The organism is Mesorhizobium neociceri (assembly GCF_013520985.1).
Taxonomy (GTDB): domain Bacteria; phylum Pseudomonadota; class Alphaproteobacteria; order Rhizobiales; family Rhizobiaceae; genus Mesorhizobium; species Mesorhizobium neociceri.
This window is the reverse complement of the sequence record NZ_JACDTY010000004.1, coordinates 340,748-397,744: the sequence shown is the minus strand read 5'-3', so window position 1 is coordinate 397,744 and position 56,997 is coordinate 340,748. Positions and strand designations below refer to the sequence as shown.

56 protein-coding genes (2 of these 56 only partly in view) are annotated in these 56,997 nt (G+C 61.2%); 20 read left to right on the top strand and 36 right to left on the bottom strand.

The features are described from left to right. From iolE to H0241_RS12070, 6 genes are all read left to right on the top strand, one after another. Nucleotides 1-195: the 3' portion of a myo-inosose-2 dehydratase gene (gene iolE, locus H0241_RS12095; protein WP_181057633.1), read on the top strand. Its footprint begins 711 nt before the window's first position; the window shows 195 of its 906 coding nt (coding positions 712-906); its start codon lies beyond the left edge, outside the window; its stop codon occupies nucleotides 193-195. Then, nucleotides 192-1,007, top strand: a complete 816-nt coding sequence (locus H0241_RS12090; RefSeq protein WP_181057632.1) for an SDR family oxidoreductase — start codon at nucleotides 192-194, stop codon at nucleotides 1,005-1,007. The genes iolE and H0241_RS12090 overlap by 4 nt, the downstream gene beginning before the upstream one ends. 96 nt (nucleotides 1,008-1,103) lie before the next feature. After that, nucleotides 1,104-2,174, top strand: a complete 1,071-nt coding sequence (locus H0241_RS12085) for a sugar phosphate isomerase/epimerase family protein (RefSeq protein WP_181057631.1) — start codon at nucleotides 1,104-1,106, stop codon at nucleotides 2,172-2,174. Between the two features lie 32 nt (nucleotides 2,175-2,206). Further along, nucleotides 2,207-3,340, top strand: coding sequence for a Gfo/Idh/MocA family protein (locus H0241_RS12080; RefSeq protein WP_181057692.1), 1,134 nt, complete (start codon nucleotides 2,207-2,209; stop codon nucleotides 3,338-3,340). Nucleotides 3,341-3,436: 96 nt separating this feature from the next. Beyond that, on the top strand, nucleotides 3,437-4,447 hold the full coding sequence (locus H0241_RS12075) for a Gfo/Idh/MocA family oxidoreductase (protein ID WP_181057630.1): 1,011 nt from the start codon (nucleotides 3,437-3,439) through the stop codon (nucleotides 4,445-4,447). A gap of 9 nt (nucleotides 4,448-4,456) precedes the next feature. Then, complete coding sequence (locus H0241_RS12070) at nucleotides 4,457-5,416, top strand: sugar phosphate isomerase/epimerase family protein (protein WP_181057629.1); 960 nt, start codon at nucleotides 4,457-4,459, stop codon at nucleotides 5,414-5,416. Here H0241_RS12070 and H0241_RS12065 read toward each other — a convergent pair. From H0241_RS12065 to H0241_RS11975, 19 genes are all read right to left on the bottom strand, one after another. Then, a complete protein-coding gene (locus H0241_RS12065; RefSeq protein WP_210284861.1) occupies nucleotides 5,404-7,053 on the bottom strand; it encodes a tannase/feruloyl esterase family alpha/beta hydrolase in 1,650 nt (549 codons plus the stop codon). The genes H0241_RS12070 and H0241_RS12065 overlap by 13 nt on opposite strands. A 118-nt stretch (nucleotides 7,054-7,171) precedes the next feature. After that, nucleotides 7,172-8,374 carry a sugar ABC transporter permease gene (locus tag H0241_RS12060; protein WP_181057628.1) on the bottom strand — a complete coding sequence of 401 codons (1,203 nt, stop codon included), beginning with the start codon at nucleotides 8,372-8,374 and terminating at the stop codon, nucleotides 7,172-7,174. 39 nt (nucleotides 8,375-8,413) lie between these two features. Continuing rightward, on the bottom strand, nucleotides 8,414-9,223 hold the full coding sequence (locus H0241_RS12055; protein WP_181057627.1) for an ATP-binding cassette domain-containing protein: 810 nt from the start codon (nucleotides 9,221-9,223) through the stop codon (nucleotides 8,414-8,416). A 61-nt stretch (nucleotides 9,224-9,284) separates the two neighbouring features. Continuing rightward, nucleotides 9,285-10,361, bottom strand: a complete 1,077-nt coding sequence (locus H0241_RS12050) for an ABC transporter substrate-binding protein (protein ID WP_181057626.1) — start codon at nucleotides 10,359-10,361, stop codon at nucleotides 9,285-9,287. Nucleotides 10,362-10,633: 272 nt separating this feature from the next. After that, complete coding sequence (locus H0241_RS12045) at nucleotides 10,634-11,509, bottom strand: MurR/RpiR family transcriptional regulator (RefSeq protein ID WP_181057625.1); 876 nt, start codon at nucleotides 11,507-11,509, stop codon at nucleotides 10,634-10,636. A 230-nt stretch (nucleotides 11,510-11,739) separates the two neighbouring features. Further along, a complete protein-coding gene (locus H0241_RS12040; RefSeq protein ID WP_235984236.1) occupies nucleotides 11,740-12,495 on the bottom strand; it encodes a GntR family transcriptional regulator in 756 nt (251 codons plus the stop codon). 149 nt (nucleotides 12,496-12,644) lie between these two features. After that, nucleotides 12,645-13,064: a RidA family protein gene (locus tag H0241_RS12035; RefSeq protein WP_181057624.1), complete on the bottom strand. Its 420-nt coding sequence runs from the start codon at nucleotides 13,062-13,064 to the stop codon at nucleotides 12,645-12,647. Nucleotides 13,065-13,081: 17 nt separating this feature from the next. Further along, on the bottom strand, nucleotides 13,082-13,843 hold the full coding sequence (locus H0241_RS12030; protein WP_181057623.1) for an SDR family NAD(P)-dependent oxidoreductase: 762 nt from the start codon (nucleotides 13,841-13,843) through the stop codon (nucleotides 13,082-13,084). A gap of 137 nt (nucleotides 13,844-13,980) precedes the next feature. Then, nucleotides 13,981-14,739 (bottom strand): amino acid ABC transporter ATP-binding protein, encoded by a 759-nt coding sequence (locus H0241_RS12025; protein ID WP_181057622.1) that lies wholly within the window; start codon nucleotides 14,737-14,739, stop codon nucleotides 13,981-13,983. Beyond that, on the bottom strand, nucleotides 14,736-15,392 hold the full coding sequence (locus H0241_RS12020; protein WP_181057621.1) for an amino acid ABC transporter permease: 657 nt from the start codon (nucleotides 15,390-15,392) through the stop codon (nucleotides 14,736-14,738). Before H0241_RS12020 ends, H0241_RS12025 begins: the two co-directional genes overlap by 4 nt. A 2-nt stretch (nucleotides 15,393-15,394) precedes the next feature. Further along, the gene (locus tag H0241_RS12015; protein ID WP_181057620.1) at nucleotides 15,395-16,057 is read right to left on the bottom strand and encodes an amino acid ABC transporter permease; all 663 of its coding nucleotides are present in this window, start codon (nucleotides 16,055-16,057) and stop codon (nucleotides 15,395-15,397) included. A 56-nt stretch (nucleotides 16,058-16,113) separates the two neighbouring features. Further along, complete coding sequence (locus H0241_RS12010; protein ID WP_181057619.1) at nucleotides 16,114-16,938, bottom strand: ABC transporter substrate-binding protein; 825 nt, start codon at nucleotides 16,936-16,938, stop codon at nucleotides 16,114-16,116. A gap of 57 nt (nucleotides 16,939-16,995) precedes the next feature. Further along, on the bottom strand, nucleotides 16,996-18,087 hold the full coding sequence (locus H0241_RS12005; protein WP_181057618.1) for an LLM class flavin-dependent oxidoreductase: 1,092 nt from the start codon (nucleotides 18,085-18,087) through the stop codon (nucleotides 16,996-16,998). A gap of 51 nt (nucleotides 18,088-18,138) precedes the next feature. Further along, nucleotides 18,139-18,648, bottom strand: a complete 510-nt coding sequence (locus tag H0241_RS12000; RefSeq protein ID WP_181057617.1) for a flavin reductase family protein — start codon at nucleotides 18,646-18,648, stop codon at nucleotides 18,139-18,141. A gap of 40 nt (nucleotides 18,649-18,688) precedes the next feature. Then, entirely contained in the window at nucleotides 18,689-19,378 is a 690-nt protein-coding gene (locus H0241_RS11995; protein ID WP_268926410.1) for an MFS transporter, read from the bottom strand. A 29-nt stretch (nucleotides 19,379-19,407) separates the two neighbouring features. Beyond that, a complete protein-coding gene (locus H0241_RS11990) occupies nucleotides 19,408-20,154 on the bottom strand; it encodes an SDR family NAD(P)-dependent oxidoreductase (protein WP_181057615.1) in 747 nt (248 codons plus the stop codon). Nucleotides 20,155-20,291: 137 nt separating this feature from the next. Further along, a complete protein-coding gene (locus H0241_RS11985) occupies nucleotides 20,292-20,693 on the bottom strand; it encodes a DUF427 domain-containing protein (protein WP_181057614.1) in 402 nt (133 codons plus the stop codon). 35 nt (nucleotides 20,694-20,728) lie between these two features. Next, nucleotides 20,729-21,592, bottom strand: a complete 864-nt coding sequence (locus H0241_RS11980) for an alpha/beta fold hydrolase (protein WP_181057613.1) — start codon at nucleotides 21,590-21,592, stop codon at nucleotides 20,729-20,731. 53 nt (nucleotides 21,593-21,645) lie between these two features. Then, nucleotides 21,646-22,392, bottom strand: coding sequence for an SDR family NAD(P)-dependent oxidoreductase (locus tag H0241_RS11975; protein ID WP_181057612.1), 747 nt, complete (start codon nucleotides 22,390-22,392; stop codon nucleotides 21,646-21,648). Nucleotides 22,393-22,542: 150 nt separating this feature from the next. Between H0241_RS11975 and H0241_RS11970 the strand changes: the two genes are divergently transcribed. Then, a complete protein-coding gene (locus tag H0241_RS11970; protein WP_181057611.1) occupies nucleotides 22,543-23,457 on the top strand; it encodes a LysR family transcriptional regulator in 915 nt (304 codons plus the stop codon). Nucleotides 23,458-23,851: 394 nt separating this feature from the next. Further along, nucleotides 23,852-24,625 carry an HAD-IIA family hydrolase gene (locus H0241_RS11965; protein ID WP_181057610.1) on the top strand — a complete coding sequence of 258 codons (774 nt, stop codon included), beginning with the start codon at nucleotides 23,852-23,854 and terminating at the stop codon, nucleotides 24,623-24,625. A 320-nt stretch (nucleotides 24,626-24,945) separates the two neighbouring features. On the opposite strand, the gene H0241_RS11960 is transcribed toward H0241_RS11965, so the two are convergent. From H0241_RS11960 to H0241_RS11925, 8 genes are all read right to left on the bottom strand, one after another. Then, on the bottom strand, nucleotides 24,946-25,203 hold the full coding sequence (locus tag H0241_RS11960) for a hypothetical protein (protein ID WP_181057609.1): 258 nt from the start codon (nucleotides 25,201-25,203) through the stop codon (nucleotides 24,946-24,948). 75 nt (nucleotides 25,204-25,278) lie between these two features. Continuing rightward, nucleotides 25,279-26,211, bottom strand: coding sequence for an ABC transporter permease (locus H0241_RS11955; protein WP_181057608.1), 933 nt, complete (start codon nucleotides 26,209-26,211; stop codon nucleotides 25,279-25,281). After that, nucleotides 26,208-27,275, bottom strand: a complete 1,068-nt coding sequence (locus tag H0241_RS11950; protein ID WP_181057607.1) for an ABC transporter permease — start codon at nucleotides 27,273-27,275, stop codon at nucleotides 26,208-26,210. The genes H0241_RS11955 and H0241_RS11950 overlap by 4 nt, the downstream gene beginning before the upstream one ends. Then, a complete protein-coding gene (locus tag H0241_RS11945) occupies nucleotides 27,272-28,786 on the bottom strand; it encodes an ABC transporter ATP-binding protein (RefSeq protein ID WP_181057606.1) in 1,515 nt (504 codons plus the stop codon). Before H0241_RS11945 ends, H0241_RS11950 begins: the two co-directional genes overlap by 4 nt. A gap of 82 nt (nucleotides 28,787-28,868) precedes the next feature. Then, nucleotides 28,869-29,900, bottom strand: a complete 1,032-nt coding sequence (locus tag H0241_RS11940) for a BMP family lipoprotein (RefSeq protein ID WP_181057605.1) — start codon at nucleotides 29,898-29,900, stop codon at nucleotides 28,869-28,871. 93 nt (nucleotides 29,901-29,993) lie between these two features. Beyond that, on the bottom strand, nucleotides 29,994-31,034 hold the full coding sequence (gene add / locus H0241_RS11935) for an adenosine deaminase (protein WP_181057604.1): 1,041 nt from the start codon (nucleotides 31,032-31,034) through the stop codon (nucleotides 29,994-29,996). Nucleotides 31,035-31,055: 21 nt separating this feature from the next. Beyond that, on the bottom strand, nucleotides 31,056-32,114 hold the full coding sequence (locus H0241_RS11930) for a PDR/VanB family oxidoreductase (RefSeq protein ID WP_181057603.1): 1,059 nt from the start codon (nucleotides 32,112-32,114) through the stop codon (nucleotides 31,056-31,058). A gap of 32 nt (nucleotides 32,115-32,146) precedes the next feature. After that, complete coding sequence (locus H0241_RS11925) at nucleotides 32,147-33,202, bottom strand: aromatic ring-hydroxylating oxygenase subunit alpha (RefSeq protein WP_181057602.1); 1,056 nt, start codon at nucleotides 33,200-33,202, stop codon at nucleotides 32,147-32,149. A 207-nt stretch (nucleotides 33,203-33,409) separates the two neighbouring features. Here H0241_RS11925 and H0241_RS11920 point away from each other — a divergent pair, with 207 nt between their 5' ends. Both H0241_RS11920 and add (H0241_RS11915) read left to right on the top strand, forming a co-directional pair. Further along, the gene (locus tag H0241_RS11920; RefSeq protein ID WP_181057601.1) at nucleotides 33,410-34,282 is read left to right on the top strand and encodes a helix-turn-helix transcriptional regulator; all 873 of its coding nucleotides are present in this window, start codon (nucleotides 33,410-33,412) and stop codon (nucleotides 34,280-34,282) included. Between the two features lie 153 nt (nucleotides 34,283-34,435). Then, the gene (add, locus tag H0241_RS11915; RefSeq protein WP_181057600.1) at nucleotides 34,436-35,470 is read left to right on the top strand and encodes an adenosine deaminase; all 1,035 of its coding nucleotides are present in this window, start codon (nucleotides 34,436-34,438) and stop codon (nucleotides 35,468-35,470) included. On the opposite strand, the gene fghA is transcribed toward add (H0241_RS11915), so the two are convergent. The 8 genes from fghA to H0241_RS11875 form a co-directional block, all read right to left on the bottom strand. Continuing rightward, on the bottom strand, nucleotides 35,427-36,260 hold the full coding sequence (fghA, locus tag H0241_RS11910) for an S-formylglutathione hydrolase (RefSeq protein WP_181057599.1): 834 nt from the start codon (nucleotides 36,258-36,260) through the stop codon (nucleotides 35,427-35,429). The genes add (H0241_RS11915) and fghA overlap by 44 nt on opposite strands. Before the next feature lie 215 nt (nucleotides 36,261-36,475). Next, a complete protein-coding gene (gene gfa / locus H0241_RS11905; protein ID WP_181057598.1) occupies nucleotides 36,476-37,045 on the bottom strand; it encodes an S-(hydroxymethyl)glutathione synthase in 570 nt (189 codons plus the stop codon). A 19-nt stretch (nucleotides 37,046-37,064) separates the two neighbouring features. After that, on the bottom strand, nucleotides 37,065-37,325 hold the full coding sequence (locus tag H0241_RS11900) for a hypothetical protein (RefSeq protein ID WP_181057597.1): 261 nt from the start codon (nucleotides 37,323-37,325) through the stop codon (nucleotides 37,065-37,067). Then, nucleotides 37,322-38,449 carry an S-(hydroxymethyl)glutathione dehydrogenase/class III alcohol dehydrogenase gene (locus H0241_RS11895; protein WP_181057596.1) on the bottom strand — a complete coding sequence of 376 codons (1,128 nt, stop codon included), beginning with the start codon at nucleotides 38,447-38,449 and terminating at the stop codon, nucleotides 37,322-37,324. Before H0241_RS11895 ends, H0241_RS11900 begins: the two co-directional genes overlap by 4 nt. Before the next feature lie 62 nt (nucleotides 38,450-38,511). After that, entirely contained in the window at nucleotides 38,512-39,162 is a 651-nt protein-coding gene (locus H0241_RS11890; RefSeq protein ID WP_181057595.1) for a glutathione S-transferase family protein, read from the bottom strand. A 9-nt stretch (nucleotides 39,163-39,171) separates the two neighbouring features. Continuing rightward, nucleotides 39,172-40,938 (bottom strand): Rieske 2Fe-2S domain-containing protein, encoded by a 1,767-nt coding sequence (locus H0241_RS11885; RefSeq protein ID WP_181057594.1) that lies wholly within the window; start codon nucleotides 40,936-40,938, stop codon nucleotides 39,172-39,174. Between the two features lie 23 nt (nucleotides 40,939-40,961). Next, nucleotides 40,962-41,852, bottom strand: a complete 891-nt coding sequence (locus H0241_RS11880) for an aromatic ring-hydroxylating oxygenase subunit alpha (RefSeq protein WP_181057593.1) — start codon at nucleotides 41,850-41,852, stop codon at nucleotides 40,962-40,964. Between the two features lie 31 nt (nucleotides 41,853-41,883). After that, nucleotides 41,884-42,741: an aromatic ring-hydroxylating oxygenase subunit alpha gene (locus tag H0241_RS11875; protein ID WP_181057592.1), complete on the bottom strand. Its 858-nt coding sequence runs from the start codon at nucleotides 42,739-42,741 to the stop codon at nucleotides 41,884-41,886. Nucleotides 42,742-42,991: 250 nt separating this feature from the next. On the opposite strand from H0241_RS11875, the gene H0241_RS11870 reads away from it, so the two are divergent. From H0241_RS11870 to H0241_RS11840, 7 genes are all read left to right on the top strand, one after another. Then, a complete protein-coding gene (locus H0241_RS11870; protein WP_181057591.1) occupies nucleotides 42,992-43,831 on the top strand; it encodes a GntR family transcriptional regulator in 840 nt (279 codons plus the stop codon). After that, nucleotides 43,828-44,922: a BMP family ABC transporter substrate-binding protein gene (locus tag H0241_RS11865; RefSeq protein WP_027039479.1), complete on the top strand. Its 1,095-nt coding sequence runs from the start codon at nucleotides 43,828-43,830 to the stop codon at nucleotides 44,920-44,922. Before H0241_RS11870 ends, H0241_RS11865 begins: the two co-directional genes overlap by 4 nt. A 97-nt stretch (nucleotides 44,923-45,019) precedes the next feature. Beyond that, complete coding sequence (locus H0241_RS11860) at nucleotides 45,020-46,567, top strand: ABC transporter ATP-binding protein (RefSeq protein ID WP_181057590.1); 1,548 nt, start codon at nucleotides 45,020-45,022, stop codon at nucleotides 46,565-46,567. Further along, nucleotides 46,551-47,642, top strand: coding sequence for an ABC transporter permease (locus tag H0241_RS11855; RefSeq protein ID WP_181057589.1), 1,092 nt, complete (start codon nucleotides 46,551-46,553; stop codon nucleotides 47,640-47,642). Before H0241_RS11860 ends, H0241_RS11855 begins: the two co-directional genes overlap by 17 nt. After that, nucleotides 47,642-48,562 (top strand): ABC transporter permease, encoded by a 921-nt coding sequence (locus H0241_RS11850; RefSeq protein WP_084016228.1) that lies wholly within the window; start codon nucleotides 47,642-47,644, stop codon nucleotides 48,560-48,562. Before H0241_RS11855 ends, H0241_RS11850 begins: the two co-directional genes overlap by 1 nt. Nucleotides 48,563-49,167: 605 nt before the next feature. Beyond that, a complete protein-coding gene (locus H0241_RS11845; RefSeq protein ID WP_407941739.1) occupies nucleotides 49,168-51,300 on the top strand; it encodes an adenylate/guanylate cyclase domain-containing protein in 2,133 nt (710 codons plus the stop codon). Further along, nucleotides 51,300-51,782: a hypothetical protein gene (locus H0241_RS11840; protein WP_181057587.1), complete on the top strand. Its 483-nt coding sequence runs from the start codon at nucleotides 51,300-51,302 to the stop codon at nucleotides 51,780-51,782. The genes H0241_RS11845 and H0241_RS11840 overlap by 1 nt, the downstream gene beginning before the upstream one ends. Here H0241_RS11840 and H0241_RS11835 read toward each other — a convergent pair. Next, complete coding sequence (locus H0241_RS11835) at nucleotides 51,756-53,573, bottom strand: patatin-like phospholipase family protein (protein ID WP_181057586.1); 1,818 nt, start codon at nucleotides 53,571-53,573, stop codon at nucleotides 51,756-51,758. The two genes, H0241_RS11840 and H0241_RS11835, sit on opposite strands and share 27 nt — an antisense overlap. Before the next feature lie 343 nt (nucleotides 53,574-53,916). Here H0241_RS11835 and H0241_RS11830 point away from each other — a divergent pair, with 343 nt between their 5' ends. From H0241_RS11830 to H0241_RS11820, 3 genes are all read left to right on the top strand, one after another. Beyond that, a complete protein-coding gene (locus H0241_RS11830; protein WP_181057585.1) occupies nucleotides 53,917-55,104 on the top strand; it encodes a magnesium transporter in 1,188 nt (395 codons plus the stop codon). A gap of 492 nt (nucleotides 55,105-55,596) precedes the next feature. Then, a complete protein-coding gene (locus tag H0241_RS11825) occupies nucleotides 55,597-56,841 on the top strand; it encodes a tetratricopeptide repeat protein (protein ID WP_181057584.1) in 1,245 nt (414 codons plus the stop codon). Between the two features lie 88 nt (nucleotides 56,842-56,929). Beyond that, nucleotides 56,930-56,997, top strand: partial view of a FecR domain-containing protein gene (locus tag H0241_RS11820; RefSeq protein WP_181057583.1) — the 5' end (the start) only. It continues 658 nt past the right edge of the window; 68 of the gene's 726 nt are visible here — the first part of the coding sequence; its start codon is at nucleotides 56,930-56,932; the stop codon falls past the right edge of the window.

Genomic DNA, 56,997 nt, shown 5'->3' with positions numbered 1-56,997 from the left:
GTGCCCGGTGACGGCTCGCTCGACTTCGAGGCGATCGTCAAGCGCTTGGCGAGCCACGGCTACGAAGGCTGGTTCGTCGTTGAAGCCGAGCAGGATCCCGTCAAAAGCCCGCCGCTCGAAATGGCGAAGATAGGGCACAGGGAATTGCTGCGCGTCATGGCCGCGGCTGGCTACACAGTGGAGGACAAGGCATGAACCGAATGGATGGTAAGATCTGCGTCGTCACCGGATCGACGCAAGGGTTGGGCGCGGCTATCGCGCGCCAGCTGGCGCAAGCCGGAGCCGCAGGCCTCGTCACCCTTGGCCGTAATGAAACCAAGGGCCGCGCGGTCGCAGCCGACATTTCGCACGCCACGGGCGTGCCGGTGCATTACATCAACGCAGACCTTGGAAATGTCGAGGATTGCCGCCGCGTGATCGCGGAAGCGGAGCGCGTTTTCGGAAGGATCGACGTGCTCGTCAATGCCGGTGCGCGGACGGATCGGGGTACGATCCTCGACACATCGCCGGAATTGTTCGACGCCCTGTTCGCCGTGAATGTGCGCGGACCTTATTTCCTCATGCAGGAGGCGATCCGGCACATGATTCGCAATGGCATCGAGGGTGCTATCTGCAACATCGGCTCGATTTCGCAACAAGCCGGCCAGCCTTTCATCAACGTCTACTGCGCCACCAAGGCGGCACTGGCAACGCTGACCCGCAACACGGCGTTTTCCGTCATGAAGAACCGCATCCGCGTCAACCAGCTGGATATCGGTTGGATGGCGTCCGATCACGAGCGGGAATTGCAGGCGAGTGAGAAGGGTGATCCCGACTGGGAAGCGAAGGCGGTCGCGAACCTGCCGTTCGGGCGCCTGATTGACCCCCGCGAGGCAGCGCGGGCGGTAAACTTCCTCGTCTCGGACGATGCGGGGCTGATGACGGGTGCGGTCGTGGATTACGACCAGACTGTGCTCGGCGCCGCACCCGGCCCGATGGCTGTGCCCGAAAAAGCGATGGCGCTCTGAAGCCATTGGAACCGCAGAAGCCGCGTTTCACTCTTCGAGGCGGCAACAGTTTCGACAACGGACGATCGGCGGCGCTGCCGCCAGAAGGAGAGCAAGATGCGGACCATAAAGGGGCCAGCTGTGTTTCTGGCTCAGTTCGCGGGCGACGAAGCACCGTTCAACAGCATCGAGGGATTGGCCGGCTGGGCGTCGGCCAAGGGCTTCAAGGGCGTGCAGATACCGACCTGGGACAAGCGCGTCATCGACTTGAAGCGTGCGGCTGAGAGCCAAACCTACTGCGACGACTATGCCGGCAAGCTCGCCGAACACGGCCTGGTTGTCACCGAACTGGCGTCCCATCTGCAGGGCCAGCTCGTGGCCCTGCATCCCGCCTACGATCATCCGGCGGATTCCTTCGCCGCACCCGAGGTGCGGGGCAATCCGGTCGCACGGCAAGCGTGGGCAGTCGACCAGCTTCATCTCGCCGCCAAGGCGTCGAGGCGTTTCGGCATAGACCGCCACGTCACGTTCTCAGGCTCGCTGCTGTGGCCGTTCCTCTATCCATATCCGCAATGGACGGACGGGCTGATCGAGGACGGTTTCGATGAGCAGGCGCGGCGCTGGCGGCCTATCCTTGATGCCTTCGACGAGAGTGGCGTGGACCTGTGCTACGAAATCCATCCTGCCGAGGACCTGCATGATGGACTGACCTTCGAGATGTTCCTGGAGCGCGTCGGCAACCATCCGCGCTGCAACATCATGTACGACCCCAGCCATCTCGTGCTGCAGGCGATCGATTATCTCGCCTATATCGACCACTATCACCAGCGCATAAAAATGTTCCACGTCAAGGATGCCGAGTTCCGGCCGGACGGCAAGACCGGCGCCTATGGCGGCTTCCAGCCCTGGATCCGGCGCGCCGGCCGCTTCCGTTCGCCGGGCGACGGACAGATCGACTTCAAGGCGATCTTCTCGAAACTCTCCGGCTATGATTTCGACGGCTGGGCGGTGCTCGAGTGGGAATGCTGCCTCAAGAATTCAGAGGACGGCGCGGCGGAGGGCGCGCGCTTCATCGGCGATCACATCATCCGCGTTTCCGAACGCGCCTTCGACGACTTCGTCAAGGCCAGTGCGGACCGCACGATCAACGATGCCATTCTGGGTATCGACAGGAGGGCACGCTCGTGACTGCGGAGTTTCAGCGACCGCTTCGGCTCGGCATGGTTGGCGGCGGCGAAGGCGCCTATATCGGCAACATCCACCGCATCTCGGCCCGGTTCGATGGCGCCTTCCAGCTTGTCGCCGGCGCCTTCGACGCGGACGCAGCGCGCGGCCACCGCTTCGCGGCAACGCAAGGCATCGATCCCACCCGATCCTATGACGACTTCAAGGCCATGATCGCCGCGGAGAACGGCCGCGAGGACCGTATCGACGTGGTGGCGATCTGCACGCCAAACCACACCCATTTTCCGATCGCCAAGGCTTTTCTCGAGGCCGGCTACGAGGTGATCTGCGAAAAGCCCTTGACCAACACACTCGAAGACGCGATCGCGCTTGAGCAGCTGGTGCGCGAGACCGGACGCTTCATGGGCGTGACCTACACCTATTCGGGTTATCCGATGGTGCATGAGGCACGCGAGATGGTGGCGGCGGGCAAGCTAGGCGCGATCCGCGTCGTCCAGGTCGAATATCCTCTTGAATGGATGGCAACGGCCATTGAGACCGCCGGCAATGTCCAGGCCGCCTGGCGCACCGACCCGAAGCGATCTGGGCGTGGCGGCTCGGTCGGCGACATCGGCACGCACGCCTATCATCTAGCTGGCTTCGTGACCGGGCTGAAGCTGGAGGCACTGACAGCGGACCTCGCTTCCTTCGTCGAGGGACGCGTGCTTGACGACAACGCCCATGTGCTCCTGCGCTACGAAGGTGGCGCGCGAGGGCTGCTTTGGTCGTCCCAGGTCGCACTCGGTTGCTCGAATGGGATTAGGCTGCGTGTCTTCGGCGAAAAAGGCGGTCTAACCTGGTTCCAGGAACAGCCGAACGAACTGACGTTCTCACCGCTATTCGGCCGAACCGAGACCATCAAGCGTGGTGCCGACGATTTGAGCGAGGCAGCGAAGGCGCGAACCCGCACACCGCCCGGCCATCCAGAGGGTTATCTTGAGGCCTTCGCCAATCTCTATCGCGGCTTTGCCGAAGCCATCCGCGCCCGTCGCGAGGGGCGCGAGGCAACGGCAATAGGGTTGAACGCGCCGACCGCCTATGACGGGCTGAAGGGCGTGGCATTCGTCGATGCAGTGGTCGATAGCGCCGAAGCCGAAGGGCAGCCCTGGCTGAAACCCTACGCCGTCTGACCGGCCATCGCAGCGGCTGCCAGGCGTGATCATTGTCCTTGCGGCATTTGGAGACAAGTCTCCTCGCCAGTCGGCTCTCAGAAAATGAGGCAATAGATGTCGATCAGAATAGCAATCATCGGCGCTGGCATCATGGGCGCCGACCATGCCCGGATTGTCGCCGAAGACCTGCCGGGAGCAAACCTCCAGGTCGTATGCGACGCCTCACCGGAGCGAGCCCGAAAGGTGGCACAGGCCTTTGGCGCGACCGATGCCGCCACGGACCCCTTGGAAACCATCCGCCGCAGCGACGTTGACGCCTTGGTGATTGCCAGCCCCGACGAGACCCACGCACCGCTGTCGCTCGCCGCGATCGAGGCCGGAAAGCCGGTGCTCTGCGAAAAGCCGTTGTCGCAAAGCGCGAAGGAGTGCCTGGGCGTGATCGAAGCGGAAGTGGAGCGCGGTCGACGGTTCGTCCAGCTTGGTTTCATGCGCCGCTTCGATCCGTCCTATCGCGACATGAAAGCGGCGCTCGACGACGGCTCGCTTGGCCGAGCGATCATGATGCATAATTTCCATCGGAACGTGGAAGCGCCGGCCAACTTCACCGGCCAGATGGCGATCACCAATTCCGCCCCGCATGAATTCGACGTCTCGCGCTTCGTACTGGGCGCCGATCATACGGCTATCTCGGTTTTCCAGCCGGGGGGTGTCGACGCATCAAAGACTGGCGCGCCGGTCTTCATGGTTCTCGAAACAGACAGGGGCCAGCTCGTCAATGTCGAGATCAACAACAACGCCGCCTATGGCTATGACGTGCGCGGCGAACTCGTCTGCGAAAAGGGATCGATCTTCCTAAATGTGCCTGCCACAACGCGCCAGAACGGTGCTCTCATGGCCTTCGAGCGCTATGCGTCGGATTGGCGCCCCCGTTTTGCCGAAGCCTACCGGCTCCAGGACAAGGCTTTCCTTCACTTCGTGCGCACGGCGGAATTCCCTGCGGTCGCCGCAGACGTTTGGGATGGCTACTGCACGGCGCTGGTCGCCGAAGCCGGTGTCAAGGCCCTCAAGGAGGGTCGGCGTGTCACCATAACGAGGGCGGAAAAGCCGTCCCTGTATGACCGGTAGGGGATAGAGATGAAACTGGGCTTTGTTTCCGACAGCCTTGGCGGCATGACGTTCGATGCACTTCTCGACCATGCCGCACGCCTTGGCGTCTCTGGAGTCGAGGTGAACACGGGCGGCTGGTCGACTGCGCCCCATTTCGACCTGAAGACGATGAAGGCGAGCGCGGACGCGCGCCGCAGCTTCGCCAATGCCTTCGAAAGCCGCGGCCTCGAAATCATTTCGCTCAACGCCAACGGCAATCCGCTGCACCCAACCCAGCCCGAGCAAGCCGAATGCCTGAAGGACACAATCCGCATCGCCGGCGAGATGGGGATCAAGACCATCTGCACGATGTCCGGCCTGCCGGCAGGACGCAAGGATGACCTCATGCCGAACTGGGTGGTCTCCTCCTGGCCGCCGGAGACGCAAGAAATTTTGCGCTACCAGTGGGATGAGAAGCTTTTGCCTTTCTGGACGGAGATTGCGAAACTTGCCAGGGAATGCGGCGTCGAACGCATTGCGCTGGAGCTTCACGGAAACCAGTGCGTCTACAATGTTCCATCGCTTCTCAAGCTGCGAACGGCCATCGGTCCGGTCATCGGCGCAAATCTCGACCCGTCGCATCTGTTCTGGATGGGCGCGGATCCACTCGTTGCGGTCGAAGCGCTCGGCGAGGCCGTCTATCACGTCCACGCCAAGGACACGATGCTCAACGCGCCGGTGCAGGCCAAGACCTCGCTTCTCGAAAACGGCTCTCTGGTGGATATCGCTGCCCGCAGTTGGTCCTACATCACCCTTGGCTTCGGCCATGGCGAGGAATGGTGGCGGCAATTCTGCTACCGGCTGACAATGGCGGGCTATGACGGCTGGCTTTCAATCGAACATGAAGACGTTTTGCTCAACAGCCTCGAAGGGTTGGAAAAATCCATCGCCCTGCTCAAAGGGGTGGCGCCCGTAGCTCCGAGCGATTTCAAGCCTCAGGCGATTTGATCGCAGCATGCGGAGGCGACGATGGCAGCTTTCGATCTCAAGGCATGAGCGGGAAGGCAACGCAGCCCGCATCGGCTATTCGCCGGAGCAGAGAAAATTCTCCGCGTCATTGATGTCTCCGACGCCCCTGTATTGGGCGACCTGAGGATAGGCGCACAGCGGACGGGTACGCTCCACGCTCCCGTCGCTGACCCTGGATGCAAGAACGCGCTGCGGCGCCTCGCCCTGTTCGACCCATCGATCGTGCCAAGCTTGTTGAAAGTGTCGCATCCCGCGCCGCCTAGGCAGTGCCCCATTCCGGGGATGGTGAACAAGCGAACGGAAGCGTCAGCCTTCGGACCCGCATTGCGCAGCACCGCCTGATAATAGCCGATCAGTTCCTCCGGGTTATGTCCGTCGTTCCAGCCGATGTAGAAGATCAGCTTGCCGCCGCGGGCCAGGAAAGGCGTCAGGTCGGCATCGACATGCATCAGCGGGCCGACCTTGGCGGTGGCGGTCGCTATGTCCTTGTCCCAATCCAGCGTCGTCCAGTCCCAGTCCGGGTTCTCGAAGGCTGCATATTTGAACAGGTCCAACGCGACTGGAAACGGCTTGCCGTCCGCGGAGAAGCCAGCCTCGCTGCCTTTCGCCGGCCCGGGGGAGATGAGCTCGCCGGTGCGCGGATTGACCGGGCCGGTATAGATCTGTTCCAGCATGCTGACTTGCGATGTGGTCAGGCAGTCCGGGCCGTCGGCGCCCTTGCACAGCAACTGCTTTGGTTTGAATGCACATTTATCGGGCTCGTCGACAAAGCCCTGCTTGAGGCCAACCGGCGAGGCGCATTGCTTCATCATGGCATCGTTCACCATGGCGAATTTGGGCTTGGGGATCTGGATGTCCGGATTGCGGTTGCTGATCCAGCCGGCCCAGAGCTGCTCAGCATTGAAGTTAACGATCGGATTGGGCGGTGCACCGACAACGATGCCGTCATAGTCGTCTGGATACCGCTTGGCTTCGATCAACCCTTCGAGCCCGCCGAGCGAGCAGCCGATCCAATAGGATAGAGCGGCGCTCTTGCCGTAGAAGGACTTGATGATCTCCTTGGCAGCGACCGTCATCAGGTGATCGGCGCGGTACGCATAGTCGATCAGCTTCTCGGGGTGGCCGAGCGCGAAGCGCCCGCCCTGGCCTTCCGGGGTGGCGCTGTCATGCCCGGTGTCGGTGCTAGCAGTGGCGTAGCCCTCCGCAAGCCCGCTCAGCATGCCCGGCACCATGAGCGAGCCGGCCCAGCCGAAATTGCCGACGCCAAGGAACTTGCCGTTCCAACCGACTACCGGCAGCCAGACCTCGACCCTGATGGCTGAATCGCTGCTGGGTGTGAGGGTGGCCGCCACGCGGCAGAACGCAGGATTGGGCGCTTCCTTGGCGTAGCCGGCCACGTTCATCCCTGGCTGGCCCATGATCTGCGAAAGCGGGTCGTCGGGCATCTGGTACTGTCCCGCAGCCACTAGCTCCGCAGCCGTGACCGTCGCGTTCGGCAGCGCCAGCCTGGCAAGTTCGTCGCAGGACACGACGGGTGAGGCTGCCTGCGCGGCAAACGGAAGTGTCATGACCATCAGGCCGACACCGACGACTTGCCGGATCCTTGACCATCGCATGACGGATCGAGCGCCTCCGCTGCAGCAATACCGGATTTTCATAGCAGCCCACGCAAGCAGGCGACTACTGCCTTCCAGTTTCCACCGATCGTTTCAGCGTAGTTGGGTTTGAAGCAAATCAGAAATTCTGCTGACCCATGGCCTTTTCGATCAGCTTGTCGATCGATACGGCCAGCACGAGAAGCAATCCCGTCACGATGAGGCGAACGTAGTTCTCGACGCCCATCAGGTTGAGCCCGTTCTGGACTGTTCCGATGACCAGCGCGCCCAACAGGGCCGCGTGAATGGAGCCGCGGCCGCCGAACAGGCTGACGCCGCCAATGACGGTGGCGGCAATTGATTCCAGCAGCAGTGTGCCGCCCCCTACCCCGCCACCGGAGAAGACGCCAACGCCCAGCGCTCGCGATGCGCCCAGTACGCCAGCCAGCGCAGCGATGCCGCCGGCAATGGCGAAGGCCGCCATCTTGATGCGCGCAACCTTGACGCCGGCCCGGCGCGCGGCCTCGTCATTGTTGCCGACAGCATAAAGGTAGAGGCCGAACCGGGTCTCCTTGAGGATATAGCCGCCTATCCCGAGCAGGATCGCAAAGATCAGAACCACGACCGGTATGCCCTGATGCGCGTTGAGGATCGTCACGACGATGGCGCCAAAAATCGCGGCCGCGCCGAGCGGCAGCACAAATCGGCTGAACAGCGAAGCTTCCAGACCGGCGCGCTTTCTGCGGGCAATGCCCGACAGGACCAGAGCGGCAAACGCGACGAGCCCGATCACCAGCGCGGCCCATGACGTGATCCCCGAAATCTTGGTCTCGGCGATTTTGTCGATACCGGTTCCCATCAACCCGTAGCGGGCGGTCGGCGGTAAAAGGACGAGTTGCAAGCCATTGAGGGCCAGTCCGAGCCCCAGCGTCACCACGAAGGACGGTACGCCGACAAACGTGACCCAGCGCGCCGAAAAGCTGCCGATAGCAGCACCCGTGACGATTGCGACCGTCACCGCCAGCCAGGGCGAAACGCCGTAGTCGACGACCAGCTTCGCCATCAGGACCGATGTCACGCCGTTGATCGCCGCGACCGACAAGTCGATTTCCTTGACCAGCAGCACGAACATCAGACCGATCGCCATGATGCCCACGACCGTGCTCTGGACGAGCAGGTTCGACAGGTTCTGCGGTGTCAGGAAGACATTGCTCTGGAGCGCGAAGAACACCCACAGCGCCACGAGCCCGATTATGACGGGCAGTGCACGCATGTCGCTGTTGAGCACTTCGCCGAACGTGCGGCGTTTGACATCACCGGAAGCGGCGGCCGAGTTTGCCATTTTTGACGTATCCTTCTGATACTTTTCGCCGGACGGGGCTCAGCCCGCGAGGTTGACAGCCTCGTTGCCACCGACCATGGCGTTGACCACTTGCTCGCCTGTCACTTCACTGGATTTGAAACTCGCGACGTTCGCACCCAGGCGCATGACCTCGATGCGGTCAGTGGCGTTGACGACGAAGTTGTGGATGTCGTGGCTGACCACAACGATGCCGAGCCCATCGTTGGCCAGCGTGCGGACCAGGGCCGAGACCTGTTCGGACGCGGAGTGGCTGAGCGCGGCTGTCGGTTCATCGAAGATGACAACCTTCGGCGTCCACAGGATGGAACGTGCGATGGCGATGTTCTGGCGCTGGCCGCCGGACATTGCTCCAACAGGACGCGTCAACGACAGCTGGCCAAGTCGCATGCGTGTCAGCACCTCGCGGGCACGAACTTCGCATTCGGCGCGACGGATCCGTCGGCCGAACCATGCCGGACCGGTCAGCTCGCGCCCGAGAAACAGGTTCTGCACGGCGTCCAGATTGTTGCAGAGCGCGAGATCCTGATAGACGGTCTGGATCCCAAGGGCGGTGGCGTCGGCTGGGCTGGCGATCTTCGCCGGTTGGCCTTCGATGCTGTACTCACCGGAGTCAAAGCCGAACACGCCGGCCATGATCTTGACGAGCGTCGACTTGCCAGCGCCGTTGTCGCCGACCAGCGCGACCACCTCGCCGGCGTGGACGTCCACCGAAGCCCCTTGAAGGGCATGGACCGACCCGAACGATTTACGGATGTTGCGCATCGATATAAGCGGCGTGGACTGGTTCGCCGCATGAACATCGCCGCGGGTTGCTGCCGCTTTGACCATCAGGCTCCTCCCATCAGGTGGCCGGAGGACAGCGAGCGCCGCTGTCCTCCGGTCGATCTCGCTATTTGTTGTTTTTCTTGCAGACTTCGGTGTCTTCGATGCCCTTGCAGATTTCTGGCCAGGTCCAGACGCCTGCAGTGACGACGTCCGAGAGATTGTCCAGGGTGATGTTCTTCACCGGCAGGAAGACCGCCGGCACATCCATGAACTTGTTGTTCACCTTGCCATTGATCAGATCTTTTGGCACTCCCTTGCCATCCAGGATCGAGGCCACGACGTCCGCCGCATAGGTCGCTTCGACCTTGAGATCCTTGAGCACGGAGTTGTCCTGCCATCCCTGCGCGACGTAGCGCAACGCTTCAACAGTCGCGTCCTGGCCGCCGGTCACCAGCTTGTCACCGGGCTTGGCGCCCTGGCTGATCAGCGCGGCAACCGAGCCGCCGGTGGTACCGTCATTCATGCCGAGGAAAACATCGACATCGCCGCCATTGCGGGTCAGGCAGTCTTCGGCGAAGGATTGCGCCAGCGCCGGATCCCAGTTCTGCGTGTACTGCTCGCAGACGACCTTCACCTTGCCGGAATCGATCAACGGCTGAAGGAATTCGTTCTGACCCTTTTCGTACTGGCCAGTACCGTATTCGCCCTCATTGCCCTTCACGCGCGCAACCTTGACCGGCGACTTCTTCATGGCGTTGATCAGCTCGGCGGCGCGCTTGCCTTGCGCCTGGCCAACCGACAGCGAGTCGAAGACGACGTGCGCTTCGGCCTTGCCACCGACCGCGTCGTGATCATAAAGGACCACCGGCACCTTCGCATCGGCTGCCGCTTTCAAGCTGCCAGCGGCGAGATTTGCGTCCGTCGCGGCAAGCACGATCACGCTGGCGCCCTGGGTGATGGCATCTTCGACCAGCCGCTGCTGGCGGGCCGGATCTCCTTCGCCATTCTGCACGATCACCTGAGCGTTCGGCGCCTTCTCCTTCATCGCCGCGACGAAGAACGGCGCGTCCCGGCTTGTGAAGCGGATTGTCGTGGTATTCGGCAGCAGAAAGAACACTTTCTTGGCATCTTGAGCATGTGCCGCCGCCAAAGCGCCGGCCATCGCGGTCGCCGCCAGAAATGCAGTCAGAAGTCGCTTCATAGTTTCCTCCCATGGAACACTCGGTTCGCCCCTCCTTCACAACGGCGCCGGACATCTCCCGGGCCGGGTTGAGGATGGATTGCAACGAAAATTGCAGAATATAAATATTCCGCAACGAACGATGTGTCAACGATGCGACAATGAAATTGTTGCATCTTGCAGAACGCGCAATTTCTATTGCGATATGTGCACATGAGTGCACCTGGCGGCTCCGGGTCGCAATCGGAATGCCCAGGAAGGTGGGAGGTCCGGGATTGTCGTCTGGGGAGCCGCTACTGCCCGGTGACGGTCGGTATGCGCGGACTGACAGCGTTGTTCTGCAGTCGCGCCGCGAGTGCGACCGTCAGCGCCTGGGCGAGGCACATCGGGGCAGCAAGTGAACGGGAAAAGGTATATTCATGCTCCGGTACCGCAAAGAGAACATTGGCGCTCTTGGCCAGCGGAGACAGCGTGCTGTCGGAAATGGCAATGATCGGAACTTCGCTGCGCGCGGCCTCTTCCACGACATTGACGACTTCATTGGCATAGAAGCGAAAGGACACGGCAAACAAGACGTCCGTCTTGCGGATCATGCGCGCCATATGCGTGGCAAGTCCGCCGCCCGGATCAAGCAGCACGCAACGTTTGCCCAACATGGTCAGGATATAGCGGAGAAGTTCGACCACTGGCGTCGACCGCAGCTGCCCGATCAGGTAGATCGCGTCGGCCTTTTCGAGAAGGGTCACGGCCTTGGCCAGGTCCTCGGGCGGTATCTGCGTCAGCATGTCCTGCAGCGAGGCGATGTCGCGCACCACGAGGTCGCGCATGAATCCGACTTCACTGCGATCTGTCCGCGCTCCCAATTCGCCTTCCAGCGCCTTGATGCGAGCCTCGAAGCCGGGTGCGGCGGTCGACAGACGCTTCTGAAAGAGGGACTGGAGTTCCTTGAAGCCTTCATAGCCGAGCGCCTGCGCAAAGCGCACGAAGCTCGAAGCATGCACTCCGCTGCTGTCCCCGATCGCATTCACCGACCTGACCGCGACGTCGTTGGGATTCTGGGTGAGATAGAGCGCGATCTTCTGGTAGGACTTGCTCATTTCATCGTAGCGATCGTGGATGAGCCGTATCAGCTCTTCATAGTCACGCGGCGCTTCAGCGGTCGGTTTCATATTTCACTCTTTCGCAATATTCATTGCACAATGACGCGTCTGCGTCGATTCCGCCAGTGAAATCAGTTGCAGCATTGTTGAAGCAAAAGCGCGTGCAGCTCAGCTGGAAATTGGCAGGTCTGCCTAGCTCGACGCCTGTGGCGGCGAATAGGCCGGAGCCGTCTCATACCCTAGATACCGGGATCGGGAGGACCAACGCGCGAAGATGCTTCGGGCAAGGCCGTGTCTTGCTACCGCGCTGAGGGTCGACTGGCCTTCACCCCGACGCTGTTGCGGCTCGCCCCATCTGAGTCACTGTCGTCAATCAGCGAAAGGTAGCGCTCGAGAGCCTTCGAGAACTTGGCTTGCCAGATCTCGTGGGCAGTGCGGAGATCTCCGTCCCGCAGGCTTTCGAGTAGCTTGACGACATATTTCTCGGCGTCGCCCCTTCGGTCAGTATAGACGACCCCCAGTTGTTGGTTGAAGCGCCTGACATCTGCGGTCAGCTCGGAAAAGTAGCGGATGGTCCGCTGCAATCCCGTCGCATCAATGATTGCCTGCTGGAACTCAAGATCGTTGCGAACGGTCTCGACCTGGCTATCGAGACTGGCGAACTTGACGGCATTCTCAGCTAATTTTTCGAGCCGCTTGATGTCAGCTGGGGTCATGCGACTTGGTTCCGCGAGCAGATGGTCCAGGGCAATTTTTCCCAGGGCCATCCGGATATTGTAGACTTCGATGACGCTGTCCGCGTCCACTGCCCTGACAGATGCTCCCTTGTTCCGCTTGATCTCGACGAACCCTTCGCGAGCAAGCAGGCGCAACGCTTCGCGGACCGGATGTCGGGAGACGTTCAACATGTCGGTAAGCTGTTGCTCGACGAGCCGATCGCCGGGCTGGAAGTGCCCGGCAATGATCGCGTTCCGGATTTGCTCCGCAGCGAACTGCGTGCTTTCCATTTGCGTCATGGGAGCCAGAATGGCGTCTTTTTCATTTGCGTGTCGCATCAAGATCCTCCTAAGGCGACAGCAGGAGATCGGCTGCACGGGCATTCGGAATGTAGACTATATACGAATGCAATTATCCAATGAGAAGCCTCCCACTAAGCTATCGCTACGGAACAAGTGGAAAGCGGTCTGTCTCGCCTGACTTTCAATTAGAGCGAGATCGACAGGTTCCTCACCGGAAGAGCGCCAGCACCACGATACGCAGTGATCTCGATTTCGAAGAGATACTCTGGTCCGCCCAGCGGGCCGCAGCTGACGCAGCTTGCTGGATCGATGCCCGCGAACTTCTCGCCCATATAGGCCATGACTTCCGGGACGTCTTCCTGACGCGGAATGAAGATATGTCGCCGCACTACATCCGCAAGGCTGCTGCCGACCGCCGCAAGTGCGCCTTCGACGTTCTTCATCGCCTGCCTTGCCTGCTCGATCGCCGTCCCGGGCATCGCACGGGTCTTGTAGTCGCGCCCCGCGGTCAGCGACATGTAGATCCAGTTGTCGAGGGCGACGATCCGCGAGTAGCCTTCCTTCTCTTCGAGGATGCTGCCGGACTTGAGCTTCACGAGTTCCATGCGGTTCTACTTGCTAATCAGATCGAGATGCCGCCGTCGATCGCCACCGTCTGACCGGTGATCAGTGCGCCGGCGAAACCGAGGAAGACGATAAGCTCCGCGACATCCGCCGTGGTGCAGACTTTCTTCAGAGGCGTGCTGGTGAGGGTGCTTTGACGGCGCTCCTCCGACCATTCAATCGCCCACGAGCTTTCGACGACGCCGGGCGCCACCGCATTGACGCGCACATCGGGAGCGAGCGCACGCGCCAGGTTCTTCGTCAGGTTGATGACGGCAGCCTTGGAGCCGCTATAGGCGATGGTGCTGGCGACGGCGCCGAAGCCGGCGATGGAAGCAGTGTTCACGATCGAACCTTTGGCCGCCTTAAGGGCGGGCGCCGCGGCCTTCGAGCACCGGAACACGCTCATCAGGTTGACGTTCAGGAGACTTGCCCAAAGCTCCTCCGTTATGCTGTCCAGGTCGTTGATCGGCACAGGGATCTTCACGCCCGGTATTCCCGCGTTGTTGACGAGCAGGTCGAGACGGCCGAGCTTCACCACCGCCTCTAGCACCATTGCCTTGGCCTGCCCGGCATCGCCGACATCGCCTGGAGCACCAATGACGTCGAGCCCCTCCTTTTGCAATTCAGCGAGAGCGGCCTCGCCCCGCTGGTCCGCCGGCAGATAGTTGATTGCGACCTTGGCGCCGGCCTTGGCCATCATGCGCGCGGTCTCGCGGCCGATGCCCGATGCGCCCCCGGTGACGAGCGCTGTCTTTCCCGTGAGATTGAACGAGATCATGAGTTACCCTTCGATGCTGCGTTTGGATGGAATTCGCTAGAGCAGTTCACCGTTTCACGGAAACGGTGAGCCGCCCTAACTCTTTGTTTTGACGCAATTCCTGTGGGAAAGCCGTCCACACTTTTCCTGGAATTGCTCTAGGCGACTGAACTTTTGACGATCTCAAGGGGCGTGCGCTTCTCGCGTCGCAGAAACTTCTGCGTCTGTTCCTTGCGGGGATGGTCGATTACCTCTTCGGCCGTGCCGATTTCGCAGACTTCGCCCTGGCAGAGAAAGGCCACGCGGTCCGCCGATTCCCGGGCGAAATTGATATCGTGCGTGACAACCACCATCGTCATGCCTTCGCTCTTCAGGAGGCGCATGGTCTCAAGCACTTCGCCGACAAGTTCGGGATCGAGTGCGGAGGTGACCTCGTCGAAGAGCATGTAGCTCGGCTCCATCGCAAGCGCTCGGGCAATGGCGAGACGCTGCTGCTGGCCGCCTGAGAGCTGAGATGGCAAGCTGTCGCCCTTGTCGCCGAGCCCCACATGCTCGAGATGCTTCTGCGCAAGTGCGCGCGCCTCCGCGCGGCTGCGCTTTGCGACCACCCGGGGTGCCAGCGCGACATTTTCCAGCGCCGTGAGGTGCGGGAAGGCGTTGTACTGCTGGAACACGATGCCCAGCTTGCAGCGCAACTTGTTGATATCGGTCTTGGGATCGTGGACGCTGATACCGTCTACGAGGATCTCGCCGCCCTGGATCGGTTCGAGCCCGTTGATGCATTGCAGGAGCGTTGATTTTCCCGATCCGCTCGCGCCGATCAAGCAGACGAGTTCGCCCTTTTCGATCGTGAGGTCGATGCCCTTGAGCACGATCACCGATCCGAAGGCCTTCTGGACGTTGCTGATGCGGATCATACGCGGACCTTTCTTTCGAGGCGCCGGCTGTACCGGGAAACCGGATAGCAGATAAGGAAATAGAAAAGCCCCGCCCCCATCAGCAGCAGCCAGGTCTCATGTGTCCTGGTGATGAGGATTTGGGTGGAACGCATGTATTCGATGTAGCCGACCACGCCCGCAAGAGCGCTGTCCTTGATCAGGCTGAGGACGAGCCCAATCCACGGAGCCAGTCCCGTCCTGAACGCCAGCGGCAAGGATATGTACAAAAGCTCCTGGTAGCCGGTCATGCCGAGCGAGCGAGCGCTCTTGCGATATTGAAGCGGGACCGACAGGAGGCCCGCCCGGACCACCTCGGCAGTTACTGCAGACATCCAGGCACCAAGCGCGACGGTACCGAACCAAAAGGGTGAAGCGCCGAAGCCCAGGATCGACAGAAAGCTGTTGGCGAGTATCAGCTGGATGATCATCGGCACGCTGCGTATGATGTCGACGAAGGGGGCCGTGGCGATCCTCGCGGTCACGGACACGGTGCGCAACCAGCCAAGGACGATCCCGGCAAGAGTGCCGACAAGGGTTGCCGCGGCGGCCAGCCTGACGGTGTTGAGCAGCCCCTGAGCCAGGAAATACGCATCCGACCAGGCGAGGCCTTGGTTTGCGAAGGAAAACTGCACCCCTAGCTCCTGTATATGAGGCGGAAGGCCAGCTGGGACGAGAACTGCAGCCCTTTGGCTATGACGTAGTAGATCAGCGCCGTGACCAGAAAGAACTCGAATGTCCGGAAGGATGCCGACTGCGCGTACTGCGTGGCGCCTGAGAGCTCTTGCAGTCCGACCAGCATGCCAAGTGAGGTGTTCAGCATGCCCCAGATGCCTTGCGTGACATAGGCAAGGAAGATCACCTTGAACATCTGCGGAAAGATGACATGAATGAAGCTCTGCGGGCTGGTCATGCCGAGCGAGCGCGAAGCCGACAGCTGCTGTCGCGGGATGGCGTTGAGGCCACCCCTGAAGATCTCTGTCATGTATCCGGCGTTGTTGAAGGAAACGGAGATGAGGACGGCGGCGTAGCTGGGGATGTTGATGTGGAAGGCGCCCAGCCCGAAATAAAAGAGATAGAGCTGAAAGACGGCAGGCGTGTTGCGCGACAGCTCCACCCACCAGGTCGAGAAGCGGTAGGCCCATCCCTCGCCCTGCTGGCGTGCGACTGCCATGGGCATCGCAATCAGCGTGCCGACAATGAAGGCGAGAATGGTGATCTGGATCGTCACCCAGGCTCCGGCCAGCAGCAGGGGCAGTGAATCCCAGACGATGGACCAGTAGAACTGATAGCCGTTCATGCCAATCATCCCATGCTCGTGCCGGCAGGGTTTTCCTGCCGGCACGAGCTCTATGGTTAGAAGTTAATGCCTTCAGCTGTCAGCGGCGGCAGCGGACCATTGCCGTAGTACTTGTGGTACACCTCGGCCCAACGCCCGTTCGAGACCTGAGTGAACACGAAAACGCGCGCCCAGTTGAGGAATTGCTGGTCGTCACGATTGACGGCAATCGATCCGAAGTCGGCGAGAGGGGCAAGCCCGGCCATCACGAACTCAGGGAACTGACCACTTTGCGATAGCGCGTTGAAGACGGCGACGTTTATAACGATTGCGTCGATCTTGCCCTGCTGCAGAGCCATGAAGGTCTCCGCATCGCTCGCAAAGCCCGTATAGGTCGCACCCTTCCCCTGCCAGCCCTTGCCCAGTTCATCCTTGAAGAGTTGCTCAGGCGTGGTGCCAACGACGCCACCAAGTTTCTTGGATGCAAGGTCGGAGTATTGGGCTATGCCGGTGTCCTTGCGGGTCACGACTGCCATGACGTTGTTGGTGTATGGCTGGGTGAACGCTACGGTCAGCGCACGTGCCGGGGTCGGCGTGGTCGAGGCGATCAGGACGTCGATGCGGTTCGAAACCAGTGCCGGGATGCGATCCGGCGAAGGTGTTTCAATGATTTCCGGCTCTGCGCCGAGCGCCTTTGCCATGTCCTTGCAGTACGTCACGTCATAGCCGTCGGGCTCGTTGTTCGAGTCGCGGAAGCCGGCGGGCGGACTGTCCAGCATGATACCACAACGCAGCTTCTTGTTCTTGATGATCGTGTCGAGCGCTGACTCGGCATGCACCTGGCCTGCGAGCGTCAAGGTGGCAACCGCTGTCGCCAGCAGGGCCTTTACAATCGTTCTCATTTCATTCCCCTTTTCTTGTTACGGACAAAATCGTTGGCTGAGCATTTGTCAGGCCGCTCAGCTCGCCTTTCTCGCCAGCCCGGGTGTCACGCCGAGAGCTTCGATAGGCCCCACTTCCTTCTCGATCAGCGGCACGACCTCGTTCTTGAATCGAATGATCGAGCGATGCGCCAATTCGATCGGCATGCATCCGAAAGAGAAGTTGCAGGTGTAGTTGCTTGGATTGAGGCGTTTGATGTCCGCGACCATCTTTTCGGCAACGGTGTGCGGATCGCCTACCACCATGTTGTCGGCATATTGGTCGAGCGTGTACTCGCCTTCGTACGCCTGGTTGCTGATGTAGCTGTTGTCGTCCAACGGCGGTGAGGCATGGCGCAGATAGTGCGCCATACGCCCCACGTACCGGGCACGCTCCGCCACGGCCAATGCCTCGGTGCGGCTGTCGGTTATGGCCAGGTACTGCATGATCGCCAAGGGCTTGGTCGAAGGCTGCTCGCCGATGGACGTCCAGGCGTCGTTGAGCCCATCGACCATCTTGTAGAGCACCGGCGATCCGAGGGTGCTGGCTGCAAGGAACGGGACCGCCTTCCACTTCTTGAAGCGATCGAGAAGCTTGGGGTGGGAGGAGGTCACAAAGATCGGCGGAAGAGGCTTCTGCTGGGTGCTGATCGCAAAGTGGGTCTTGGGAAGGGAAATGTGCTTCCCCTTGTACTCGACCTCGCCATCGACGAGCGCCTTTTCGATGACGTCCCAATATTCGAGGAAAACCTCGACCCGATCGTCCAGCACGACGTTGTAGCGGTCGAACTCATAGCGCTGATAGCCGGTACCCAAGCCGATGATCAGACGACCCTCGGTTTGCGTGTCGGCGACCGCGATCTCCTGGGCGAGGCGAAGCGGATTGTAGAGCGGCAGCACGATGACGCCCGGGCCAAGCTTGATCCGCTTAGTCCAGCCGGCCGCGTAGGAGCACATCATCAGCGGCGAAGGAGAGCTCGAATAGTTGGCGAAATGGTGCTCGGCGAACCACGCGACGTCGAAGCCGAGCTCATCGGCGGTCTCCACCATCTTGCGCGTGTCGCGCATCACGCCCTGGGCGCCGTCGGGATGATCGCGAAGCGTCATCAGGTTAAAGAGACCAAGCTGCATTCATTGCTCCTAAGATCCTTCGGCGACTGCTGTCGACGTTGGCAAACAGTCCTATCCAGCCTTCTGCAGGACCATGGGGGACGTCAGCGCGTAGGCGCCGTTCTGGTAGATCAGCGGGTCGACATCGGAGGCGAATGCCACCCCGGCGACACGTCCGATGATGATGTCGTGTGTGGCGTAGGAGATTGCCTGATCCATTTCGCAGAACAGGTTCGCCTGGGCACTTGCCAGGTACGGAATGCCGTCCCTTTCGGTCCACTCGCCAATGTCGAAACGCTTCTCGGCTGGCCGCCCGCCACTGAAAGAGTTGGATATGTCGGCCTGCGAGGCTCGAAGCACGTTGATGCAGTAATGCCCCTCCTCCTTGAGCGGCACGTTGATCGACGAGTTGCGGTTGACGCAGGCAAGGATCGAAATGGGAGCAAAGCTGAGCGGCGTGACCGACGTGACGGTGATGCCGTATCGGCGCCCATCGTGGCTGCATGAGATCACGCAAACCGTGGACGCCACGCGCCGCATCGATTGCCGGAAATGCTCGGTACTCAAGTCCTGCGAGAGCATTTTCTGTTTCCTTGTTCCCGGCCATAAGATTGCAGATTATCTACAATCCGTCAATGCGTGTTTTGGGCGATTTGATCCTACAAAGTTGCTGACCTAGTGGTGGTCGTCGCCGTGTGCCCCGTCCGGCCCTGGATGCGGAAATTGCCTTGCCAGATCCGAACAGGATCCAGAAGCTGAGATGGGTGGGCCACGGCGCGTATTGCGTCAACCCGCCGCCCAGCAGCAGAGCCGCGGCCAAGCCAAAGGCCTGGGCGGCGGCTGTGATGGATGAAGCCCGCTTCGCCTGTCCCTCGGCGCTGAACTCCAGCACTGCCGCCGTCGAAGGTCCGGCGGTCAGGCCGACGCCGGCGCCCATGAAGGCACGCCCAGCGAAGAGCCAAAGCACGCTGGGCGCAACCGCGAACAAGAACACACCGGCGAGCGACGCGCCAAGTCCCAGCAGCATCGTCGTCCGGCGACCGATATGGTCGGAGATGTCCCCGTAGAGGATGAGGATAGTGACGACGACGATGGGGTATATGGCGAATATGCCCGTGGTCACTGTATGGGTCAGACGCCATTCCTCGGCGTAGAGCTGGTAGGTCATGGCCGGCGCGGCGCTGGTCCAAAGCGTATGAGCGACCACGCCTGCCGACACCCAGAAGCTCGCCTGTCGCCCAAGTGCCAGAGGTCCGGACCGCCTTGTGCGACGGTTTGATGACTTGTCTCTTTGGACGACTGACCTCGGCATCGGGTTCGCTCCTGGCTCGGGCCGAGACTTCAGAGCTTCGAGCCGCCATCGACCCGAACGGTGTCGCCACTGATCCAGCGCGCGTCGTCGGAAGCAAGGAAGGCGACGACACCGCCGATATCGTCCGGCTGGGCGAGACGCTTCAGCGACTGGATACCGAGCGCGAAAGCCTGCCCTTCATCCGTCTTGGCAAAGTTCGACATGTCGGTTGCGACAATACCCGGCGCCACCGCGTTGACGCGGATGCCGCGCTCGCCGAGCGCGGCGGCGAAGTACTTCACCAACGTGTCGATCGCGCCCTTGGTCGCAGCATAGGCCGAAAGCGTCCCAACGGCGGCGTGGGCGCCCAGCGACGAGAGGAGCACGATGCTGCCGTCCTTACCCATAATCGGCAGCAACTGCTGGACGAGGAAGAACGGCGCGCGGACGTTGACCGCGAAGAGCCTGTCGAAATCCTCGACCGTCGTCGCTTCGATGGTCGCTGACTTCGAGATTCCGGCATTGGCCACGAGAATGTCCAGCCGGTCGCCAACCACGGCGCGGACTTGGCTGGCGAGCTTGTGTGGCCCGTCGGGCGCCGAAAGATCAGCGGTAATAGTGTCTGCACGTCCGCCGGCCTTGCGGATCTCGGCGACGACGGCTTCGGCTTCTTTCGCGCCGCTGCTGTAGTGGACCAGAACCTGCGCACCCATTCTGGCGAGAGCCAGCGCGCTCGCGCGGCCCAACCCACGCGAGGCGCCGGTGACAAGGGCGGTCTTTCCTGAAAGCTTGGTCATTGTCGTGTGTCCTTGGTGACGGCTCTTTTCAAGGTTTCCTCGGCACGCGGCCGGGCATTCGCCCCGCGAGCCCGGGGCGGTAATCAGCGGCGAAGATCCGCATTGCTGCCGGCCGCGGCTTCTTCGGAAGGCGGGGCCTAGCGCTCGGAGCGCTCCTCGATCGCGTCCACCCGCTCTGGGTAGAAAGCCAGATGGTTCTTGATGGCCGCCACCGCATCGTATGGATCCTCGTAGGCCCAGACAGCGTTGATGGCGCGCTCCCCACCTGACGGGATGCTGAAGTATGCGCAGTCTCCCTTGTAGGGGCAGTAGGTCGCATGCGCGCTCCGCTCGAGCAGGGCCATATCGACATCCTTGCGCGGGATGTATTGGACCGCCGGGTAGCCCGCTTCGCGCAGGACCAGCGCGTCGCGGCTGTCAGCCAGGATTATGCCGCCGATTGAGACCACGACTCGCTTGGGGTTGGGTTCGATGGTGATGGGGTGATCGGGTCCCGGGATCTTGATCATCTTCGCGGCTGTATTTGTCTGTTCGAACATAGTTTGTCTCCTGCAATGGTCGCCCAGCACGGCACTCACGCACCGCGGCCCTGTTCCTCCAGGAACATCGAGACATGGCGGACGAAACGTTCGGGATATTGGTAGAGCGAGCCGTGGTTGGCGTCCGGGTAGAGAATGAGCTGCGCGTTCGGGATGTTCTGCTGCAGGATGAACGAGTTCACCGTGTAGATGATCACATCGGAACCGCCATTCACGACCAGCGTCGGTTGAGCAAGCGCCTTCAGATAGTCATAGGGATTCTCGCGTGGCGCGCCCCATTTCACGAGTGCTTCGATCTGCGCCGGAGCGACCTTTTCGCTGACCTCCGGATCGCGCCCCTCGTTGCGCAGCCGGAAGCGCTTAAGGAACTCGCGGCCGGCGGCCTGGCTCCGCTGCGAGGGCGAGAAGTGCACGCGAAGCCAAAGATGGTCCGGATTTTCATAGGCGGCGCCGAAAATCTCCTGCGCCTCCGGCGTCAGCGAGGCCATGCCTTCGCCGCTGCGCGGGCCGGTGCCGACCAGCACCAGGCGTCGGACCAGTTTCGGTTCGGCGATGGCCAGCGTCTGTGCGACGAGGCCTCCCAGCGAAAAGCCGAGCACATCGACCTCGGCAAGGCCGAGCGCCTTGATGAATGCTGCGGCATCAGTGGCCATCTCCTCGATGGAGGTCGGAACCTCGCCCGAAGTCGACGAGATGCCGGTGTTGTCGAACAGGATGACCTCGCGATCCCTGGCGAAGCCATCTGTCACCGCGGGGTCCCAATGATCCATCGTGCCGGTGAAATGCATGTTGAAGACGAGCGGCACGCCACCCGTTTTGCCGAAACGCCGGTAAGCGAACGGGATGCCCGCGACGTACACGAACTGCGTAGGTGCTGTTTGGTGGTTGTGCTGCGCCATTGAGTGTCCTCTGCGATGTGGCGGGCGCGGAGCCGAGCCCCGCGCCCAAGGGATCAGTTGGCGCTGTGTCCGCCGTCGACGTTGAGGATGTGACCGGTTATGAACCTGGCCTCGTCCGATGCGATGAAGACGATGCCGTCGGCGACCTCTTCCGAGAGGCCGAGTCGGCCCAGCGGCACCTGCGCGGCCAAGGCGGCCTTGTTCTCCGCCGTCTCGGTGAAACGAGTGAGCATGCCGGTATCCGTCGGGCCAGGCGCGACGGCATTCACGCGAATTCCCGACTTGGCAAGTTCGAGCGCCGCCGACTTGGTGATGCCTTCGACGGCATGCTTGGCGCCGACATAGAGCGAGGCCCCGGCCGCGCCTTCGTGTCCGTAGGTCGAGGAGATGTTGATGATGCTGCCACTCCCTTGGGCCTGCATCGCACGCACCTCGTGCTTCATGCTCAGGACCACGCCGAGAACATTCGTGTCGAAGGTCGCGGCAAAGCTTTCAGATGTCTGCTCCGTGATCAGGCCGCGATCGCCTTCGGTTGCGGCGTTGTTCACCGCGACATCGAGACGACCAAACTGCGCGACGGTCTTGTCGACCATGGCACGGACGTCGTCCTCCTTGCGGACGTCGGCTCTGATGAACTCTGCCTCCGAACCGAAGGAGCGCAGCTCCCTGACGAGCGCCTGGCCAGCCTCATCACGCCGGCCAGCGACGACCACGTTGGCGCCCTTCTTGGCGAAGGCGACAGCGGCGGCGCGCCCGATGCCGGTCAGTCCACCAGTGATTAAAACAACTTGAGTGCTCATGGTTCAGTCCTTCGTGTGGCTACCGCGCCCGGCGAAAGCCTTGTGGGGGTTCGTTACAGATCGTTTCTGCTGGCTTGAGGTAGGTTCCGCTGGTGCCCTGCAAAAAGACTTTGTAGGTTGGTCGCCATACCTAAAAGGCATGGGAAACCCATGGAACTGAGACATCTCCGTTATTTCGTCGCTGTCGCCGAGGAGGGCAACCTGACGCTTGCGGCCAAGAAAAGGCTGCACACCGCGCAGCCTTCGCTCAGCCGCCAGATCCGCGATCTCGAATACGAGGTTGGCGTTCCGTTGATGAGCCGCAACGCGCACGGCATCGAATTGACCGCTGCAGGCAAGGCCTTTCTCGACCATGCCCGGCTGGCGCTGGCGCAGGCCGATGCCGCGGTGGAAGCGGCGCGCAGGGCAGCACAGCCTGCCCGGAAAACATTCGCCATCGGCTTCCAAACCGGTCACGAGATGAACTGGCTGCCGCGGGCCATGCATGTGTTGCGCGACGAGTTGAAGAACATCCAGGTCACGATCACGAGCGACTATTCGCCTGATCTCGCCGAGGCACTTGTCCGTGGCCGGCTCGACGTGGCCTTCCTGCGCGCCGAACCGACCTTCGACCTGTGCTACGAGGTCGTGGACCACGAGTCGCTGATCGTCCTGATGCCGAGCGACCATCGCCTCACCAGCCGCGAAGCAATTCACCCGCGGGAACTGGCCGGCGAGATTTTCATCGGCGGTTCGAACAAGGCCACGGTGCTGCACACCGTGACCCAGGATTATCTGCGCCGCTCCGGGCTCGATATCAAACTGGACTATGGGGTGGACAATCTGGCGATGGCCATGTCCCTGGTTGCCTCTACCCGTGGGTTGGCGCTTATGCCCGCCTATGCGAAGAATTTGTTGCCGTGGTCCGTGGTCAGCCGACCGCTGGAAGGTGAAGCACCAACGATCGACCTGGTTATCGGCTACAGCAAGGCGAACGCATCGCCCACCCTCAAGCTATTCCTTTCACGATCGGACGAACTGATCGCAGGCGCAACGAACCAGGCGAATCTGGGAAATGCACGCTGACGGACTGGCTGTCGAGAATCTGCAACGAGTCGGGGTTCCAGTTCGAATGAACCTTCATCCAAGGCAACGAAGCTGGAGCCGCTGACCTGGTGAATGTGGGGAAAGGCGGTAGCGCTCCGGCGTTACCCTCATCAACCTCACCAATCTCAAGAGCCGAGGCATCTGATCCGTCCGGAAAGGCAGGCCATCGGTTACCGCGCCATTTTCGAAGCTACAATGGACCCTTTTACACGCCGCAATGTCCTAATTGCCGCACCAACGATCGGATGCCGTTCCCACATTGCTCTCGGTGCGTACATTGGCCCACGCGATCACATAGAAGGGAACAACGCACGTGACCAAGAACAGATTTATGCCCATGCGCGCATCCGAAGACCTCACGGGTTGAAGTCTGATGATCGTAGCCCACCTGCTCGACATGGACGGGGTTCTGGTCCGCGGCGGCCAACCAATTGCAGGCTCCATCGACTATGTCGCCGGGCTGGTCTCCAACGGCAAGCCGTTTCAGATCTTTACCAATAACTCCCGCTTCACTCCGGAAGATCATGCCGAACGTTTGAGGGCGGTTGGCTTCCTCGTTCAGCCTGAGCACATCTACACATCGGCGCTCGCCACGGCGCGATTCGTGGAGCTGCAAAAGCCCGGATCATCCGTGTATGTCATCGGTGACAATGGACTGGTCGAGGCCCTCCGGCACGCAGGCTGTCGGATCACGCAGTTTGCCCCGGATTTCGTGATCCTTGGCGACACCACTTCGTACCACTACGAGCAGATCACCGCCGGCGCCGAGCTTGTCGCAAAGGGCGCGTGGTTTCTCGCCACCAATCCGGATGCCACCGGCCCGACCGAGCGCGGGTTCCATCCGGCCTGCGGGGCGGTCGCAGCCCTGATCGAAAAGGCCACCGGCCGTCAGCCCTATTTCATCGGCAAACCGAACTCATTCATGATGCGAAGCGCGCTCGACCGCCTGGGAGTTAGTGCAGCCGACACGATCATGGTCGGAGACAGAATGGATACGGACGTTGTCGCCGGATTGGAATCGGGTCTGAAGACAGCCCTTGTTCTTACTGGGGTGAGCACGCGGGCTGACATGGAGCGATTTCCATTCAGACCGGACCACGTGATCGACCGCCTCGCCGATCTTGGCGAGATCCTCAAAAAGGAATGAACATGTGGAAACGACGCGCACTGGTGCCTACCCGGTCGGTCGCAATCTCTTTGTGGGCTTCCGCTGTCCCGGCCCCGTCGAGCACACCCGACAGGATTCGAACCTGCAACCCCCGCCTTCGGACGGCATCGGCTAACCTCTGCCTCGAAATTCGAAAGTTTTGCACTAAGCCGCGTGCCTCCGATAGCAGAATAGCGCCCCCTCAATAGTGGGTCTTGCGATGTAGCGGTCTCCCGCTACCAAAATCCGATTAACTCCCTGAAGACTATGAGAAATACCTCCGTTATGGTAGCGCCATAGAACGGAATTTCGCAATGAAATCAAGGCAGCACCCGAATCAGGAGGAGCCTTGAATCCGTAAGTTGGACTGGGCGATGTGAAAAGACAGCCGATGCTGCTAGTTGGGGAGATCGAGGCTTGGCAGGTCGTTTGTTCAGCCACGCCATCGCACGGTCTGGTGTGATCTCGAGGATGCCAAGCGCCATCGCCTTCAATTCACTTTTTTCAACCCGCCAAGCATCCGGCAAACGATAGCCGATTGGAAATGAATCGCTTGGATCAAGGATGTGCTGATGCATAACCGTTATCCGCCCTTCTCGAAATGCCCGAGACGATTCCGGCTCTGCCCCGAGACCTCTGACGCCGCGGCGCTGTCATTCCCGCTTGTACGGTATGCCGAGCCGGGTCGGCTGACCGCTCCGGAAACGAACACCCATCAGAAGCCCGATCGACGCCAGATATGGCAGTGCCAGGAGCAGTTGGTGTGGCACCGGCGCCCCTAGCACCTGTAGATGCGTGGCGAGCGATTCAAGGAAGGCGAAAGCTATGACCGCGACCAGCACCCCTTTGGGTTTCCAGTTTCCCGCGATCAGGGCCACGATCACGATCCAGCCGCGCCCAGCCGTGAAGTCGGCGAGAAAGCGATCTGAAAAGCCGAGCATAAGAAAGCCGCCGCCAAGACCGGTCAGCGCACTGCCGATCATCACCGCGGCAAATTGGCGGGCGGTTACGCTAAGGCCCTTTACATCCAGTGCCTTGGGGTTCTCGCCAAGGCAACGCAATTCGAGCCCGTAACGGCTGCGATAGAGCAGGAACCACACCAGCGGCACGGTGAGCAGTGCGACATAGGTCAGCGCGCGCTGCGAGAACAGAATGGGCCCGATCACCGAAATGTCGGAAAGCAGCGGGATGGCGACGTCCTGGAAGCCGGAAAATGTCGGCTGTGCCCGGCCCTGGATGTAGCTCTGGAACCAGTAGAGCGTCAGTCCGCCGGCGAGCAGGTTGAGCCCGAGGCCGGCGATAAAATGATCGACGCGCAAGGTTGCGGTCATGAAGGCGATGATGGCGCCCATCAAGGCTCCGGCGACGATCGCCGCAAGCACCGCAAGCCACAGCGACCCGGTGGTCGTTGCGGCGATGTAGGCGGCGAAGGAACCCGTCAGCATCGTGCCTTCCACACCCATGTTCCAAATGCCGGCGCGCTGTGTGATGAGTTCGCCCATCGCCGAAAACAACAACGGCGTCATCGTGCGGATGGTGGCGGCAAGGATGCTGACGATAATCGCTTCCTGGAACAGCTGATTCATTGGAAAGCGACCCTGACCACACGGTAGCGCGCCAGCACGCCGGCGCAGAGGAAGAAGAAAAGGGTGATGCCCTGGATGGCGGGCACGAGCGACGCAGGCACATCGCCAAGCACCCGCATGTAGACGGCACCGCTGGCCAGCCCGCCGAAGAACAGTCCGGCCACGACCGTGCCGAGCGGTCTGAGGCCGCCGATCATGCCGACGATGATGCCGGCATAGCCGAGACCGACAAGGTTGTCGGCGCGCAGCCTGTGCGCCACGCCGAACAGCTCTGTTGCACCTGCAAGGGCGGCGAGCGCGCCGCTTGCCATCATGACGATGGTGACTGTGCGGGCGATGTTGACGCCCTTGTGCCGCAACGCCTCGGGATTGTAGCCGAGGCCGCGTATCTCGTAGCCAAGCGGTGTCCGTGAAATCACCACCGCGCACAAAGCGGCAGCGAGGAACGGCAACAGCACGCCTGCGTGCAACCTGTTGCTGCCGAACAGTGCCGGCAGAAAGGCGTCCTCAGGCAGCATCGGGGACTGCTGGTAGGAGATGGTGGCGCCGTTCTCGCCCCACGGGCCACCTTGCAGCAGCCAGGACAGCAGATAGATGACGAGGTAGTTCAGCATTACCGTGGAGATGATCTCGTTGACGCCGAAGCGATTCCTCAGCTGCGCCGCGAGCCAGCCAAGCGCCATGCCTGCGGCCATGCCAAATGCGAGCACGCCCGGGAAAAACAGCAGCGGCGGCATACCGGCCAGAACCTGCCCGCCAAGATACCCGCCCATGGCGCCGGCAAAGACCTGGCCTTCTTGGCCGATGCTCCAGAGCTGCGCGCGGAAGGCAATGACGGTGGCAAGTCCGGTGAGGATGATCGGTGTCGCTTTCACCAGCGTGGTAGCCAACGCCTTTGGTGAGCCGGCGGCACCCTGCACGAGTGCTGCGAAGACCTGACCTACATCGGCACCGGTCGAAGCAAGCAGCAGGGCCGACACGGCAAGCCCCGCAACAACGGCCATGGCGAAGGATGCGGCGGTCCACAGGCCGTCGCGTTCGGTTCTCGGTTCGAAGCGGATCATTGGGTTGTCCCTTGCCGGCGGCCTGCCATCATGACCCCCACCTCGGAGATGGTCGTGTTCCTGGGATCGACGATGCCCATGATCTCGCCCTTGAACATCACCGCGATGCGGTCGGCGAGGCCGAACAGGTCGCCCAATTCCTCTGAGGCGAGGATGACGGCGAAGCCTTCTGCGCGCTTCCTGAGCAACTGCGACTGCACATATTCGATGACGCCGACATCGAGGCCGCGCGTCGGCTGATTGGCGAGCATCAGACCGGCGGCATGCCGGAATTCACGCGCGATGATGATTTTCTGCGCGTTGCCACCCGACAGCTTTCCAGCAGTGACCTTTTCGTCGCGCGTGGCGATCTGGTACTCGGCGATCATTTCGCGCGACAGCTTGGCGATGGCCTTGAAGTTTATCAGCGGGCCGCTGCGGTATTTCGCATTGCGTTGCCAGCCGAGCACCAGGTTTTCAGCGACATTGAATTCCGGCACCAAACCCTCCCGGAACCGATCATCCGGGATATGACCGACGCCGCGATCCATCAGGCAGCGGGGGGTGAGCCCGGCTATCTCCTCGTCCATCAACCGGATCGAGCCTGCCTGAGGTTTGCGCACGCCGCACAGCACCTCGAACAGCTCCTTTTGACCGTTGCCGGCAACGCCGGCTATGCCGAGGATCTCGTGGCGTGCGACTGAAAAGGATACGTCCTTGAGGACGGCTTCGCCCCAGTGTCCATGCGCGGTCAGCCCTTTGACTGCGACCACCGTCTCGCCCGGTTTCAGCTCCGGCTTGGTGATCGCGAACGACACGTCGCGTCCGACCATCAGCCGGGCGAGTTCGTCCGGAGACGTTTCAACGGTGTTGAGCGTTGCCACGACCTTGCCTTTGCGCAGCACCGTGACCCGGTTTGACTGCATGACCTCGATCAGCTTGTGGGTGATAAGGATGATCGACAGGCCCCGGGCGCACATCTTGCCCATGATGTCGAACAGGATGCGCGATTCCGCCGGCGTCAGCACTGCCGTCGGCTCGTCGAGAATGAGAATCTCGGCGTCGAGATAGAGCGCCTTCAATATCTCCACCCATTGCTGGCGACCGACCGGCAATTCCCAGACATAAGCGTCGAAATCGATGTCGAGGCCGTAACCATCGCAGATGGCTTTGAGCTTCTGCCTGGCCTCGGCGGCGTTAAGCCGCCAGCCCGAGCGTTGTGTGCCGACGATGATGTTTTCGAGCACGGTGAATTCCGGCACCAGCACGAAATGCTGATGCACCATGCCGATGCCGTGGCGGATCGCGTCTATCGGCGAGGCGATGTGAACGGGCTGATCGCGCACGAATATCTGCCCCTTGTCAGGGCGATAGAAGCCGAAGATGCACGATGAGAGTGTCGACTTCCCGGCTCCATTCTCGCCGAACAGGCAGTGGATCTCTCCGGGGCGGAGATCGAAGTCGACATCGTCGTTGGCGGCAACGCCGGCGAAGCGCTTGGTCAAGCCTTCGACGCGCAAAGCAGTGGACATGGCTGGTTCCAAAAGGCTGGAGACGGAAGCATCGGCCGCGACGGCCTCAACGGCACGTCGCGGCCGGATGATCTCGGAAGGATCAATGCGCCTTTGGATCCGACACGGCGACCGGCACCTCGAACGTCCCGGCCATGATCTTGGCTTTCAGCGCATCGACATCGGCGCGGACGGTCTCCGGCAGCTTCGCCTCGAGTTCGCCATAGGGCGCCATGGTCGAGCCCCCCTCCTTCATCGAGAACCAGTGCTTGTCCGTGTTGCCGGCATAAGGCTTGCCCTCGGCCGCGTGGGCCCACCAGGCATCGACGACATGTTCGACGTCGGGATCCCACAGCGCGACCGTGCTCGAGAGCACAGTCGACGGCGAGAATGAACGCTGGTCCTGGAAATTGCCGAAGCAAAGGATCTTGGCTTCTTCACACGGCTTGAAGTTGCCGGTCAGCTGGAAGATGAGGTCGGCGCCGGTGGCGATCTGGGCCGAGGTGTATTCGGCTGCCTTGGCTGGATCATACCAGGATTCGATGAAGGCGACGGTTCGCTCGACCTTGGGATTTGCCGCCTTGGCGCCGGCGAAGAAGGCGTTGATCTCGTCATTCACGTCATCCGCCGGGAATGTGCCGACCGCGCCGAGCTTGTTCGACTTGGTCATCTTGCCGGCTATGGTGCCGAGCAGATAGGCCGGCTCGTGCACGCGCTTGTAGATCCAGTACTGGTTGCCGCCGAAGCCGTCATTGCCTGATCCGACGACGACGAACAGGATGTTGGGGAACTCGTCCTTGAGCTTCTTCACCTGGTCCGAATAAGTGCTGTGAGCCCAGATGATGTCGTACTGGCCGCTTTCGGCGAACAGCCGCATCGCGTCTCCGGCATCGTCCCCCCATAACGGGTCGGTGTATTTCCAGGTGATATCGAGGCCATGCGGCTTCTCGGCCTTCACTCGTTCCAGGGCCTGGATCAGCGTGCCGTCCCAGCCACTTTCAATTCCAGCCGACAGGATGACCGCGATGCGAAGCTGGTCGGGTTCGGTGGCCCTGGCCAGTCCTGGACCAATGGTGATGAGAGCGACGACGAGTGCGGACAGCGCCGCCACCCTTCTGACGAAGATCATAAACATAGGATTCTGCCTTTCCCTCTGGGGTCATTTTGGGTTGCATCCCGTTCTTTTTGTTTTGTCTTCCATTCCGCCTCTCCCGGGGCGGCACTGATCTCAGCTGTTCGTGGACGGTTGCTCCGCTCTGGCCAGCAAGCGATCGATCTCCGCCGACCACGAGGCACGCCAGTCGCGCTTGGTTGAATCGTCGAGCCATGCCGCATCGAGCGAATTGAGCGCGAACTCCGCCAGCGTCCTGTTATCGAGCGCCATGGTCTCGGCAAGCAGCCGGTATTCCTTGGCAAGGTCTGTCTGCAGCATCGGCGGATCGTCGGTATCCACCACCAGCTTGAGACCGGCATCGAGCATGGTTCGAATGGGATGGTCGGCGGCGGTCAAATCCCGCCAGTGCGTCAGGATGACCGTCGAACTCGGACAGACGGTAAAGGCGATCCCTTCGTCAATGCACCGCGCGACAAGACCGGCGTCCTCGATGACCCTGTAGCCGTGGTCGATGCGCTCCACCGAGAGCAGGTCGAGCGCGTCGCGCACATTGGCGGCCGGTCCGCCTTCGCCGGCATGCGCGGTCAACCGCATGCCGGCATTCTTTGCCCGGTCATATACCAGCTTGAAAGGCGCTGGCGGGAACGGTTCTTCGTCATAGTCCAGTCCGATGCCGATCACCTTGTCGGAACGGAACGGCAGCACCAGATCGAGAAATTCGAAGGCGCGGTCGATTGTGAGCTCGCGGTTGATGGCCGGGATGAGCCGCGAGACCAGGCCGAAATCGCGCTCGGCATCGTCCATGGCCTTCAGGATGCCGGAGAACATCGTCTGGTAGCTGATGCCTGCATCTTGGTGCACTTGCGGACTGAAGAAGAATTCGACGTAGCGTCCGCCGGCATTGGCGACATGGGCGAGCGCCTCATAGGTGATCAGATGGAAATCGTCCGCGCTGACGACGGACCGGGCGACGAGATCGTATATCTGCAGGAAGTCGACGAGGTTGTCGTAACGGTAGAGTTCCTCCACCTCGCCGAATTTCGGCAATGCGATGCCGTTCTTGCGCGCCAGCTTGAGAAACGTATCGGCCTTCACCGCTCCGGCCAGATGCAGGTGCAATTCGGCCTTGGGTAGCGCCTTTGTGAACTGGTCCATATCCATCGCCGTTTCCATCCTTTACAGATCCAACACCAGCTCATCGCTCAGCGCGCGCGAACAGCATGGCGTGATGCGATCACCGGCCGCATGTTGCTTTTCGGTCAGCACCAGGTCGCGATGATCCGGCACGCCCGAGATCACGCGCGTCACGCAGGTGCCGCAAATGCCCTGCTCGCACGAGACCTGGATCTCGATGCCGTTTTCGCCAAGCACCTCGACGATGCTCCGTCCCGGCGCGACTTCGAAGCTGCGGCCATCGCTGGCGAGGGTCACGCGGAAGGATCGGTCTTTGGCCGCCTGATTTTGCTGGCCGGCATTGGTGAAATACTCACGATGCACTGCGTCCGATGGCCAGTCATTCCTGGCGGCGGCAATCACCGCGTCGAGAAAACCGGCCGGCCCGCAGGCATAGAGATGCGCGCCGGGCCGGCGGTTGGAGAGCAGCGCCACCAGATCCAGCTTCTGCTGCGCCGGCCCGTCATCGAGATGGAACCGCACCTTGTGGGCAAAGGCCGATGCCAGCATCTCGTCGCGAAAGGCCATGCGGGAGCGGCTGCGTGCGCAATAGTGGACCGCAAAGTCGCGCCCAAGCGCCGACAGACGATGCGCCATCGACAGGATCGGCGTGATGCCGATGCCGCCGGCCAGCAGCACCGAGAACGGTGCCTGTTCCTGCAGTTCGAAGGCATTGCGCGGCCGACCGGTTTCGACGGTGTCGCCAGCCTTGAACCTGTCGTGCATATGGGCCGAACCACCGCGTCCATCGGGCTCGCGAAGCACGCCGATACAATAACGGTGGCGTTCAGCCGGATCGTTGCGCAAGGAGTACTGTCGCGTCATGCCGCCAGGTAGGTGGACATCGATATGCGATCCGGCACTGAAGGACGGCAGTTCGCTTCCATCCGCTGCGGCAAGTTCGAACGCCACGATGCCGTCAGCGCATTCCTGCCGGCCAGCGACTCGAAGGCGAAGACGCGCATCAGCCTTGGGCGCCGACAATATCTTGCAGCTTTCCAACAGGCCGACGGTCACACCGGCGGGCTCCTGCTGAAACGCAGATTTGGATCGGACAATCATCCGATGTCTCCAGTTGCGCTGCGCTTCGTTCATCAACTCGCCATCGGCGCGCCGAGGCCAAACCGCTTGACCAGTCCACGGCGATATTCGAGCGACATGCGATCCGATGGCACGTGGATTTCCTCACCGAGATCGAGCGGCAGCTCTTCGGGGCGCTGCTCTTCGACCATGGGCTTGTCCTCGTCATTGATGAGCAGCGCGTCCTTGATCCAGTATTCCTCGTCGGGGTCGCCCGTCGTGTCGGTCATCAGCTGGAAGATGCGCGTCTCGCGCGCCGAGACCGGACACACTGTATCGGCGAAATAGACGACATATTCCGCGCCCTGCGGCGCGATCTTGATGATCGTCGAGAACGGATAGGTGAGCTCGTATGTGTAGACCACGTCGCGCTCGTCACCCTCGACACCATCGTCGAAACGGTTGAACCCCTCGTGATAGGGAAGCTCGAAACGCAGCCCATAGTCGGTCTGCTCGACCTCATATGGCGGGATCGGGTCGGCCGTGCTGCCACCAAAGCTCTTAGTGTGCACCCATGGGAAATGAGCCACGTCATTGAAGTTTTCGACGTGCCGGCTGGCCGCCGCGTACCAGGTGCCGTTTGGCACATAAACCTTTCTGAAGTCAGGGTTTGAGATGCCGTCCCACTCCGGCAACTGCCAGATCGGATCGCTCTTGAGACAGGCCCAGACGATGCCGTAGCGTTCGACGGAAGCATACGTTTCGAGCTTCAGCTTCGGCGGAATTCGGCCTTCCGAATTGGCTATCGAAGGGATCTTCGAGCAGGCGCCGCCATGGCCGAAATGCAAGCCGTGCATCGGGCAGACGATCTGGTCCTCTGCCATCCAGCCGGCGCTGATGCGGGTACCGCGATGCGGGCAGAGGTCACGAGCGACAGTGATGCCGGCCGACGTCTTGTAGATCACCAGGTCGACATCGAGCAGCCTGGCCCTGACAGGTTTGTCGGCAATGTCGTGGATGAAAGCGACGGGATGCCAGAATGAAGCAAGGATATGCCAGTCGCTTGCAGCGAATGTACAGCCGCGCGGCAGGTCGTCCTTGGTCCTGGAATGATCGGCTGGCAGAAACACACGCTTCCTCCTCGAAACAGTCTCGCTGGCTTGTCTGAGCGGAAGCACCACCTCGATCGGACGCTGGGAAGTATCCCGCAGCCGCGGTTTTCGCGGAATGCCTGCCGTGGTGGAAAATATATCTGCAGTTAAGATCGGGTTCGGTCAGCCTTTGAAGCGGCGTTTAGCCGTGTTACAAAGATACCAGGCGGCGAGCAGGATCGAGCCATGCACGCATTCATTGATGGCGGTCGCGGATTCATATTCGGCGAGGCGATATACCCGGCGGGTGGCATCTACGGCCCTCTCAAGGAGCGCTATGTCACCTTGCTGATCATCCACGAGGGCAAGGCCCGCGTTTTCTGTGATGACGACGAGACGGTGATGGGGCCACGCAGCTGTGGTTTCTTCCGCAATGAGCGGCATCTGTTCATCGAATATGCCGAGGGGCGCAATACCCGCGTCAGTTGGTGCGAGGGATATGCCGGCGTTTTGCCGGAAGCCGTGGCGCTGCGCCTGCGTTCGCTGTCGCCTCGCATCCCACTGTCGCAAAGGGTCGAAGCGATGCAACGTCTGGGCGTCGAACTGGGTGCCGGCTCGAGTTCCAATCTCAACATGCTGCGCAACGCGCTCGGCGAGGCCATTTTCCTGGCCTATTTCCACGAAGCGCAGATGTCTGAGCAGGAGCGCCAGACGCCCCGCTCGGTGCTGCGTGCCCGCTTCTACATCGATGAGAACTACGAAAAGGAGATCACGGTCGAAAGACTGGCAGCGCTTGTCGGGGTAACCCCGCAGCACCTCGTCTCGTCCTTTCGCAAGCATATCGGCGTAACGCCGGTGCGCTATCTATGGCAGGTGCGCGCCAACCACGGCCACTCGCTGTTGCTGCAAACCGGCCTCGCCATCTCCGAGATCGCCTATCAATGCGGCTACAAGAACCCGTTTCACTTTTCGCGCCAGATCTCCGAGCAGTTCGGCATGTCGCCCCGCGACGTGCGCGCCAACAAGGGCTATCGCCTGGCCAGCGATATCGCCGAGGGCGCCGCCGACACCGCCTACGGCATGGCCCTGCCGGAGACGAATTCGGTGCTAACCAAGTAAGGGCGGAATCGGCAAGGCCGCCGCCTTCCGAGGTCACCGAGCCCGCGTCAGCCAAGTTCGACCGCAATGCCGGATAGGTTTTCGCGCTGGGTAGATATTTCCCTCTCATGGAAGCGAGTGCTACTTTGATATGTTATCGTTTGGGAGCCGCCAGTGGACCTCCACGCATTCGTTGCTGGCCTGCCAAAGGTCGATCTCCACTGTCACATTGCTGATGCCATTCCTGCTCCGATGTTGTTCGACATCGCCGCGGCAAACGGTATCGCTCTGGCACCGTTCACACCGGAAACAATCTACCGATCGACTGATTTCGAGGACTATCTGGAACGCCTGGCCCTGGTCTGTTCGGTGCTTTCCAAGCAAGCAGATTTTCGACTGGTCCTCTTCGAGGCGCTGCGAAACATGGCAAGCCGCAATATCCGCTACTGCGAACTGTTCTTCAATCCTGACGACCACCCGGTTTCCTATCCGGCCATGCTGGACGCCTATTGCGATGCGATAGATGCCGCCGAGCGTAGTTTCGGCATTCGCGCCAGACTAATCCCCTCGATCAACCGGGCACTCGGTCCCCAACGCGGGCTGGCCATGGTCGAAAACGTCATTCGCAATCGGCATGCGCATGTCGTCGGCATCGGTCTCGACAACAACGAAATGCTCGGCCCACCGCGTCACTATGTCGAGGCATTCAACCTTGCCAGGGCACATGGGCTTCACGTCAGCGCGCATGCCGGCGAGCGCTTCGATCCGGTCGACTTGCGCGACGCGGTCGATTTCCTTGGCATCGAACGCATCGATCACGGCTACTCGGTCGTCGAAGATGCGGAACTCCTTGCTCAACTAAGAGACGCCGGCACACCTTTCACTACTTGTTGGAGTGCCTGCGTACTTGTCCGAGGGGAAGGGTCTGCCATAACCGAAATGTTGAGAGCGGGCTTGAATGTGACTATCAACACCGATGCGCCGGCATCCTTCACAACAGACATCAACAGGGAATATCTGCAGGTGGTAGAAGCGATGAATTTCGGCCCGGCAGAGATTTCCGCAGTCGCCCGGGCGGGTGTTCTGGCTTCTTATCTGCCAGAGAGCGACAAGCGAATCTTGCTAAGCGACTTGGCTGCTTATGCCGCCCAGCCTCAGGATGAGATCATGCAAGATGACGTGAATGCCACTTCAGATGATCTTCCATGAAGGTCGAGATGAAATTGTAGGAGTGGTCGTAACCTTCCTGCATGCGCAGCGCGAGCTCGATGCCGGCCTTCTTGCAGGCCTCGTCGAGCAGCCATGGGCGAAGACCGTCCTGCAGGAAGCCGTCGGCCGTGCCCTGATCAACCAGGAAGGCGTCGAAACGACAACCGTCCTCGATGAGCAAAGTGGCATCGTAGGGGCGCCAGCTCTTCTCGTCTGATCCGAGATATTTCTCTAGCGCAGGCCTCGACCAGCCCGCCGTGCTCGGCTGCGTGATCGGCGCGAAAGCAGAGCAGCTTTTGAAGCGTTCGGGGTTCTTCAGCGCTATGGTCAGCGCGCCATGGCCGCCCATCGAATGGCCGAAGATGGATTGGCGTGACATATCCACGTCAAAATTGGCGGCGACGAGCGCCGGCAATTCAGCGGTGACGTAGGTGTACATGCGGTAATTCCTGGCATAGGGCTCTTGTGTCGCGTCGAGATAAAAGCCGGCGCCGCAGCCGAACTGCCAATTGTCCTTTTCGTCCGGAATATCAGAGCCCCGCGGGCTGGTGTCAGGACAGACAATGACGATCCCCAACTCGGCGGCCACGCGCCGATACTCGCCTTTGTCCATGACATTAGCGTGCGTGCAGGTCAGTCCCGACAGGTACCACAGAACCGGCACCGGGCCGTCCTTGGCCTGAGGCGGCACGAAGACGGCAAAAGTCATATCGCAGGCACAAACCTCGGAAGCATGCGAATAGACGCCTTGGACGCCTCCATGGGATTTGGACGTGGAAACAACTTTCATCAGAACCGCCTTCTCGTCAGACATCTTGGCGCGACATAACTGCCGGCTAACGCGCTCGCAACCTTGGGCCTCGCAAAACTGCACCGGCGACGCGGTCGAGCTGCGCTGGCTCGACTACGCCGCCGGTCTTACGCCAACACTGGGGAGGCACCGAATTTTGGGAACACAGAACCTTCAGCGTGGCGTATGCCTATCATTGATCGGACGGCACAAAATTACGCCGGTAGCGCGCCCGACTTCTTCGCCGTCCAGGTGGCCATGTAGTCCATCAGGCCGGGGTTCAGGCAGTCATAGGGTTCGAGCCCGATCGATTTCAACCGGCCGCGAATGCCGTCCATGCGCTTGGGGTCGACACCGGATTCAATGATCGACGAGACGAAAGCGGTGAAGCCCGGCGGTGACCAGCCGTCTTCCTCGAAGCGCTCGGGATGGATGAAGGACAAGCCCTTGAACGGATGGTCGCGCTCGACCGGCCCGTGCATGTGGACGCCGCAGCCGGTGCAGGCATGGCGCAGGATCGTCGCCGAGGGATCGACCACCTTCAGCTTGTCGCCGTTTTCGGTGACGGTGACATCGCCGGTGCCGGCGACCGCCACGACCGAGAACACCGCGCCGTCAGGCTTCCAGCATTTGGTGCAGCCGCAGGCATGGTTGTGGGCGATCTGACCCTTGACCTTCACTTTGACCGGCTTGGTGGTGCAGGCACAGACCAGCGTGCCGCCGGCAAAGCTGGCGCTTTCCCTGGGCAAGCCATTGTCGATTTTCGGATGCAGTTTCTCAGGCATTTTATTCCTCCCTTTTTTGTCATCTCGAACAGGTCTCGATGACCACCTCATTTTCCATGAAGTGCACCTTGAGCAGACGATGCACTTCGGTCAGGCTCCTCCTTAGAAACGCGCCATGCGCCAGGTAGGCGATCTGGTCCTGCGCCCGATCGATCTCCTCCAGATTGATCGTGACGCGCTTTTCCTCGCGAAAGCTACGCCAAATATCCTCGCCAAAGTTCCGTATTCGATGGATCGTCGACTTCTCAGGGTCGACGAAGCGAATCCGAACTTCCTTCAATAGACCACCACGCTTCGGATCGACTTGCCCTCATGCATGAGATCAAAACCCTTGTTGATGTCTTCCAGCTTCAGCAAATGGGTGATCATCGGGTCGATCTGGATCTTGCCGTCCATGTACCAGTCGACGATTTTCGGCACGTCGGTGCGGCCGCGCGCGCCGCCGAAGGCGGTGCCCATCCAGGTCCGGCCGGTGACCAGCTGGAACGGCCGGGTCGAAATCTCCTGGCCAGCGCCGGCGACGCCGATGACCACAGACTTGCCCCAGCCGCGATGCGAGGCTTCCAGCGCCTGGCGCATCACCTTGGTGTTGCCGGTGCAGTCGAATGTGTAATCGGCGCCGCCGATCTGGTCGGCGCCGCGCTTGGTCATGTTGACGAGGTGCGGGACGATATCGCCGTCGATCTCCTTCGGATTGACGAAATGCGTCATGCCGAAGCGCTCGCCCCAGGCTCGTCTGTCGTTGTTCAAATCGACGCCGATGATCATGTCGGCGCCGGCTAGCTTCAGGCCCTGGATGACGTTCAAGCCAATGCCGCCGAGGCCGAAGACGACGGCGGTGGCGCCTTGCTCGACCTTGGCGGTGTTGATGACGGCGCCGATGCCGGTGGTGACGCCGCAGCCGATGTAGCAGATCTTGTCGAAGGGAGCGTCGGGATTGACTTTGGCCACGGCGATCTCAGGCAAGACCGTGAAGTTGGAGAAGGTCGAGCAGCCCATATAGTGGAAGATCTTGTCCTTGCCGATCGAGAAGCGCGACGAGCCGTCCGGCATCAGGCCTTGGCCCTGCGTGGCGCGGATGGCGGTGCACAGATTGGTTTTCCTGGACAGGCAGGACGGACACTGCCGGCATTCCGGCGTGTAGAGCGGAATGACATGGTCGCCCTTCTTGACCGAGGTGACGCCCTTGCCGACATCGACGACGACGCCGGCGCCTTCATGGCCGAGGATGGCTGGAAACAGACCCTCGGGATCGGCGCCCGACAGGGTGAACTCGTCGGTGTGGCAGATGCCGGTCGCCTTGATCTCGACCAGCACCTCGCCCTCACGCGGTCCGTCGAGGTCGACCTCCATGATCTCCAGCGGCTTTCCGGCGGCGACAGCGACAGCGGCGCGGGTTTTCATACTTTCTTCTCTCCCAAAATCTTCTTTGGCCGAAGCCGTGGCTGCTGCCCTTCGTAGTCAGACTAAGCAGCGATCTTGCCGGGACCCGCCGGGAATACCCCCGACATCACCGTAAACCCCTTGATGCGCTTGACCCTGTCGCACCAGCGCCGGATTGCCGGATAGTCCTGACGCGGAATACCGCCCTCCTCCGACAGGATGATGTAAGGAAAACAGGCGATGTCGGCGATGGTCGGGTGACTGGCTGAACAGATCCAGTTGCGGCCTTGCTGTTCGCCGAACCACAGATGTTCGTCGAGGATACGGAACAGCCGATGCGCGCCGGCACGGGCGGCGTCGATGTCGAAATCGTAGAACAGGCCGTCATGCAGGCGCGCCGCCGACGACGTCGAAGTGATGCCGTCGGCGAAGGCCAGCCATTGGCTGACCTCGCCCAGCAGGGCCGGGTTGTCCAATGGATACCAGCTCCTCGACGGATCATATCTGGCGGCGAGATAGACAAGGATCGCTTGCGCGTCGCGCAAGATCAGACCGTCATCCTCGATGACCGGCAACTGGCCGAGCGGATTGAGCTTCAAAAACCATTCCGACTTGTGCTCACGGCCGGGGTAAAAGTCGACCGGCACGGTCTTGTAGTCGATGCCGAGAAAGCTCATCAGCAGGCGCAATTTGTAGCAATTGCCAGACAGTTCGTAGTCGTAAAGCGTGATCATAATCTGCTCCTAGATGTCCAGCACCAGGCGCGCCGATTTGGCGCGCGAGACACAGGTCATGATCTTGGTTCCGGCCTTCCTCTCGGCATCGTTGAGGTAGACGTCCTGATGGTCCGGTTCGCCCTCGATCACCGTCGCCACGCAAGTGCCGCAGGCGCCTTGCTCGCAAGACGACGGAACATCTATGCCGCTTTCGCGCATGACTTGCATGATCGTCTTGCCGGCCGGCACCTGAAGCGTGACGCAGGAGCGCGCCAGCGCCACCTCGAAGCTCGAACTGTCGTCGATCTTGTTGGTGTTCTTGAAGTATTCGAAATGGACAGCGGTATCTGGCCAGCCTTGATCGGCCGCTATCTTGCGCGCAGCCTCCAGCATTGGTCCGGGACCGCAGATGTAGAGATGCATGCCATTGCGGTAATCGGCGAGAATCTGTCGAAGCTCGGCACCGGTCGCGTCAGGTGAGAGCCCGAGATGCGGCTTCAGCGCATCGCCGAGATATTTCAGCCGATCGGCGAAAGCGAGGTGCTCTTCGCCCTGTGCGAAATAGTGAAGTTCGTGCGTCAGTTCCTGGTTCTTCAATGCCTGGGCCATAGCCAGCAGCGGCGTGATGCCGATGCCGCCGGCGACGAACAGCGTCTTGATCGAATCGCGGCGCAGCGGGAAGTTGTTGCGCGGCTCGGAAATCGCCAGCACGTCGCCCTCGCGCACGGTCTCGTGCATGCATTTCGAGCCACCCTTGGAGTCCCGCTCCAGCTTGACGCCGATGATGAAGCTGTCGGTTTCACCGGGGCCGTTGGTGATCGAATACTGCCTGATCTCGCCGTTGGGCATGTGGACGTCGATATGGGCTCCAGGCTGGAACGTCGGCAGGATGCCCTTGATCGGGCGAAGCTCGAAACCGGCGATTCCATCAGCGGTCTGCCATTTCCTGGCCACGCTGACACGCAGCGCAGCCTTGCGGCCATGCGTGGTCACCTCAGGCATTTCAGCGAGCTCGGCCGACACCCTTTCGTAGACCGGTTCGATGGGGGTGGGCGCAGGCGCACTTGCCGCTTCGCGCTCGACCTCGTCGCGCAGCTTGGAAAGCCGTTCATTGTGATGACGCAGGATCGCGAGGCGCGCGGCTCCTTCGGCCTCCTGATCGAGCACCCCGCGGATCACCGAGCGGTTTGAATCCACTGGCTGCACGAAGAATACGCCGTGCGTCTCGGCACCGCCATCGCGCGAGTGCAGCGCCACGGCAAAATCCTGCGCGGCCTCGACGATGGTTTCCGCGCCCTCGCCTCCGATCGCTGCGTTGGGCTGAAAGCGATAGGCTTTCAGTCTTTCGACGACCTTGTCGGCCGGCGCGTTGACTGGAATTCCACGCAGGGCGAGTAACTTGCCTTCGGCCAGTGCGGCGACATCGGGCACTTCGCCGCGTGGCTCTTCCGAGGACCAGACCAGGCCGTAGCGCTCGATCGCCGGAAAGGTGCGATTGGTGATGGTGCGGGCTGGTGCGTCGGCCGGATGCGCCGGAATATAAGTGCAGCCGGCCGTGCGGTTCGAATAACGCCAGCCGTGATACTGGCATTTCAGCTCACGCCCATCATTGATGCCGATCGAAAGTCTGACGCCGCGATGCAGGCAACGGTTCTCCCAGATGTTGACGTAGCCGTCATCGGCCCGCCACACGGCGAATTCCCGGCCAAGCAACTGGCCATGAAAAACGTGACGGAACTGCAAATCATGGGTAGCGGCAATCGGATGCCACCGGCTTCTGGCTTCTTCCAGCATTCGTCGTCTCCAAAAATGTCTTGTCAGGCCGCGACCGGAATGACGCCGTAGGTGATGCCCTTCTGGCTGAGCCAGCGCCGGTAAGCGATGGCCGACTTGTCGGCGCGGATTGGGGTCTCGGCGCGAGGGTCTAGCGGCAGGCGCTTTGGCACCTGGTTTTCCAGGATCGGCTTGTCCTGGCCGAAGATCGTCTGCTGAAAGCGCTTGATGACCTTGTCTTCATTGTCTTCATCAAGCACGCAAAGCAGCATGTGGGCGCGTACATGCTCCTGGTCGACCGGCTGCAGGAAGACGGCAATGACATCGCGCCGGGCCTCGTCGACCGGGCTCGATTTGTAAAGCACCGAGCAATAAGGATGCGGCACGCGATAGACGTAGTCGACGTCGGCACCACCGTCGGACGCGGTCGAAGCCATCGGCTGGAAGAAGCGGCAGCGCGTGGCCAAGATCTCGTCGCGATCGACGGAGATCTCGACATCATATTCCTTGACTTCGGTGTGCGGCTCGACGCCGAGAATATCGGTGTGCACATAGGGGAAGTGGCCCATGTCGAGAAAGTTCTCGATGGCACGCGGCGCTGAAACGTTAACGCCAAACGTTGCTGCGTTTAGCTTGCGGCGGTCTGGCTCTTCATATTCCGGGATGGGAAACAGCTCGGCCGGTGGCGAGCCGAGAGAGGTCCAGACATAACCGTAGGTGCTTCTTGCCGGGAGTCTGTCGGCGGCTGGAACACGGTCAGGCCCTTGCACATCGGGACGCGAGCGCCAGACGACGGGCTCACCATCCGCATTGAGCGCGAAGCTGAGGCGCTCCTCAAGCAGAACGGTGTCCTGGACGCCGCCGGGAACCGCCTCGGCGATCGCCCCTATCGGATGCCACAGATTGAGGATCACAGGATCCAAGCATTTTGTCATCGTTTTATCCTTTGGATGCCCTCGGACGTCATCAGGCTTGTGCCGGTATCGCGCCATAGGTGACCGCCCGATCACGCAACCAACGCCGATAGGAAACAGACACGGCATCGGCACGGATTGGTGTCTCGGCGCGCGGATCGAGCGGCAGACGCTTGGGGACCTGGTTCTCCAGGATCGGCTTGTCCTGGGCAAAGATCAATTGCATGAAACTGCGCACCGTCGCCGCCTCCATGCCCTCCTTGAGGTAGCAGAGATAGGGATGCGCGACGCAGTTCTCTTCGTCGACCGGCTGCACGAACAGCGTGATGACATCCAGCCTATGCTTCTGGATCGGATTGCTCTTGTAAAGCGCCACCGTGTAGGGCCGGATCACCTTGTAGATGTAGTCGACGATGAACCCTTCCTTTGCGGTCGGAGACGCGATGGGCTGATAGAATTTGCATTCGGTCGCTACCACCTCGTCCTGAGGCGTGATTTCCACCTTGTAGGGGGCCACCTCGGTATGCGGCTCCTCGCCGAGCCAGCCGGTGTGGATGAAGGGGAAATGCCCCATGTCGAGAAAGTTCTCGACGGCGCGAAGGCCCGATACCTTGACCGCGATTGACCCACCATTGACCAGATGCCGATCCGCCTCATTGGCCTCGGGGATGTAGATGATGTCGCGCCAGGGTTTGTCCAGGCAGACCCAGATGAAGCCATAACGCTCAGCGCTTTTCAGCGTGGCGCCCGTATCGCTGCGAACGACTTCGATCTTGTTCGAACGATTGTGAACGGCGAGATCGACCCCAAGCAGGCGTGTCGCAAACGGCGCATCCTGGCTGAGCGATTCCTGGTCAGCGACGATATGCCAGTCGTTCAGAAGCTCCCGGTCGACACAACGGGTTGCCATCGGCATCCCTCCCAACTCGGCTAGCCCTTCACCACGAACCTAGCCCGACGTTTCGATATAACGAAATCACAAGATTGGATACCAATCAACATTTTTTTGTCACTCAAAATCCTTTTTTGTGTTGACAGATTATGATGATTGAATTCCGATATGGGAAAGCTGAACCTGGGATATGTCGCGCCCCGACAAGGCATATCCCTGTCACGAAGAGCCTGCTGATCATGTCGTCGAAATGGCGGAGAACCGCGTCTTGAGCAGCCGTTCCCAGACTATCGCGGACACGCTGACCCGCGCCATCATCGACCATCGGCTTGTGCCCGGCTGCAAGCTCGGTGAACGCGAACTCTCCGAAATATTCAACGTAAGCCGCATCGTGGTGCGCCAGGCCCTGATCCGGCTCGCCGATGACGGGCTTGCGCAGATCGAGCGCAACCGCGGCGCCTTCGTCGCCAAGCCGAGCATGCAGGAGGCGATGGAAATCTACGATGCGTTGACGCTTGTTGAACAAGGCGTCGCGGCGCAGCTGAGCGATCGGCTCGGTCCGGCCGGTTGGGCGGAGCTGCGCCACCATGTCGAACGCCAGCGACAAGCCGTCGCCGCGGGCAACCATGCCTTGGCCGATGTGCTTGGCCAGGAATTCCACACCGTGTTCGTGCGCCTCAGCCGCAACAAGGTCATGCAGGAAATCCACGCGCAGCTGGTGCGCCGCACGACGCTGTTGCGCTCCCTCATTACCGCCGATTTCGACTATTGCAATCTGCTGGACGACCATTCGCGGGTCGTCGATCTCCTGGAAAAGGGCCGCCTGAAACAGGCCATGGATCTGATAGACACCCACCATCGCGCGGTGGTGCGCGGCTACATCATGGATCGCGAAGTGTTTCCGGAGATGACACCCGCCGAGGCGCTGGCGCCTTACCTCGACGGCAAGACCGACGGCGCGACCGTGCCGGTGGCGCCAAGGAAACCAGCCAACCCATCAGGGAATGGCGGCAGCACCGCGCACGTGCACGTCCATCTCCCCAAAATAAACCGGGCACCGACAAGCCGGGCGTCAACAAAAAAAACCAACAGAGGGTTACCATCATGAACGATCTGACAAGACGCAATTTCCTCAAATACAGCGGCGCGCTCGGCGCTGCTCTCGGCACCGGAGGACTGACAACGATCGCGCGCGCCCAGGAGGTGCTGAAGATCGGCGCCGTCTATGTCTCGCCGGTCGCCGAGATCGGCTGGACCAAGCAGCACAGCCTCGGTGTCGACGCCATCAAGGCCGCGTTCGGCGACAAGGTCGAGCTCACCGTCATTGACAACATCTTCATGCCGCAAGATGCGGAGCGCATTTTTCGCGAGCTGGCCAGCGCCGGCAACAAACTAATCTTCGGCACCAGTTTCTCGCACGGCACCCCGATGCAGAAGGTGGCGCCACGCTTTCCGAAGGTCGCCTTCGAACATTGCTCGGGCATCGTCCATCTGGCCAATCTCGGAACCTTCGAGGCGAAATATTACGAAGGCACTTTCGTCGCCGGCGCGGCAGGTGGCTATATGTCGAAATCGGGCAAGATCGGCTTCATCGGCGGCTTCCCTATCCCCGACATCGTCGGCCCCGCCAATGCGCTGCTGCTCGGTGCGCAAAGCGTCAACCCGAACGCCACCTGCAACGCCATCTTCCTGAATTCCTGGTTCGATCCGGGCAAGGAGAAGGAGGCCGCCAAGACGCTGCTTTCGCAAGGCTGCGATGTCATCTGCTCGATGACAGACACGGCCACCGGCGTCCAGGTCGCCGGCGAAGGCGGCGCCTGGTCGATCGGCTATGCCAGCGACATGGCGAAGTTCGCTTCAGGCAAACAGTTGACGTCATTCGTGCTCGACTGGACCAGCGATTATGTCGGCGCAGCCAAGGCTGTCGCTGCCGGCACCTGGAAGCCGGAAGTGCGTTGGGACGGACTGGCAGGGGGCGTCGTGAAGATGGCGCCCTACAATGACGGCATACCGGCCGACACCAAGGCCAAGCTGAAGCAGCTCGAGGCCGACATCGGCAGCGGCAAGGTGCATCCCTATGGCGGCGAGCTGAAGGACCAGGACGGCAACGTCAAGGTCGCTGCAGGCTCGGTCCTGGCCGATGACGATGTTCGCGGCATGAACTGGTTCGTCAAGGGGATGATCGGCAAGCTGAGCTGAACGTCATCAAAGAACCAGGGAGGCGCCGAGGCCGACCTTCGGCGTCTCCCTGCCTGGTTCCCGTCCAACCTCGCTTCACGCCACGGCAGGACCCGCCATGCATCCGCGTCTAGAACTGCGCAACATCTGCAAGCGCTATCCCGGCGTCGTCGCCAATGACGATGTCTCGCTGTCTATCCAGCCCGGCGAAATCCACGCCGTGCTGGGCGAAAACGGCGCCGGCAAATCGACCCTGATGAAGATCATCTATGGCGCGGCGCAGGCCGATTCCGGCGAGATCTTCTGCGACGGCAATCCGATCGCGGCGCACAACCCGGCGACGTCGCGCGCGCTCGGCATCGAGATGGTCTACCAGCACTTCGCGCTGTTCGAATCCGTTTCGGTGGTCGAGAACATCGCGCTCTCGGCAAGCAGCGCCTTCCACCTGCCCTCGCTTGCCGACAAGATCCGCGAGCTTTCGCTTCGCTACGGCATGCCGATCGATCCGCACCGCCAGGTGCATGACCTCTCTGTCGGTGAGCGGCAGCGCGTCGAGATCGTGCGCTGCCTGCTGCAGGCGCCCAAGCTTCTGATCCTTGACGAGCCGACCTCCGTGCTGACGCCACAGGCGGTGGTCAAGCTGTTCGAGACGCTTCGACAACTCGCCGCCGAAGGCTGCAGCATCGTCTACATCAGCCACAAGCTCGACGAGGTGCAGGAGCTCTGCGACACCGCAACGGTGCTGCGTAACGGCAAGGTCACCGGCACCGCTCGGCCGAAGGAGACGACCTCGCTCGAGCTCGCCCGCATGATGGTCGGCTCGAAGCTGCCGGAAATGCATGTCAGCCCGCCGACCCCAAGCGAGAAGCCAGTGCTCGAGGTCAACAACCTTTCGGTCAAGGCAAGAGACCATTTCGGCGTGAATCTGAAGGATGTCTCGTTCAACGTTCATGGCGGGGAAATCGTCGGCCTGGCGGGAGTGTCCGGAAACGGCCAGGCGGAGCTTATCGCCTTGCTCAGTGGCGAACGCACGCATCACAACAACGACGCGATCAGGATCTGCGGCACCGCTGCCGCTCGCCTTCGTGCCGACGAGCGTCGCAAGCTCGGTCTCGCTTTCGTTCCCGAAGAACGGCTGGGGCGCGGCGCTGTACCGTCGCATACACTGTGGGAGAACGCGGTTCTGACCGCCCATCGCTTCGGCACCGTCCGCAAGGGCCTGGTCGACAGGCGCAGGGCCAGCGCTTTCGCTGCCGGCATCATCGACAGGTTCAAGGTCAAGGCCAACGGTGCAGGCTCGACGGCACAGAGCCTTTCGGGCGGCAATCTGCAGAAATTCATCGTCGGCCGCGAGATCGCGCTCGAGCCGAAGCTGCTGCTTGTTTCCCAGCCGACCTGGGGTGTCGATGTTGGCGCCAGCGCCTTCATCCGCCAGACCATCGTCGACCTCAGCCGCGCCGGCGCGGCGGTGCTCGTCGTCTCCGAAGAGCTCGACGAGTTGTTCGAGATCTGCGACCGGCTGCTGGTGATCTGTCAGGGCCGGGTGTCACCGCCGCTGGTACGCAAGACGACCGATCGCGAAGAGGTCGGGCTGCTGATGACCGGTCGAACGATGAGCACGGATCAAATGGCAAGTGGGAGTGGCGACGTTGCGCTTCAGAATTGAACAAAGGCCGGAGCCTTCGGCGACAATGCGCGTCGCCGCGCCGGTGCTGGCGTCGGTTTTGACGCTGGTCGTCGGCTCGATCCTTTTTGCCTCGCTCGGACACGATCCGCTGCCGACGCTCTACGCCTTCTTTGTCGAGCCGTTGAATTCCCTCAACGGTTTGTCGGAATGGCTGCTCAAGGCTTCGCCGCTGATCCTCATCGCCTGTGGGCTGGCTATCGGCTTCCGCGCCAATGTATGGAACATCGGCGCCGAGGGCCAGTTCACCATGGGCGCGATTGCGGCGAGCGGCGTCGGCCTCTTCTGGCCGAACCCGGACAGCGTGCTGCTGTTGCCGTTGATGTTCGTTGCCGGCATGGGCGCCGGCATGGCATGGGCGGCGATCCCTGCCTTCCTGCGCGCCCGCATGAACACCAACGAGATCCTGGTCACGCTGATGATGACCTATATCGCGACGCTGTTCCTGTCCTATCTCGTGCATGGACCGTGGCGCGATCCGGCCGGTTTCAACTACCCGCAGACGGCACTTCTGCCGACAGCCGCCTTGTTCGAATCCTTCGACCCGGCCTATCGGCTCAACCCTTCGATCTTCATCACCGTCGTCGCCGTGCTCGTGATGTGGCTGTTCACTGACCGCAGCTTCCTTGGCTACAAGATGTCGGTCAGCGGCGCGGCACCGCTTGCCGCCCGCTATGCCGGCTTTCGCGAATCTGCCGCGGTCTGGATCGGGCTGCTGGCTGGGGGCGCGGCGGCCGGCATCGCCGGCATGGCGGAAGCCGCTGGGCCGCTCGGCCAGCTCTCGCCGCAGATTTCACCCGGCTACGGTTTTGCGGCCATCATCGTTGCCTTCATCGGCCGGTTGAACGCCTTCGGCATTGTTCTCGGCGGACTGTTGATGTCGCTGCTTTTCCTCGGCGGCGAAGGCGTACAGATGACGCTCGGCCTGCCCTCGGCGCTGACGCGCATCTTCCAGGGCATCCTGCTGTTCTTCCTGCTCGCCGCCGACTTCTTCATTTTCTATCGCGTACGTCGGGTGCGGCCGGCCCGAGACACGCATGCGCTGGAGACAGCCTGATGGACCTGTTCATTGCCATCTTCACCGGCACCGTCATTGCCGCCACGCCGCTGATATTCGCTGCCCTCGGTGAACTCGTGGTGGAGAAGTCCGGCGTGCTTAACCTCGGCATCGAAGGCATGATGCTGATGGGCGCCGCATTGGCTTTTTGGGCCGTAACCGCGGGCTATCCGATGCCTGTCGCGATCCTTGCCGGCGCGCTGGCAGGTGCCGCCGCCTCGCTGCTGTTCGGCGTTCTGGCGCTGACCTTCCTCACCAATCAATATGCGGCCGGCTTGGCGCTGGCCATCTTCGGTTCCGGTGTGTCCGCCTTCCTTGGACGCGGCTTCGGCAGCGAGCCTATCGAGGCGCTGCACGGCATCAACGTCCCTGTTCTGTCTGATCTGCCGCTGATCGGTCCGCTGCTCTTCCGCTTCGATCCGATGGTCTATCTGGCTCTGGTGATGTTCGCTGCCATCAGCTGGTTTCTCTACCGCACGAAGGCCGGGCTGATCCTGCGAACGATCGGCGAGTCACCGCAGACATCGCATGCGATCGGCTATCCCGTGATCCGGATCCGCTATATGGCCGTGCTGTTCGGCGGGGCGATGGCGGGATTGGCGGGCGCCTACCTGTCGGTCGCCTACACGCCACTCTGGGTCGAGAACATGACCGCCGGCAAGGGCTGGATCGCATTGGCGCTGGTGGTGTTCGCCACCTGGCGGCCACTGCGCATCCTGCTGGGCGCATGGTTGTTCGGCGGCATGACGATCCTTCAATTGCAGGGGCAGGCGCTCGGACTGGAAGTGCCATCCGAACTGCTGTCGGCCCTGCCCTATCTCGCCACCATCATCGTACTGGTTCTGATCTCGCGAAACCGGCAAATGCTGGCGCTGCATTTCCCGGCTTCGCTGGCAAAGCCTTTCCGTCCGGCGGGTTGAGCGGCAGGGTCTCTATTCCCTGTTGTAGGGAATGCCGAGCGCCACTGGCTGATGGGTGCGCGATCGCAGACCCGCAAGCAACACAAGTGATGCCACATAGGGCAAGACGAGGAATAGCTGGTGGGGAACCGGAATCCCGACGACCTGCGCGTGGATCCCCAGAGCCTCGAGAAACGCGAAGATGAAGATCGCTCCAACGATCCGGAACGGCATCCAGATGCCGGCGCGATGATCGCGACCACAACGAGCCAGCCGCGCCCGGCAATGAGATCCGGGACGAACTTGTCCGAATAGCCGAGCATCAGGAAGGCACCGCCGAAGCCGGACATCATGCTGCCGAACATGATCGCGACGGTGCAGCGCTATGCAATTGGTGAGCTAACCCGGCGATAGAACGAGCGACGATGCCCGTGAGACCGCGACGCTTCTGCCGTGCGGTCCCACGGGCAAATCGACAACGCATTCCCGCACACGTCTCGCAGTAAATTTGCTATGCATATGCGAGGGAGAGGGGGAACAGATGAAACACGATCCTGGCTTGCCGTCCGACGCGACGCCGACGCTCCTGTTTCCGAAGACCTGATGCAAAAGCAAAGTAAGATCTCATGTCTTCTCCAGATGTGACCGGCTCATCCAGCCCCGCGGGCTGGGGCTTGGCTGCAAAGCTGTTTACAACCCTCGTCCTTCTCGGCGCGATCGCGGTCCTGGTGACCGGGACGCTCGGTTACTTCCGCGCCCGCGACGCCCTCGAAAAAGCAGTCTTCGACCAACTCACGGCCGCCCGTCAGACCAAGACGCGGCAGGTCGAAACCTACTTCCGCACGATCCAGGCGGAACTGCGCCTGCTTGCCACTTCCAAGATGGTGGTCGATGCGACACGCGAGTTCCGGACCGCGGTCGACCAGCTCGACCGGGCAGGCGCTCCGCCTGAACTGCGGCAGAAGGTCGGCGATTGGTACGCTGAGAACTTCATCCCCGGAATGACGCGCACCCTTGGCAGGGAACCGGCCCTGTCGGACTACCTGCCGGTCGATGGTGCCCCCTACCATCTGCAGTATCACTACATTGTGGAAAATCCCAACCCGGCGGAGCGGCGGAAGCTTCTCGACGACGCCGGCGACGGAAGCGAATACTCCAGGCTGCATGCCATATATCATCCATTGATGCGCGCTGCGGCTACCACGGTCGGCTTTTTCGATCTCTTGATTGCCGATCCCAAATCAGGTCGCCTGATCTATACGGTCGAGAAGGAGGTGGATTTCACCACGTCTCTTCAGTTGGGTCCCTACCGCAGCACCAACGTCGCGGCGGCCGTCGCCCGCTGCTCGCAGATCGCAGACCCGTCAGCCATCTGCCTGGAGGATTTCGCCTCTTATGCGCCATCAGGCGGCGCACCGATCGCCTTCATGGCGGCACCGGTGATTGCCCAGGGCGTCGTCATCGGCGTGCTGGTCGCGAAACTGTCGAATGATGAGATCGACAACGTCGTCACCGGTAACCGCCGCTGGCGGCAGGAAGGGTTCGGCGACACGGGTGGGGCCTATCTCGTCGGACCCGATTATCTGGCGCGCTCTGGCCCGCGGGCGTTCTACGAGAACCGCGATAACTTCTTCGCCGACCTCAAATCCGTCGGCGCCTCGGACGAGGAGATCGCTGTCATTCAGCGTTACGGGACACCAGTGCTGCATCAGCGCATCGACACCAAGGCCTCCCGTGCCGCGCTCGCCGGTGTCGAGGGCACGGGCGAGATCGTCGGATACCGTGGCGTCCCGACGCTCGCTTCATGGGGACCGCTCGCGATTTCCGGTGTCAAGTGGGCTCTCGTCGCCAAGATCGACAGCGCCGAGGCCTTCGCACCGATCGCCGAACTCCGCCGGGATCTGTTGCTCGTCGGAGGACTGGCGATGCTCGTGGTCGCCGCCACCGCCGCCTGGCTTTCGCGCGCGCTGCTCGGACCGCTCCGCGATCTGACTGCCGGGGTGAAACGCTTCTCTGCTGGCGACTATGCGACCAGCGTGCCGGTCCGCACGCGCGACGAGATTGGCGAGCTCTGCTCGGCCTTCAATGGCATGGTTGAGGATCTGCACCAGAAGAATGTCGTGATCGAGACCAAGAACCGCGAGAACGAGCAGCTGCTGCTCAACGTCCTGCCGGCACCGATCGCCAATCGGCTGCGCGCTGGCGAGGAGAGGATCGCCGACGGCTTCGCCGAGGTCACGGTCGCCTTCGCGGACCTGGTCGGGTTCACGGCACTGACATCGGAAATGCCGCCGCACGATGTCGTGATGTTTCTCAACGGACTCTTCACGCGCTTCGACGTTGCCGCCAATGATCTCGGCATCGAGAAGATCAAGACGGTGGGCGACTCCTATATGGCGGTGTGCGGCCTGCCCGTGCCGGTGGCCAACCACGCCGAGCGCATGGTCCGCATGGCCATCCGCATGGTCCACATTACCCGCGAGCACGCGATGGAACACAACGTCTCGATGAAGCTCCGGGTTGGCGTCAACAGCGGGCCAGTGGTCGCCGGAGTCATTGGGAAGAGCAAGTACATCTATGATTTATGGGGTGACACAGTGAACCTGGCGAGCCGCATGGAGTCGGGTGGAGTTCCCGACTCTGTTCAGGTGACGCGCCCCGTCTACGAACAGCTCAAGGACCAATTCATTTTCGAGCCGCGCGGCGTTATCGAAGTCAAAGGCAAGGGAAAAGTGGAAGCCTGGGTGTTGAGATTTTAGTGGCGGGGCAGCTCCGATGCCGGTTTGCCCTCTACCTGTTCGGCGTCAATGGCTTTCGCCGCAGGCGCGACTTGGGCGTCCTGAGGGGAGCGGACCCGAATGTCCGCTTCGCGCTTCAACACGGTCATAGAGTTCATTTTTGCGGTAGCCAGAAGCAGACACAGCCGACGACCGTTCTGGAGGCCACGGTCGCGCCAGTTGCCCACGTGCGGCGCCTGGCGCGCGACCTGGATATCCAGATCGGCATCGTCTGCGAGCTGGTTTCCCATCCATCGCAGCTACCGGAGGTGCTGGAGGCCGCGGTCCGCACCGCGATCGGGCGGCGCCGTGCGTCATCCCTGGCGACGTTGCGATTCAGGATTACGAGGCGCCTTTCTCGGCGCCCGCCGCTCTCGCAATCCGACAGCCGGTCGTCGTTCCTGCGGCCGATCAACTCGATGCGCTCGCCGACCTGCTCAACCGAGCACCGCCCGGAGCCCTGAGTCGTTCTGGCGGAGACGTTCCTCGATCCATTGCGCCGTGCGGTCGTAGGCGTCCGAAAACAACTCGGAATGTCGACTCCAATCCATGAAGGTGCTCGAAACCTGCGGACAGACCAAGACATCCTCGTCGCCGACGGCAATGTCCTGCGGCCCGTGTGCCAGAATACTCGCGGCAATAACCTGAAGCATGCTCGGAATCTGCGGCAGGCGGGCACGGCCGAAAGGGTTCAGCAGGGCGATCGCCAGTTCCGATCTTCCGGGGATGCGGTCATAGTCGATGTGGTATTTTTGCGGTGCACTGGACCCGAAGCTCACGATGACATTGGGGCCGGTCTTGAGTTCCCTCATCTGATCCAGCGGCAAATTGTTCATGATGGCGCCGTCCACCAGCATATCGCCGTCAGCCGTAAAGAACGGCGGCAGGACACCCGGGAGCGAGCCGGATGCGCGAACGGCTTGCCAGAGTTTTCCACGACGGTGGACAAGGGGCTGACGGCTGCTCAGATTGCTCGAAAGCGCAAAGAACGGAAACCAAAGATCTTCGATCAGAACGTCGCCGTATTCCTCCCGAAGGGCTCGATCGAAGGCTTTGTGATCTAGAAGCGCGAAACGCGGCAAGGTGGGGCGCCGAAACGCCCGACTCTTGACAAATACGTTGTGCGTGCCGCGGTCGATCTGCTCCGCGTCCAACCCTCTTGCGAAGCCGGCCATCATCGCCGCTCCGGAACTTGTCCCGCCGAGATAGTCGAAGCGGCCGCCCGCCTCGACGAAGGCCTTGTAAACGCCCAGATGGGCGCTGCCCAGGGACCCACCCCCCGCCGCCACGAAGCCACGTGCCTTGCAGGAAATAAATCGGACCAGGCGCTGGATATCAGACGCGTCCTCCAGTGCAACATGATGATGCTGGCCGACATGGGGGCGCTCATCGAGCCACGCAGAGGTGCCGGAGACCGCAGCCGAGCGATTGTCGTGAATTAAGACAAGCCGACCGGTCGATGGTGGATGGACCGATAGCGCCAATTCCTCGGACGTGTTCAAGCGAGGCGAGGAGGACGCGTTCGCCAGCAGCAGGACGGCATCGGCCTGGCGAATGCAGACTCGTGTCCATTCATTAGGTTCTTCATCGGCGACGTAGACAACGAATTCAGCTTGCGCCTCCAGTTCGTTCAACCAGTTAAGGACCGGCTGGTCGTCGATCGGACGACCTGCGAACTTCGCGTGGACGTCAAGCCGGGAAACGAACTGAGCGCGCGTGACCGCGCCGAACTCTTGCTGTAGGTGCCCGATGAAAACCGGTGAGATGCGACTTCCGCCGGCTGCAATGATGGCAAGCGTTCGGATTTTGGCAGGTTTCTGGAGACGTGACAAAATCGGAGATTGCGTGGCGAACCGACGCGCCAGAGATATTGTGACCGCCTCTCTCAGGTTCGGCAGAGCCTCAGCCGCCTTCTCGAAATGATTACGACTGATTTCAAGGACGATCGAATCGCGCGCTGCAAGGACAGTGGCCGTACGGGGCAGCCCTGCAAAGAAACCAATTTCGCCGACTAGTTCGCCCTGTGCGATCTCGGCGACCGAGCCAATCCGATCTCCTTTGTGTACCGTAAAGCGACCGGACAGCACGACGAAGAACCTGTCCGATGGATCGCCTTCGCGAACCAGGACCTCACCGCGCCTTAGGACCCGACGGTCGGATTCGGCAGCCAAAGCCTCGAGCGCCAGCAACGACGCACGATCGAACATCAATGTCGCCGACAATAATCTCGCGGCGAGAGAATCGGCGGAGGACATTTTGAGCCATCCGAGGAACGCATTCGCTCCGGTAATTGTATCCTGTATCGCTTGTGTTTGCAGCATCGCAAGGCGCGATCCGAGCCGAACCGCAACGTTGCCGGCTGGAGCCCGTCTAGGGGCGCGCAGCTCCGATGCCGGCTTGCCCTCCTCCTGTCCGCCGTCAATGGCTTTCGCCGCAGGTGCGACTGGGCGCCCTGAGGGGACCCGCATCGCGCTTAGGCCGAAATAACGTCGAGAACCACAAGGCGGACTGCTGCTGGGGCCGGAAGAGTCGTATTTCCGCACTGGTGCGATCCGGTACTTTACATACTATGTGACCTTCAATTGGGGGCTATAGCAAATGAAAGAAGAGACCGGCGTTCAGAAGTTGGTGCGCACGCTACGTGCCCGAGCACCCGATGACGCAGCTGAATTGCTCGCCAGAGAGTCTCCCGAGTTCATCCGCGACACACTAAAGCTGTTGCCGGACGGGCACGCCCGTAAGGTGGCCGAGCATTTGCCACTGCATATGCGGCCCATCGGGTCTCATGACGGTGGCAAGGATATCGCGATGCCCGAGTCGCTCATCGAGCTGATGGACCCGATTTCCGCCAGCGTTCCTGTCGGGACGACAGTTGCTGCCGCGGTTGAAGCTGTCAGACGCGCCCAGGTGCCGACCGAGCTGACTTATCTCTACGTCACGGACGAGGGAAATAAACTGGTTGGCCTGGTGGTCCTGCGCGATCTGATGCTGAGCGAACCGGTCGCCATTGTCGATCAGATCATGCTGCCCAAGCCGTTCGCTCTCAATGTCGATCTCCCTTTGAGCAACGCATGCGAGGCAGCGGTACGGCGTCACTACCCTGTCTACCCGGTGGTGGACGCGGAGAACCGGCTGCTCGGGCAGGTTCGCGGTTGGCGCTTGTTCGAGCAGCAAATCATTGAGATTTCCGCCCAGTCTGGCCAGATGGTAGGTGTCCAGAAGGAGGAGCGCTCTTTTACGCCGTTGTTTTCAGCCTTCTTGAAGCGTCATCCGTGGCTGCAGTTGAACCTCCTGACGGCCTTCCTGGCCGCATTCGTGGTCAGTTCGTTCACAGGCACGATCGAGAAGATCGTCGCCCTGGCGGCGTTCCTCCCGGTCTTGGCCGGGCAGAGCGGAAACACCGGCTGCCAGGCACTGGCCATGACGCTGCGTGGCCTTGCCCTGGGGGATGTGGACAAAAGACCGAAGCTGCACTTGGTGATGAGAGAGGGCGCGCTCGGGATCGCTAACGGCTTGCTCGTAGGCCTTCTTGCGGCTGCGGCGATGTGGTTCTACGCCTCGAGGCAGCCGGAGTCGGCGGCCCAAGCGCCCATGCTGGCACTTGTGATCCTGCTTGCCATGTCCGGAGCGTGCCTCTTGTCCGGAATCTCCGGCGTGCTGATCCCGTTGGGCCTGCGCCGGGTCGGCGCCGATCCGGCGGTCGCTTCGGCGATCTTCCTCACTACCTTGACTGATATCGTAGGCATGGGCCTGATGCTGTGGCTGGCCACCATGCTCGTGCTGTAGCAAGGCGCGTCCAGTCACGCGTCCCTGGGAATTTGGGGGCAATGAGTTGACCTCGTCGCGTTCGGAGAAATTGCGAGAGCCCGGCTCGCGCACACATCGTGAGGAACACCTCAGCATTTCGACTCCTTGCGCAACGCGACGGAAGACCTTTAGATGATCCGTGAGTGACCTTGAAGCCTCATTCGGTGACCGGATATGCGCAGAAATGCGCAAACAATATAGATCTTGTCCCACTTAGGGGTTTGAATTATTTGCCGCTAGTGCCGGATACTCCAATTGCGTTCAGCAACGCTGAGAAGATGTTTTGGCAAACAGCGTAGCCGAAATAGGAATGAACCCAAAATTTGTTGCGCAACTGCAACAGCTGCTGAAGCTCGCACGGTCTGGTGACAGTCCCGTCGCCTTTTTTCTTGTGGTCGTGCTAAATCCTTCGCACTAGTCGGGTTCGGGTGGGTTCTCGGCATGCTATCTTCGGCTCGAACGATCTTCGGCTTGGCCGCAGCGCTGCTTTTTAGCGGCGTATTGCCGGCCGGCGCACAAGGTCTTTTTACGGTCTATGACGATGCGTTTTCGGCCCGCATCGCCAGTCCGGCCGACAATGGAACACTCGCCCAATTCGTCACGGTTGCGGTCAACGCGGGACAATACGATCAGGCGATCTCCTCAATCGAGCAGTATCTGATCAAATACCCCCGCGACGCCCGCGCGCGGCTTGCGGCCAGCCGGTTGTATTATCATGTCGGGTCCTATGAATTGGCCCGGCGGCAGGTGCAGTACGGCATCGAAGTCGGTGGTCTGACCGCGAGTGAGCAGCAGGAAGCTGTTCGCTTGCTGGCCCGCATCGAGCGCGCGTTGCGTGGCGTCACCTGGGAACTCGCCCTGACTGGAGGCGTATTCAGCGCATTCACCGATTTTGAGCCAGGCGGGGCGCAGGACGACGACAGCCTCGTCTCGCCCTACGGGCGGGCCGACGGCTTTGTTCGGTGGGACCTCGGCACGCCAAGTGCTGACGCCCTCGTTCTTTCGGGATCGTTGACGGCGACAGAGCGTTTTTTCACGGAAGACCTGTCGGTTCCGGGCAGCGAGAAGACTTTTGTCCACGGCAACGCAGCGATCACCTGGGACAAGGGGCTGCCCAACAGTGGGATCGATTCGCTTCGCCTGCTGCTTTCCGCGTTTACCGTGACAGATCGTTTCGACAGCGATATCCACGAAACCGGCGTCGGCCTCAGTGGACGTTTCCTCGTTCGCCCGACGGTCGAGACGACCCTCTTCGCCGGTGGCGGCTACATCGATCTAAGCGCCTCGCAAGGCATTTTCGCCGATAGCAGGGTCTTGTATGAGGCAGGCGGCAGCTACCGCTTCCGTAATGGCCAGGCGCTCGGACTGCGCTTTGTCGGCTCGAATGACTTCGCTTCAGAATCTGGCGAAATCGGTCGCAGCTACACGGGCGAGGTCCGCTATGGCGGCCTGTTGATGACAGTACCGGATCTTTTCGCATGGTCGCACCAGATCGCCTTCTCGGCCGGCCACAGCGACACTCCCGATCTGTCTGTCGGCATCGGCACAAATATCAAGAGCGACTTCTGGCGCATTGCCTCGGAAAGCGATTTTCAGATGACGGAAGCCCAGAAGATCAGCGTTGATCTCGCCTATCGAGAAACCAACTTCGCCATCGCCAACCGAGACCAAAAATCGTTCGAAATGCTCCTGAGCTATACGTTGACGCTCAATTGAAAGGGCCGCGATGAGGTACCGTCCGATCGCGATTGTTATCGCCTGCCTTGCCTTCGCGGCGCCCTCCGCCGCTGAGACGGTTGGGTCGATGACAGCCTATCAGACCAACATCGTTCGCAATAACGGTGGGACAATGAACGTCGGTGCCGGCGTCGA

Bases quoted from the DNA above. Each gene is read 5' to 3' on its own strand.
- H0241_RS11880 (WP_181057593.1), bottom strand. From the start codon at position 41,852: ATGACAAAATGCTTGGATCCTGTGATCCTCAATCTGTGGCATCCGATA.
- H0241_RS11955 (WP_181057608.1), bottom strand. From the start codon at position 26,211: ATGAATCAGCTGTTCCAGGAAGCGATTATCGTCAGCATCCTTGCCGCC.
- H0241_RS11830 (WP_181057585.1), top strand. From the start codon at position 53,917: ATGAAAGAAGAGACCGGCGTTCAGAAGTTGGTGCGCACGCTACGTGCC.
- H0241_RS11950 (WP_181057607.1), bottom strand. From the start codon at position 27,275: ATGATCCGCTTCGAACCGAGAACCGAACGCGACGGCCTGTGGACCGCC.
- H0241_RS12045 (WP_181057625.1), bottom strand. From the start codon at position 11,509: ATGAAACCGACCGCTGAAGCGCCGCGTGACTATGAAGAGCTGATACGG.
- H0241_RS12050 (WP_181057626.1), bottom strand. From the start codon at position 10,361: ATGAAGCGACTTCTGACTGCATTTCTGGCGGCGACCGCGATGGCCGGC.
- H0241_RS11995 (WP_268926410.1), bottom strand. From the start codon at position 19,378: ATGCCGAGGTCAGTCGTCCAAAGAGACAAGTCATCAAACCGTCGCACA.
- H0241_RS11990 (WP_181057615.1), bottom strand. From the start codon at position 20,154: ATGACCAAGCTTTCAGGAAAGACCGCCCTTGTCACCGGCGCCTCGCGT.
- H0241_RS12025 (WP_181057622.1), bottom strand. From the start codon at position 14,739: ATGATCCGCATCAGCAACGTCCAGAAGGCCTTCGGATCGGTGATCGTG.
- H0241_RS11895 (WP_181057596.1), bottom strand. From the start codon at position 38,449: ATGAAAACCCGCGCCGCTGTCGCTGTCGCCGCCGGAAAGCCGCTGGAG.
- H0241_RS12075 (WP_181057630.1), top strand. From the start codon at position 3,437: ATGTCGATCAGAATAGCAATCATCGGCGCTGGCATCATGGGCGCCGAC.
- fghA (WP_181057599.1), bottom strand. From the start codon at position 36,260: ATGAAAGTTGTTTCCACGTCCAAATCCCATGGAGGCGTCCAAGGCGTC.
- H0241_RS12085 (WP_181057631.1), top strand. From the start codon at position 1,104: ATGCGGACCATAAAGGGGCCAGCTGTGTTTCTGGCTCAGTTCGCGGGC.
- H0241_RS12055 (WP_181057627.1), bottom strand. From the start codon at position 9,223: ATGGTCAAAGCGGCAGCAACCCGCGGCGATGTTCATGCGGCGAACCAG.
- H0241_RS11890 (WP_181057595.1), bottom strand. From the start codon at position 39,162: ATGATCACGCTTTACGACTACGAACTGTCTGGCAATTGCTACAAATTG.
- H0241_RS12080 (WP_181057692.1), top strand. From the start codon at position 2,207: ATGGTTGGCGGCGGCGAAGGCGCCTATATCGGCAACATCCACCGCATC.
- H0241_RS11985 (WP_181057614.1), bottom strand. From the start codon at position 20,693: ATGTTCGAACAGACAAATACAGCCGCGAAGATGATCAAGATCCCGGGA.
- H0241_RS11835 (WP_181057586.1), bottom strand. From the start codon at position 53,573: ATGTCCTCCGCCGATTCTCTCGCCGCGAGATTATTGTCGGCGACATTG.
- H0241_RS12030 (WP_181057623.1), bottom strand. From the start codon at position 13,843: ATGATCTCGTTCAATCTCACGGGAAAGACAGCGCTCGTCACCGGGGGC.
- H0241_RS11970 (WP_181057611.1), top strand. From the start codon at position 22,543: ATGGAACTGAGACATCTCCGTTATTTCGTCGCTGTCGCCGAGGAGGGC.
- H0241_RS11860 (WP_181057590.1), top strand. From the start codon at position 45,020: ATGCATCCGCGTCTAGAACTGCGCAACATCTGCAAGCGCTATCCCGGC.
- H0241_RS11960 (WP_181057609.1), bottom strand. From the start codon at position 25,203: ATGCATCAGCACATCCTTGATCCAAGCGATTCATTTCCAATCGGCTAT.
- H0241_RS11940 (WP_181057605.1), bottom strand. From the start codon at position 29,900: ATGTTTATGATCTTCGTCAGAAGGGTGGCGGCGCTGTCCGCACTCGTC.
- H0241_RS12065 (WP_210284861.1), bottom strand. From the start codon at position 7,053: ATGCGATGGTCAAGGATCCGGCAAGTCGTCGGTGTCGGCCTGATGGTC.
- H0241_RS12070 (WP_181057629.1), top strand. From the start codon at position 4,457: ATGAAACTGGGCTTTGTTTCCGACAGCCTTGGCGGCATGACGTTCGAT.
- H0241_RS12035 (WP_181057624.1), bottom strand. From the start codon at position 13,064: ATGGAACTCGTGAAGCTCAAGTCCGGCAGCATCCTCGAAGAGAAGGAA.
- H0241_RS11945 (WP_181057606.1), bottom strand. From the start codon at position 28,786: ATGTCCACTGCTTTGCGCGTCGAAGGCTTGACCAAGCGCTTCGCCGGC.
- H0241_RS12000 (WP_181057617.1), bottom strand. From the start codon at position 18,648: ATGCTCTCGCAGGACTTGAGTACCGAGCATTTCCGGCAATCGATGCGG.
- H0241_RS12005 (WP_181057618.1), bottom strand. From the start codon at position 18,087: ATGCAGCTTGGTCTCTTTAACCTGATGACGCTTCGCGATCATCCCGAC.
- H0241_RS12010 (WP_181057619.1), bottom strand. From the start codon at position 16,938: ATGAGAACGATTGTAAAGGCCCTGCTGGCGACAGCGGTTGCCACCTTG.
- H0241_RS12090 (WP_181057632.1), top strand. From the start codon at position 192: ATGAACCGAATGGATGGTAAGATCTGCGTCGTCACCGGATCGACGCAA.
- gfa (WP_181057598.1), bottom strand. From the start codon at position 37,045: ATGCCTGAGAAACTGCATCCGAAAATCGACAATGGCTTGCCCAGGGAA.
- H0241_RS11975 (WP_181057612.1), bottom strand. From the start codon at position 22,392: ATGAGCACTCAAGTTGTTTTAATCACTGGTGGACTGACCGGCATCGGG.
- H0241_RS12060 (WP_181057628.1), bottom strand. From the start codon at position 8,374: ATGGCAAACTCGGCCGCCGCTTCCGGTGATGTCAAACGCCGCACGTTC.
- H0241_RS11920 (WP_181057601.1), top strand. From the start codon at position 33,410: ATGCACGCATTCATTGATGGCGGTCGCGGATTCATATTCGGCGAGGCG.
- H0241_RS11875 (WP_181057592.1), bottom strand. From the start codon at position 42,741: ATGGCAACCCGTTGTGTCGACCGGGAGCTTCTGAACGACTGGCATATC.
- add (WP_181057604.1), bottom strand. From the start codon at position 31,034: ATGGACCAGTTCACAAAGGCGCTACCCAAGGCCGAATTGCACCTGCAT.
- H0241_RS11930 (WP_181057603.1), bottom strand. From the start codon at position 32,114: ATGATTGTCCGATCCAAATCTGCGTTTCAGCAGGAGCCCGCCGGTGTG.
- H0241_RS12040 (WP_235984236.1), bottom strand. From the start codon at position 12,495: ATGCGACACGCAAATGAAAAAGACGCCATTCTGGCTCCCATGACGCAA.
- H0241_RS11865 (WP_027039479.1), top strand. From the start codon at position 43,828: ATGAACGATCTGACAAGACGCAATTTCCTCAAATACAGCGGCGCGCTC.
- H0241_RS11965 (WP_181057610.1), top strand. From the start codon at position 23,852: ATGATCGTAGCCCACCTGCTCGACATGGACGGGGTTCTGGTCCGCGGC.
- H0241_RS11850 (WP_084016228.1), top strand. From the start codon at position 47,642: ATGGACCTGTTCATTGCCATCTTCACCGGCACCGTCATTGCCGCCACG.
- H0241_RS11845 (WP_407941739.1), top strand. From the start codon at position 49,168: ATGTCTTCTCCAGATGTGACCGGCTCATCCAGCCCCGCGGGCTGGGGC.
- H0241_RS11980 (WP_181057613.1), bottom strand. From the start codon at position 21,592: ATGGCGCAGCACAACCACCAAACAGCACCTACGCAGTTCGTGTACGTC.
- H0241_RS11885 (WP_181057594.1), bottom strand. From the start codon at position 40,938: ATGCTGGAAGAAGCCAGAAGCCGGTGGCATCCGATTGCCGCTACCCAT.
- H0241_RS12015 (WP_181057620.1), bottom strand. From the start codon at position 16,057: ATGAACGGCTATCAGTTCTACTGGTCCATCGTCTGGGATTCACTGCCC.